The organism is Terrabacter ginsenosidimutans (genome assembly GCF_039539425.1).
GTDB lineage: Bacteria > Actinomycetota > Actinomycetes > Actinomycetales > Dermatophilaceae > Terrabacter > Terrabacter ginsenosidimutans.
The window spans coordinates 115,344-173,014 of the sequence record NZ_BAABDC010000004.1; the positions used below are offsets into that span (position 1 = coordinate 115,344).

The following is a 57,671-nucleotide window of genomic DNA, read 5'->3' on the forward strand; positions in this document are numbered from 1 at the left end:
TCGAGCAGTGGTCTCGGTGCAGCGCGTGGACGAAAGCCTGCACCCGCAGTTCATCGAGCTGTGGATCACGCACCGGATCGAGGGCGGCACCACCCCTGAGGCGGCCCAGCGACTGGCGCTCGATGGCACATTGCGAAATGCCTTGCAGCGCAACGACATCTGCGCCTTCATGGCCTTCGTCGACGAGCGGCCTGCCGGCTACGTCGTCCTCGCGGACTCGACGCGGAGCCTGCTCGTCGACTCGCCGTGCGTGTCGATCGACATGCTCTTCGTGCACCCGGACAGTCGCCGGCAGGGCATCGGTCGCTCGCTGCTCTCGGCGGCGAGCCGCTACGCCGACCGCCAGGGCTGCGAGCACCTCGCGAGTGCGGTTCCCGCAGGTGACCGCGATGCCAACCGCTTCTTCGCGCGTCTCGGCTTCGCACCCGAGACCGTCCGGCGCGTCGCCTCCGCCGCGACGCTCCAGCGCAAGCTCGCGGGCGAGCCGCGACCCCAGCGTGTGTCGCTCGACCTGCTGCAGCGCCGTCGCGACCTGCGGGCGCGCTCACCCCGGCACGACCCGAAGATCGCCGGCTGAGACCGTTCCTGCGCTGCCGGCGCGTCAGGCCCCCGGGGCTGCGTCGCGCAGCAGGCAGGTGATCCTCGACGTGCAGAGGCGCCGGCCGTCCTCGTCGGTGACGACGACGTCGTAGCTGACGAGCGTGCGCCCGGCGCTCAGCAGCGTCGCCGTGCCCGTCACGACGCCGGCGCGGGCGGCGCGGTGGTGCGTGGCGTTGATGTCGAGACCGACGGCCACCCGACCCGGCCCCGCGTGGATCTGCGCGCCGATCGAGCCGAGCGTCTCCGCGAGGACGACGCTCGCCCCGCCGTGGAGCAGGCCGTACGGCTGGGTGTTGCCTGCGACGGGCATCGTGGCGACGAGCCGGGCGGGGGAGACCTCCGTCATCTCGATCTGCATCCGCTCGAGCAGCGTGCCCTCTGCCATGGACCGCATGTCCTCGAGCGTCTGGTCGTCGTCGTGCTGCGTCGACGAGGGGGGCGAGGTGGGCGCGTCAGTCATGCGGGAGATCGTATGCCGACCCGCGCAGGCCCGCTCCCGTGCACCCTGCAGAGCCCGCGGGGGACGTGCTGCTCATCGGCGCGCCTGGAGGCGGTGCCCGTCATCGGTGCGTCGGTGGGCGCCACTAGGGTTGCCGTGTGAGCCGACTTCTCCTCCTCGACGGACACTCGCTGGCCTATCGCGCGTTCTTCGCGCTTCCCGCCGAGAACTTCTCGACGACCACCGGGCAGCACACCAACGCCGTCTACGGCTTCACCTCGATGCTCATCAACATGCTGCGCGACGAGGAGCCGACGCACGTCGTCGTGGCCTTCGACAAGGCCCGGCAGTCGTTCCGCACCGACGAGTACGCCGAGTACAAGGCGGGCCGGGCCCGCACGCCCGACGAGTTCCAGGGACAGATCCCGCTCGTCAAGGAGATCCTCGACGCGTTGCGGATCAAGTACGTCGAGCTCGACGGCTACGAGGCCGACGACATCATCGCGACGTTCGCGGCGCAGGCCGAGGCCAAGGACATCGACGTCCTCATCTGCTCGGGCGACCGCGACACCTTCCAGCTCGTCTCCGACAAGGTGACGATCCTCTACCCGGTCCGCGGCGTCTCCGAGGTGTCACGGATGGGCCCGACCCAGGTCGAGGAGAAGTACGGCGTCCCCCCGACCCGCTACAGCGACCTCGCGGCGATGGTCGGTGAGAGCTCGGACAACCTGCCGGGTGTGCCCGGCGTCGGCCCCAAGACCGCCGCGAAGTGGATCACCCAGTACGGCGACCTCGACGGCATCGTCGCCGGCATCGACAAGATACCCGGCAAGGCCGGCCAGTCGCTGCGCGACCACCTCGACCAGGTGCTGCGCAACCGCCGACTCAACCAGCTCGTCAAGGACTGCCCGGTCGGCATCGAGATCGAGGACCTCCAGCGCAGCCAGTGGAGCCGCGAGGAGGTCCACACGGTCTTCGACGGCCTCGAGTTCCGCGTCCTGCGGGACCGCCTCTTCGCCACGGTAGAGGCGGCGGCGCCGGAGGCGGAGGAGGGATTCGACATCGACGGCGCGGTGCTGGCGCCCGAGGCCGTGGCGCCCTGGGTGGCCGAGCACCTCGCGACCGACCACCGCTCCGGTCTGTCCGTCACCGGGACGTGGGCCCGGGGCACCGGCGACGCCAGCGGCGTCGCCGTGGCGGCGGCCGACGGCAGTGCCGCATGGATCGACCTGCAGACCTTGACGCCCGAGGGTGAGGCCGCCCTCGGAGCCTGGTTCGAGGACGCGGCGCGCCCCAAGGCGATGCACGACGCCAAGGGGCCGATCGAGGCGCTCGCCGCACGCGGCTGGACGCTCGCCGGGCTGACGAGCGACACCCAGCTCGCGGCATACCTCGTCAAGCCCGACCAGCGCACCTACCACCTCGACGACCTCGTGCTGCGCAACCTGCACCGCGAGCTGAGCGGCGCCGCGCCGACCGACGGCCAGGGCATGCTCGACTTCGGTGGCGACGCCGACGAGCAGGCGGCGCTGAAGGAGATGGTGCGCGCGACCGCGGTGCGCGACCTGGCCGCGGTGCTCGACGAGCAGGTCGCCTCCACCGGAGGCGCGGGTCTGCTCGCCGACGTCGAGCTGCCGCTCGTCGACGTCCTCGCGCGCATGGAGCGCACCGGCATCGCCGTCGACGTGCCAGGGCTCGACGCGCTCGAGACCGACTTCGCGGCCAAGGTGGCCGGCGCCCAGCAGGACGCCTGGGACGCCATCGGCGGCGAGAAGATCAACCTCGGCTCGCCGAGGCAGCTCCAGGAGGTGCTCTTCGGCACGCTCGGCATGCCGAAGACGAAGAAGACGAAGACCGGCTGGACCACGGACGCCGATGCGCTGACCGACCTGTTCGCCAAGACGGAGCACCCCTTCCTCGAGGCGCTCCTGCGCCACCGAGACGCGGCGCGACTGCGCGTCACCGTCGAGGGACTGCAGAAGTCGGTGGCCGACGACAACCGCATCCACACGACCTACCTGCAGACCATCGCCGCCACGGGACGCCTCAGCTCCACCGAGCCGAACCTGCAGAACGTCCCCATCCGCACCGAGGAGGGGCGCCGCATCCGTGAGCTCTTCGTCGTGGGGGAGGGCTACGACGCGCTCATGTCGGCCGACTACTCCCAGATCGAGATGCGCGTCATGGCGCACCTGTCCGGCGACGAGGGGCTCATCGAGGCCTTCCGCACCGGTGAGGACCTGCACAAGTACGTCGGGTCCAAGGTCTTCGGGGTCGAGCCTGACGACGTCACCTCCGCGATGCGCTCGAAGGTCAAGGCGATGTCCTACGGTCTCGCCTACGGCTTGTCCGCCTTCGGCCTCTCCAAGCAGCTGACCATCAGCACCGAGGAGGCTCGCGGCCTCATGGACGGCTACTTCGAGCGGTTCGGCGGGGTCAGCGACTACCTCAAGGAGGTCGTCGCCGAGGCGCGGGGCACCGGCTACACCGCCACGATGTTCGGTCGCCGGCGCTACCTGCCCGACCTCACGTCCGACAACCGCCAGCGGCGCGAGATGGCTGAGCGCATGGCGCTCAACGCCCCCATCCAGGGTTCGGCGGCCGACATCATGAAGGTCGCGATGATCGGCGTCGACCGGGCCCTGACCGAGGCCGGCGCGAAGTCACGCATCCTGCTCCAGGTCCACGACGAGCTCGTCCTCGAGGTCGCCGAGGGCGAGCGCGACGACGTCGAGAAGCTCGTCCGTCACGAGATGGGCCACGCCGCCGAGCTCGACGTCCCGCTCGACATCAACGTCGGCGTCGGTCACTCCTGGCACGACGCGGCACACTGACCGTCAGACGCGCACCACCGGCTCGCCGGCGCGCGTGTCGAGACCGTCGAAGCGGTCGCGCTGGGTCACGTCGTCGCGTCGCGTGATGACGACGAGCGCCGCCAGGAGGGCGGCGTCGACGCCACAGACGAGGGTGAGCAGGGCAGCGCCGGTGTGCACGGACATCGCGCCGACGACGATGGCGGCGAGGGCCAGCCAGAGCAGGGCGACGGAGCGCTGGTGGCGACGAGCGAGAGCGCTGTAGACGAGGAGCTGCACCGCGGCGAGCAGCGTGCCGACCACTGCGAAGGCCCACAGGGTTCCCGACGCCTCGGCGTAGGCGTGGCCGCCGACGAAGACGAGCGTGAGCCCCGGGAGGACCGCCGCGACGAGGGCCACCGCCCCGCCGACGGTCAGGACCACGCCGAGCCCCCACAGGTGCAGCCGATGGTCCGCGCCGTGCCGGGCCATCGCTGGGAAGGCGACGACGATGACGAACTGGGGCAGGAACAGCACGGCCTTGGCGAGGATCAGCCCGGCGGCATACAACCCGGCCTCGTGCTCGTCGAGGACGATGCGCGCCACGACCACGTCGGCCGTCGACAGTGCGAAGAAGGCGAAGAGCGCGTGTGAGCTGAGGACCACCTCGCGCAGGACGCGTGAGTGCGTGCGACCCGTCGCAGGGGGCGAGATCGTCGTGGCCACCGCCGTCCGGCGGAGGGCCATCGCACCGACGGCCAGCGGCACGACCGAGGCCACGGCGATCCCGCCCAGGGTGGCGCTGAACGGTGTCGCCGACACCGAGAGGGCGACGCTGCCGATGCCGATGCGCGCCACCCCGAGGGAGACGAAGACCGTGGCGAGGGCGAACCAGCGGCCCTCGCCCTGGAGGATGCCGGCCTGTCCGCCCATGACCGAGAAGCAGAACGCCGGTACCGCGAGCAGTGCCGCGGTCGGCCACGAGTCGAGGGCCAGGGCGCTCGACACGAGCGGGGCCGCAGCAAGGCAGAACACCGCCAGGACCATGCCGCAGCGCACCGAGACCGCCATGACCCTCGCCTCGATGACGCCTCGGTCGCCGGGGGCAGCCGCGACGCGTCGAGCGCCCGTCGCCTGCAGGCCGAGAGAGACGACGTTGACCACGATGACGATGCCGAGCATGGCCGCGAACACGCCGTAGCCGGTGGGGCCGAGCCTCCGGGCGCCGATGAGCGTGAAGCCGTAGGTGGCTGCATTCATCAGCCCGGTGGCGGCGGCGATGGCAAGGCCACCGCGGAGGGTCTCGCGTCGTCGCGAGCGGTCGGTCACGGCCCGAGGATAGCCGCTCGCTACCCGTCAGTACGGGTCGAACGGCCCGACGTGACCGAGCCGGCGCGTCACGGACCCCAGGCCCAGGCGGAGCAGCACCTTGATCACCACGTTGCGCACCCACCACGGCAGCTGGGCGAGGAAGCGGAATCGGTCGGCCAGGTGTGGCCGCGACACCTCGATCGTCGCCAGCGAACCCACCCTGCCGATGAGGCGCAGCCGACCTGACGGCAGCACGTTGAGCATCAGGCTGGAGGTCACCCCGATGCTCGAGAAGGCGTCATGCACGAGACAGCGCCCGCCGTCCGGGAGGTGCCGGGTCCACCGCAGGTCGTCGGTGCACGTCCAGTAGTCGTGCTTGCCGTCGACCCACAGCAGGTCGATCGGCTCGGACCAGCGCGACCGCGCCTGCCGGCTGCGCGCCACGACGACGTCGACGATCGACGACACCCCGGCCTGCTCGAGGTTGGCGAGCAGCACCGCGCGCGTCGACGCCCCGCCGTAGCGGGGGCTGTCGACGAAGGCATCGATCGCCGTCAGCCTGCCGCCGTTGCGCCCGAGGGCGCGGGCGAGCACGACGGTGCTCCGGCCCTGGTGAGACCCGATCTCGACGACGTGGGCGCCGTCCGTCAGCGCCGAGGCGGCATCCCACAGGACGCGCGCCTGGTCGCGGGTGAGCCACCCCGGGATCCGGTCGGCCAGGGCGAACGCGTCGTCGAACCCCTCGTCGACCCCGTTCTCGGTGCCCTCGTTCCCGCCGCTCTCGGCGACAGGCCTCGACTCGACCACGACGTTCCTCCGGGTGTTCTAGGGTGGGTCGGCCCAGCGTAGAGGGCCACCAGACCGACAGGGTGGTGGGGCGGCAGCCCGCTCGACCGAGGGAGGCGCATGGACGCGCGAGCACGGGCGCGCCGCGTCGTCCCCTTCGCCCTCGACGCCTGGGTCGGGGTCCTGACGGTCGTGCTGCTCTGGCCACTGCTCACCGGGTCCGGGCACCCACTGGCCCGCGATCTCGTCTTCACCCCGCACCAGCCCTTCCGTGCGGCGTGGCTGGGGCTCGGGAGCACCCCAGCCCGGGCCGTGCCCCTCGACGCCCTCGTCTCGGCCGCCGACGTCGTGGTGGGCGGGGCGTTCCTGGCCCGGCTGTCCCTGGCCGCGATCCTGCTGCTCGCCGGCGGCGCGGCGCACCGGCTGCTGCGCGACGCGCATCCGGCAGCGCGGGTGGCCACGGCCGGGCTCGCCGTGTGGAACCCGTTCGTGGTCGAGCGGCTGGCGCTGGGCCAGTGGGCGCTTCTGGCTGCGTATGCCGCCTGCTTCGTCGTCGTCGCGTGCTCCGTGAGGCTTCGTCGCGTCGCGGGCGGGAGCCCTCGCGAGCGTGGCCGCGTCGCCGCCGGTCTGCTGGTCGCCCTGGCCGTGGCCGCCATCACCCCGACCGGGGCGGTGGTCGCGGCCGGTGTCGCGGTCGTGCTGGCCTGGGCGCGCGGAACCCGGCTGCTGGCCCTGTTCGTGGCAGTGGTCGTGCAGCTGCCCTGGCTCGTGCCCTCCCTGCTCGGGGCGACCGGGTCGACCGGCGACCCAGCTGCCGTCGACGCCTTCGCGGCACGGGCCGAGCGGTTCGGGGGCGCCGTCTGGAGCCTGCTCGGCCTCGGCGGCATCTGGGACGCAGGGTCGGTGCCGCCCAGTCGCGCCGGGGTGCTCGGCCACCTCGGGTCAGTCCTGGTGCTCCTCGTGGTCGTGGGGGGCTGGCCGCACCTCCGGCGGCTGCTCCCGGACACCGCGCCCCGCCTCGCGATCGTTGCGGCGGTCGGCCTCGGTCTGGCTGCGGTCGCCACCGTGCCGGCGGGGGCCGCCGGGGTGCGTTGGCTCGTGGAGGGTGTGCCGGGGGCCGGGCTGCTGCGCGACGGGCAGAAGTGGCTCATGCCGGCTGTCGTGCTCGTCGTGCTGGCGTTCGGGGCCCTCGCCGATGGAGCGACGACCGCCGTGCGTCGACGCTCACCCGGGCTCGTTGGCACGCTGGCCACCGTCCTGGTGCTGTTGCCCCTGGCGATCCTCCCCGACGCCACCCGGGTCGTCTGGCCCACCGTCAGCCCGGTGACCTACCCGGCCGACTTCACGCAGGTGGCGCGGCTCGTCGACGGGTCCGAGGGGTCGCTGGTCTCGCTGCCCTGGGCGCCGTACCGGGTCTACCCGTGGGGCAGCCCGTCCGCCGTCTTCGACCCCGCGTCGCGCTGGTTCGACGCCGACGTCGACATGTCGGACCAGCTCACGGTCGGAACGACGAGGCTCGTGGGGGAGAGCCCGCGGTCGGCCTCGGTCGGCGCCGCGTTGGCGCGCGTCGACACGTCACAGGGCTCTGCGGCGGCGAGCGACGAGCTGCGGCAACTCGGGGTGCGGTGGCTGCTGGTCCAGACAGACGCGGGCGCGCGTCCGACCCTGCCCGCCGGATACGTCGAGCGCTTCCGCGGCCCCCATCTGGAGCTCTACGAGTCAGCGAATCCTATTGTGCCCGTTGCGCGCTCGGGGAAGACCCAGGTCATCCTGGTTGTCGGAACGGACCTGCTCGTGTCCATGTTCGTGCTGACCGCCATGGTCGTCGCGACGCGGGCCCGCTTCACCCGGCGACGTGAGCTACTCGCTGGTATGCTGCCCCGGACCCAGAGAGGGAGTTGAGGATGCTCACGAAGGTTGTCGGCCCCATCGTGGCCGGTGCCGTGCTTGCCGGTGTCGGACTGTTCGGGCTCGTGTCGTCGCAGACGGCGCCGCCCGCGACGAACCCCGCGAGCCAGGAGATCATCACCTACGGCGACCGCTGACGCGGTTCCTGCCGACCGTGCCGAGCGCTTCCTCGAAGCGCTCGGCACTGTCGTCCCAGTCGAGCAGCCGGGCTCGCCGTGCCCCCTCGACGGAGAGCCTCGTGCGAAGGTCTGCGTCCCCGAGCACCCGGGCCGTCGCCGCCAGCAGCTCTGAGCGGTCTGCGACGACGAACCCCGTCACACCGTCGTCGACCGACTCGCAGAGGCCGCCGCTCTCGCGGTAGCCGATGGTCGGGGTTCCCTGCGCCGCCGCCTCCGTGACAGCGATCCCCCAGCCTTCCTTGACGGACGGCAGCAGCATGACCCAGGCGGCCGCGAGGAGCCGGTCCCTCGTCGGGTCGTCGACGTGCCCGTGGAACGTGACGAGGTCGGAGACGCCGAGCCTGCTCGCCTCCGCGACGAGCTGCTCGTGCCACCACCCGTCGCCGACGACATCGAGGCGCAGGCCCGCAGTCTCCGTGCGCAGCTGCGAGAGCACCCAGAGGGCGTGCTCGATCCGCTTGTGCGGGACGAGCCGGGCCAGCACGACGATCCGGGGCGTGACCGAACGCGCCACCGGGGCCGTGCGTGCACCGTGGTCCAAGCCGTTGCGGACCACCGTGACGGCCGAGCTCTCGACGCCGATCCTGGCCAGGTCGGCGGCCGAGTGCTCCGACACGGTCACGACCGGCACCGAGCGGTAGAGGCGGGGCGTCACGCGCGACTCGACGAACCAGCCGAGGCGCCCGCGCCAGTCCGGGTAGATGATCGACCACTGCTCCCGGTGGAGGTGGTGCACGAGGGCCAGGACGCCGTGGCGCCGCAGCAGCGGAGACGCGAAGGGGAGGCCGTTGATGACGTCGACGACGACGTCGCGGTCGCGACCCTCTCGGGTCAACAGGTGCGCCAGGCCACGGAGGTAGACGGTGAGACGCCCACCGGAGCGACGGTGCACGACACCGGCCACCGTCTCCCGGGACGGCGCCCCGGCGTACGAGGCGCTGCGCACCGTGACCTCGTGCCCCCGCGCGACGAGCCGCCGGGCGATCTGCTCGACGTACACCTCGGAGCCGCCGCCGTCGGGGTGGTCGGGGTCGCGCCAGGTGAGGAAGGTGACCTTCACGCGCGGGAGTCGGCCAGCAGGCGGTGGCACAGGTCGAGGGGCAGGCCCGCCTGTCGGGTCATCGTGACGCCGAGCCGGTCGAACGTCCGGGTGCCGTGGAACGAGGGCGAGATGCTGCCGGGCCGCGCGTTCCAGCTCGCGTCCCACTCGATGTAGGGGACGAAGCCGACGAAGCCACCGGGGGTCGACGTCACCTCGGCGAAGCCGAGGTCGGTCGCCACCCCGATGCCGACGCGGAAGGTCGAGTCGCGGTAGACCCCGAACCACCCGCCGGCGTAGTCGCCCGCCTTGGTCGTGATGACGACGCGGGCGTAGTTGCCCTTCTTCGTCTCGAGGTAGACCTGCCGGTCGACGGTGCCGTGGACGGTGTAGAGCAGCACCCGGCCGGTGTGCAGGCGCCCGTCCACGCGTACCTCCACGACCTGGGGGCGGGCCTCGACGAGGACCCAGGGCTCGTAGGCGTCACCCGTGTTGAGGTACAGGGCGTCGCAGTCGCCCAGCACGTGCAGCTCGTCCGTGGCCCCGGAGGTCGGGAGCGCGTCCGACTGCGTGACCATCCGGCTCAGGGCGGTCCCGGGGCCGCCGCTGATGCTGGCCTGGCTGGCCACGAAGTCGCGCAGGTCGGCTCCGCGGTACGTCGTCGCCGCCATCGAGACGCCGGTCAGCAGGTTGGCGGCGATGCCGAAGGCGGCCAGGGCTGCGGTCACCGTCAGCGCCGACCCGCGCGCCAGGGCCGGGAGTCGCTCGAGCACTCCGGTCACCGCCCACAGCCCGACCGCGCCCGCCACGACGAGGGCCGGGACGAACTCGCTGGTGTAGCGGTAGGCGACGTAGCCGTAGGCCATGACGCCTCCGGTGACGAGGACGCCGGCGAGCAGTGCGGGTCGCAGCGCCCGCCGTTCGGTGCTGGTGGTGCGCCGGAGTAGGAGGGGGAGTGAGGCGAGGCTGAGGAGCAGCAGGAGCGGCATGAACGCCGTCACGCTGCCGGTTCGGTAGAACTGGTCGAGGTAGGCGCCCCCGTAGGCCTTCGCCGGCTGTCCAGGCAGAGTCACCCACGGGAAGTAGTCGACGAACCGCACGCCGTCCGGACGGAAGTAGTTGACCAGGGACGTCAGGAAGAACTGCGGTCCGGTGATCGTGCCGCCGTTCACGGCGAGCGCGTCGCGCCGGTGCTCGTTCACCGAGGTCCACACCTGGTCCTGCAGGGGGAAGAGGTAGGGGTGGTCGAACTTCAGCTGGTTGTAGAGCACGGCGACGGCGAGCGGCACCCCCCCGGCCAGCGCGACCAGCCGCCAGGCCGGGCGGCGCTCCGGACCGTAGCGCCCGAGCGCGAGCCACCCGCCGACGCCGACGACGACGAGGCACACGGCCCAGCCGCCGGTGGTGCGGGTCAGGGCGCTCGCGAGAGCGAACCCGCCGAGCCACAGCGCGTTGGTCCGCGTCGGGTGCAGCACGGTGCGCACGACCCAGTAGAGGGCCCCGACGACGAGGGCCACCGCCCAGAGGTAGACCTCGTGGTAGACCCACGGGAGCGCGGCGTCGAAGGTGAGCACCGTTCCGCCGGTCGCAGCGGCCAGGAAGATGGCGGCGGCCACGGCTTCGAGCCTCGTCACCGGCCGGGCGCCTCGCAGGCAGGCGTGCACCAACCACAGCAGCAGCACCGTCATGGCCGCGAAGAGCACCCAGGCCACGCCCATCGACACCAGGCTGAGGCGCCCGGTGAACGCATCGGTGAGCAGCATGACCGGCACGCGGAGCAGCGCGGGGAACGGAGGGAAGTACATGTACGTGCGGTCGTCGATGACGAAGCCCTCGATGCCCAGGCTCCCCTTGGGCACGTCGACGCGGCCGTCGAGGAAGGCCTGTGCCTGCAGGTCGAAGAAGTTGGACGCATAGCCGAGACGCACGGCGGTGCGCGTCGGGTCGAGCCGGAAGTCGAACAGCGTGAGGTAGAACGCCAAGCCTCCGACGACGAGCCCGACGGCGGTCGCGACCTGCGCGCGCCGCTGTCGCAGCGGTGAGGTCAAACCCGCTCCAGGACGTAGAGGAACTGGTAGCCGAAGAGCGTCGGCCACAGGCGGGTGGCGGCGCGGTCGGCAGCGGCGACCCCGTTGGCCACGGCGCCGACGGTGGTGTCCTCGCGGCCGCGGGCAAGGACGTCGACCGGTGAACCGACCGTGTCGCGGGCCACGACGCGCAGCCCGTTGGAGGTGACGAGCCGCTCGAAGCTGCGGCGGGTGAAGAAACGGACGTGTCCCTGGTCGAGGGGTCCGCGCTGGTCGTAGTCGAACCGCCCGATCGCGACGCGGCCCCTGGGGTACCAGTGCCCGAAGTTCGGCACGGACACGAGGATCCGTCCACCCGGCGCGAGCGCTGCCGTCATGTCGCCAAGTAGCCGTGCCGGGTCGGTGACGTGCTCGAGCACGTCGGCCGCCACGACGACGTCGTACGGGTCCCCCGTGCCGGGGAGGCCCTGCTCGAGGTCTGCCTCGACGAAGTCGTCCAGTCGTTCGGCGACCCCGTCGTGCTTGACGATGTCGACCCCGACCACCTGGTGTCCCTGCGCGCGCACGAGCGCCCCGAACTGGCCGTCGGAGCAGCCGACGTCGAGGACGCGCCCGGGTGAGCGGCTCCCGAGCCAGTCGAGCAGGCGACCGTGTGAGGAGTGCGGCGACGGCTTGAGGTCGTATGCCGTCTCGTCCAGTCCGGTGGAGCCGCTGCCGAAGCCCATCTGCGCGGCACGGAAACGAACGACGTCCATCGTGACGTCGCGCGCGTAGCTCAGGCCGTTGACGTAGCAGATCTCGTCACCGTAGTACGTCGGGATCGGCACCTCGACGATGCGCTTCCCGGCGGCGTGCAGGCCCAGGATGATCTCGGTGTCGAAGTCGAACCCATCGGAGTAGGAGTCGAGGTCGAGGTCGGTGAGGGCGTCCACGCGGTAGGCCCGGTAGCCGCTGTGCCACTCGGTCAGGTCGAGGCCGGTCAGCGTGTTCTGCATCGTCGAGAGGATGCGGTTGCCGACGTACTTGTACGCCGGCATGCCGCCGACGCGCGCGGCGCCGCGCTGCATCATGCGCGAGCCGAAGACCGCGTCGGCGTGGCCGGCGAGCAGGGGGTCGACAAGGTCCTCGATGACCTCCGGGGCGTACTGGCCGTCGCCGTGCAGCAGCACGACGACGTCGAGCCCGTGCGAGATCGCCCACCGGTAGCCGGCCTTCTGGTTGCCGCCGTAGCCGAGGTTCTCGGGGTGGCGGACCACGGTGAGGGGCAGCGTGGAGCCGCTCTGGTAGGCCGTGGCCACCGCGTGCGTGTCATCGGCGCTGGCGTCGTCGCCGATGAGGATGTGGTCGACGCCGTCGATGAACGACTGGGGGAGCCGGTCCAGGACCTTCGCCAGGGTCGTCGCGGCGTTGTAGGCGACGACGAGGACGCCAACGCGCTTGGGCGCGACGGACGTGCGTGCATGAGCTGGGGTGAGCACCGTTGACCTCCCGGACGGTGCCCTCCGGGGGCAGCCGACGACGAAACTTCGGCGGAGTCTAGCGCCCTAAGTTACCGGCGGGGAATATGTGCGATAGTTCCGCGCATGACAGCGCTGTCCCTCATCGACGTCGACTCCCTCACCGCCGATCTCGACGCGACGGCGGCCCGGTACGCCGCTGCTCCTCCCTACCCGCACATCGTCATCGACGACGTGCTGACGCCGTCGGCGTTCGCCGCAGCGGTGGAGGAGTTCCCCGGGATCCGTGACCCCTTCTGGCGCGGCTACCTGCACGTCAACGAGACGAAGTACTCCAACACGCTGCCCGACACGTGGGGCTCGACCCTGACCGCGGTCGCCAAGGAGTTCGTGTCGCCCGAGTTCGTCGCCTACCTCGAGCGGCTCACGGGGATCGAGGGGCTCATCCCCGACTGGTCGATGGACGGTGGCGGTCTCCACCAGACGCTGCGCGGTGGCCACCTCAACATCCACGCGGACTTCTCGACGCACCACACGCACGAGAACTGGGCCCGGCGGGTCAACATCCTGCTCTACCTCAACGAGGAGTGGCAGCAGGAGTGGGGCGGCCAGCTCGAGCTCTGGGACCGCGACATGACGGCAGTCCAGGGCACGGTCACGCCCCAGGGCAATCGGATGTTCGTCTTCACGACCTCGCACGACAGCTTCCACGGCCACCCCGACCCCCTCCGCTGCCCCGAGGACGTTGCCCGTCGCTCGATGGCGCTCTACTACTTCACGCAGGAGGAGCGGACGGTCCGCCGGGCGACCAACTACCAGGCACGTCCCGAGGACGGTGCGAGGAAGGTCGTCATCTGGGCCGACAAGAAGGCCGTCGACCTCTTCGACCGTGCGAAGCGGCGGCTGGGCGTGACCGACGAGACGGCCCAGCGCTGGCTGGCGCGCGTCGACCGGCTCCGCCGCAGGGGCTGACCCTGCGGCCTGACCGGACCCGATGACCCGACGGGATCGGCGGTCGACGCGGGGCTCAGCCTCGCGCCACGTCGGTCGGGGCCGTCGCCACGGGTGCCACGGTCGGGTCCGTCGGGTCGGTCGGGTCCGTCGGGTCGGTCGGGTCAGGTGTCAGCGGGGTCGCCGGCGCGTCGGGTGACGTCGGAACATCCGCAGCGGCGCGGCGACGGTCCCATCGCGGGTGGGCGAGCCACGTCTGGAGCGGGCGCTCGACGAGGCGCTGTGCCACGAGCACGAAGGCTGCCGTGATCGCGAGCGCGACGACCGTGCGCGCGGGCCAGGACCACGACGTCGTGTGGCGCGTCACTGCCCAGAAGATCGGGTAGTGCCACACGAAGATCGCCATGGACGCGTTGCCCAGGACGACGAACGGCCGCCAGGACAGCGCGCCGGTGAGTCGGGTCGGCGCGGGCAGTGTCACGGCCGCGACCACGAAGGCGACCGCGGCGAGGTTGATGAGCACGCCCTGCCAGCGGAAGTAGGTCTCGTCGTGCCCGGTCGTCAGCATGAGCGCGACGAGGCAGAGCAGGGCCACCGGCATGAGGGCGGCGGCGAAGCGCCGGACCGTGTGCCGGATCCACGGCATGGCCACCGCGGCCAGCGCGCCCCAGAGCATGCCGTCCATCCGGGTCGTGGTCCGCAGCAGTGCGCTGTAGAGGCCCTCCTGGTCGACGACCCAGGAGCGCCACAGCGTGACGGCGACGAGAGTGCCCGCGAGAAGGGCGAGGAGCGCGACCCTGCGTCGCCCGAGCAGCTTGACGACGAGGATGAGCAGCACCGTCACCTGCAGGTAGACGCAGACGTACCAGAGGTGTCCGAGATCGGGACGTGCGAGCAGCGGGCTGTCGCGCAGGAACCAGTTCCAGGTGTAGGTGACGATGCGGACCGCGGACTGCCGCAGGTTGGAGCGGTCGTAGAGATCCGTGTCGTCGAGGGTGTGGACGATGAGGACGACGGCCACGAGGGCGTAGACGTGGGCGCTGACCCTCGCCCAGCGCCGCACGGTCGCGGTGCGTGCGCGGAGCCGGCCGGTGTGGCTGACCTCGCCGAGGAGCGAACGCGTCAGCAGGTAGCCGCCGACCACGAAGAAGATGGTCACCGCGAGGTTCCCCGCCCGGAACAGCCCGACCACCGGGGTGTTCTGGAGACCGGCGGTCGGCCAGAGGGCCCACCCGTGCGAGAGCACGACGAGGAGGATGGCGATGCCGCGCACCCCGTCGAGCGGGGCCAGCCGTCGGGGTGCCGACGGGGCGGGGCCGGCCTGCTTCTCGGCGTTCATGGCCCGCACTGTAGTGACATCCGGGCGGCCGGGACACCATGACGGCGGTTTGTCGGCTGCCGCTCCTGCCCCTCCGCGCAGGGTTGTCGAAACGTTGCACGACATCGCCGTCCGGGCAGGGGTCAACGAGGGGTACTCGCTGGTAGGGTTTCGCCGAACTGAAGCCGGACGAAGCCCGAACGTGGGTCAGACGGCCGTCGACGAAGGGGTCGCTCGGTGCGCAAGGTCTTGAGCATCATCCTGCTCTTCCTGGGGTCGTTCCTGCTCGTGGGAGGCCTCATCGCCCGGTTCTGGGTGCCGGGCCAGGTCGAGAAGACCCCCCTCAACGTCAACTCCGTGACGCGCCTGTCCGGCGATGCCCAGCTCTTCGACGGGACGGCGCTCCAGGCGACGCCGGTGAAGGCGACGAGCGTCACGCACTCCGACACCTCGAAGTCCGACGGCTCCGTCGTCGTCATGCAGAGCTCGTCGTGCCTCGTGAAGGACCCCGACGGCACCGCCCCCGACTGCGTCTCGGCCGACGATCCCGACAAGCGCCTCGTCTCGGCGGGCACCGACGTCTTCGCCACCGACCGGGTCACCGCGCTGGCCGTCAACGACGCGAAGTACCTCCCGGCGGACGCCAAGAAGCACGAGGGGCTCATCAACAAGTTCCCCTTCCACCCGGAGAAGGCCGACTACAAGTTCTGGGACGGCCTGACGAGCCGTGGGGTGCCGGCGACGTACCAGGGCGAGGAGGACCTCGACGGTGTCGCGACGCAGAAGTACGTCGTGCGCATCGTCGACGGCGACATCACGATCGGTGAGGACGCGGGCAAGTACTCGACGGAGAAGACGATGTGGGTCGATGCCCTCACCGGCTCGATCCTCAAGCAGAGCGAGCACCAGACCCGCAGCATGGCCGCGTCGGGTCAGACCGTGCTCGACCTGAACTTCGCGTTCACGCCCGACACCGTCGCGAAGAACGTCGCGGACGCCAAGGCCAACGCGAGCAAGCTCACCCTGCTGACCTCGACCGTCCCGCTCGTCGGACTCGTCGGCGGTGTGGTGGCCCTCTTCGGCGGCTTCGTCCTGCGCCAGAGCGAGGCTCGCACCGAGGACGGGTCGCGGCACCGCGTGCCGGCGAACGCCTGACCCTGCACAGACCGACCCGTCGATCGACCACCGATCGACCACCGTCCCGGCGCCACTCGGCCCGGGACGGTCGTCGTTCCGGCCCTCGTCAGCGCGGTTTGAGGCAGACGAAGATCGCCGTGCCGGGGATGATCCTCCCGCGCAGCGGCGACCAGCCACCCCACGGCTGCTCGTGACCCTCCGGCCACTCGGGCTCGACGAGGTCGACGAGCGCGAGCCCGGCACCCGCGATCTCGCGCACGCGGTCGCCGAGGGTTCGATGGTGCTCCACGTACGTGGCGCGGCCCTCGTCGTCCTGCTCGACGTAGGGGGTGCGGTCGAAGTACGAGTGGCGCGCCGTCAGCCCGCCGGCGCCGGGGTCGTCGGGGAAGGCCCACCGGATCGGGTGGGTCGTCGAGAAGACGAGGCGGCCACCGGGCCGCAGCACGCGGGCGGCCTCCCTCATGACGACGTCGGAGTCCGCGACGAAGGGCACGACACCGTATGCCGTGAAGACCGTGTCGAAGGACGCGTCGGCGAAGGGGAGGGCGCGCCCGTCGCACTGTGCGAACGGCACGCGGACCGCGGACACCAGCGTGGGGTCGAGGGCCTCGTTGACGGCCACTCCGGTCGCGACCATGCCGGCGGAGAGGTCGGTGGCCACGACGGTCGCCCCGTGGGCGGCCAGCCAGCGCGAGCACTGGCCGGAGCCGGCTCCGATCTCCAGGACGACCTGCCCCTCCGGGTCGCCGAGCAGGTGCGCGTCCTCCTCGCGGAGGCGCTCGGGGCCCCAGACGAAGTCGGTGTCACCGAGGAAGGACCCGTGCTCGACGTAGTACGAGCTGGCCTCGCCGTCCCACCACGTGCGGTTGGCCGTCGCCGTCTCGGCCGGAGGAGCGGGACGGCGGGTGGCCTCGGTGGGCGTGCTCACGGCATACATCGTCTCTTTTGACCGGGTGCTGACAGCGCGGATAGGATTGCCGTGCACATTCGTGTGCGCACGATCAATGTTGCACCCGTCCACAAGGCGTCGGGGCACAGGCCGTGACGGCCGCCGCCGCGAGGTCCCAATCTAACCGTCCACAATCGGAGTTCCTACTACATGACTGCCAACACGGTCGAGAAGACCGCGCCTGAGATTGCCATCAACGACATCGGCTCTCAGGAAGACATCCTTGCGGCGATCGACGCCACCATCAAGGACTTCAACGACGGCGACATCGTCGAGGGTCGCATCGTCAAGGTCGACCGGGACGAGGTCCTGCTCGACATCGGCTACAAGACCGAGGGCGTCATCCCCTCGCGCGAGCTGTCCATCAAGCACGACGTCGACCCCGGCGAGATCGTCAAGGTCGGTGACGAGGTCGAGGCCCTCGTCCTCCAGAAGGAGGACAAGGAAGGCCGTCTGATCCTGTCCAAGAAGCGGGCTCAGTACGAGCGCGCCTGGGGCACCATCGAGAAGGTCAAGGAAGAGGACGGCGTCGTCACCGGCACCGTCATCGAGGTCGTCAAGGGTGGTCTCATCCTCGACATCGGCCTCCGCGGCTTCCTGCCCGCCTCGCTCGTCGAGATGCGCCGTGTCCGCGACCTCCAGCCGTACGTCGGCAAGGAGATCGAGGCCAAGATCATCGAGCTCGACAAGAACCGCAACAACGTGGTCCTGTCGCGCCGTGCCTGGCTCGAGCAGACGCAGTCCGAGGTGCGCACGACGTTCCTCAAGGAGCTCCAGAAGGGCCAGGTCCGTTCGGGCGTCGTGTCCTCGATCGTCAACTTCGGTGCGTTCGTGGACCTCGGCGGCGTCGACGGTCTCGTCCACGTCTCCGAGCTGTCGTGGAAGCACATCGACCACCCGTCCGAGGTCGTCGAGGTCGGCACCGAGGTCACCGTCGAGGTGCTCGACGTCGACATGGACCGTGAGCGTGTCTCCCTGTCGCTGAAGGCGACGCAGGAGGACCCGTGGCAGCACTTCGCCCGGACCCACGCCATCGGCCAGGTCGTCCCCGGCAAGGTCACCAAGCTCGTCCCGTTCGGTGCGTTCGTGCGCGTCGAGGACGGCATCGAGGGCCTCGTGCACATCTCCGAGCTGGCCGAGCGCCACGTGGAGCTGCCCGAGCAGGTTGTCAACGTCGGCGACGAGATCTTCGTCAAGGTCATCGACATCGACCTCGAGCGTCGTCGCATCTCGCTGTCGCTCAAGCAGGCCAACGACCAGGCCGTCTCGGCGTCGGAGTTCGACCCGACGCTCTACGGCATGGCTGCCGAGTACGACGAGCAGGGCAACTACAAGTACCCCGAGGGCTTCGACTCGGAGACGAACGAGTGGCTCGAGGGCTTCGACGCCCAGCGCGAGAAGTGGGAGCGCCAGTACGCCGACGCCCACGCTCGCTGGGAGGCCCACAAGGCCCAGGTCGACGCCGCGACGAAGGCCGACGCCGAGGCTGCGGCCAGCGCCGGCTCCGCGACGTCGTACTCGTCCGCGACCGGTGACGTTGCCGACGCCGGCGAGGTCGACCGTGGCGAGCGCGCCCCGCGCAACGCCCCGGCTCCGGTCGAGGGCACCCTTGCTTCGGACGAGGCGCTCGCCGCGCTTCGCGAGAAGCTGACGGGCAACTGACGCCAGTCACCTGCTGCACCCGAGAGCCCCGGACCGTCGCGGTCCGGGGCTCTCGTGCGCGGGGACCACGACCCAGGCGTCCCCCGCCCGCTGCTACCTTCAGCGACGTGGAGATCGCGCGGATCGGGCCTGCCGACTGGGAGAGGTTCCGGGCGGTGCGGCTGGCGTCGTTGTCGGAGTCGCCGGCGGCCTTCGGGTCGCGATTCGCCGACTGGGTCGATGCCCCCGCCGAGCGCTGGCGCTCTCGCCTCACCCAGGTCCCGCTGACGCTCCTGGCGCAGGAGCAGACCGTGGTCGTCGGTGTCGTCAGCGGGCAGCCCGTCGGCGAGACGTGGGTCGAGCTCATCTCGATGTGGGTGGCTCCGGCGGCTCGAGGCACCGGCGTCGCTGCTCGACTCGTCGCCGAGGTGGTGGACTGGGCTGCCGACCAGGGCCGAGGGACCTACCTGATGGTTCGCAGCGGCAACTGCCGCGCCCGAAGGGCCTATGAGCGGTCCGGCTTCGTCGACACCGGGGTCCCGGACGACTGGCCGGCGGACGAGCCCCCGGAGCACCGGATGGAGCGGCGCACCTGAGGGCCTGGTCAGTCGCGGACGGGACCGTCCCAGTCGAGGTCGTCGTCCCACAGGTCGAGCTCGTCGGTGCGGGGCACGGTGGCCGTCACGGGGACTGCCGCGTCGGTGCCGGTGGGACCCCGGACGGGCATCGGCGGCGGTGACACCGGGCGCACGGCGAGCCTGCGCGGGCGATTGTCGGGTCGGTGCCCAGCAGGCGTCGGGCCCAGACGACCTGTCATCCGACCGACCGGCCGGGCGACCCAGCGTTCGACGAGCACGACGACGCCGGCGAGGAGCGCGAGGGCAACCACGGTGCGCACTGCCGGTGACCACGACGGCGTGTGCCGCATGAGCAGCTCGAAGATCGGGACGTGCCACACGAAGATCGTCAAGGACGCGGCACCCAGCCACGCGAGCCTGCGTCCGGAGAGGACGCGGACGGCATACGCCCGCGGGTCGAGCGGGGTCGCGGAGCCGAGCACGAGCAGAGCGCACGCGACCGTCAGCGCGATGCCCTGAACCTTGAAGTAGGCGCCGATGTCGTAGAAGGCGCACGAGACGACCACGCCACCCACGACGAGCAGCGCCCCGCCGACCAGGGCCGCCGACTGGCGACGAGGGTCGTCGCGGATGCGACCGGGAAGCAGGTCGACCGCGACCGCGACCAGCGCACCGTAGAGCAGGCCGTCCATGCGGGTCGTGGTCATGAGGGAGGCGGCGAACCATCCCTGTGTGTCGTAGACGTACCAGCGCCAGACGGTGACGACCGGGATCGCCACCGCGAGGAGTGCGAGGAGGACCCGTCGGTGGCGGGCCAGGACGAGCACGAGAAGCAGGAGCACGGCATAGAACTGGACCTCGATGCTGAGGTAGTAGAGCGGGCCGAGGTCGCTGCGGGCGTCGAGCGCGTTGAGGCGCACGTAGTCGTTCCACCAGTAGGTCCCGACCGCGAGGATCGAGCTGTTCGTCGCCGCGCGTGAGTTGGGGTCGGTGGGATCCAGCTCGGCGACGACGGCGACCACGCCGAGCAGGAGGTAGACCTGCAGGCTGATCCGGACCAGCCGGCGGCCGAAGGACCGGACGGGCCCGCGCACGCCGTCGCGCAGGCGAGCGGCGAGCAGCCCACGCGTGACGAGGTATCCGCCCACGACGAGGAACATCGTCACCCCGACGCTCCCGGCGAGGAAGAAGCCGTCCAGAGGGCCGAGGTCGGGCCGCAGCTGCTCCGGCCAGACCTTGCCGAGGTGGGACAGCACGACGAGCACGATGGCAAGGCCGCGGAAACCGTCGAGCAGCGCCAGACGCGTGCCCACGGCGGCTGCGGGTGGAGTCGGCGGGCTCGTGTGTGCCGTCGAGGTCACGGGGCCACTGCCGGGGTCGGGCGCACGGCCGGCCGGGCTGCCGCGAGCGCCGGTGGCGCGGGCGGCTGCAGGTGGTTTGCGAGCCACCGTCGCGTCGGCTCCTCGACCCAGCGGTGGGTGGTCCACACGACGAGGGAGAGCAACGCGACCGCGACGAGCGTGCGCGTGGGCCACTGCCAGCCCGTCGTGTGGCGGGCCACGAGGGCGAAGACCGGCAGGTGCCAGATGAAGATTGCGAGCGAGGCCCTGCCGAGGTAGCCGAGCGGGCGGCTGCAGAGGACTCCGGCGGTCCGCGTCGGCCCGGGGTCGAGGAAGATCGCGGCGACCAGCACCCCTCCCACGACGGTGAAGACGACACCCCAGGTGAGCAGGTACTGGAAGACGGGGAGCTGCTGCAGCACCCCGACGAGCACCAGCAGGGCGCCCGCACTGACGGACAGGACGATCCCCGCGTGCCGGCGCAGAGGTGCGAGCCAGGGGAGTGCCACGGCAACGAGGACGCCGAGCACCAGGCCGTCGGCGCGGGTCGACGTGGCGCTGTGGGCGACGAGCCAGCCGTCCGCTGCGAACACGTGGAAGCGCCAGACCGTGATGGTCACGAACAGGACGCTGAGCAGGGCGGCGAGCGTCCTGCGCCGCGCCGCGAGCACCACGACGAGCAGGGGCAGCACGAGGTACGCCTGCTGCTGGACGCTGAGATACCAGAGGTGGAAGAAGTCGGGCCGCGCCTCGAGGGGGTGCTGCTCGGTGTAGACGTTCCACGTGAAGGCCAGGACGTTGAGCACGGACTGGTTCGTGGTCTGTGCGGTGGTCGTGTCGGTGGCGTCGAGTCGGTGGACGACCAGGACGGCCGCCGCGAAGGGGACGAGCTGCACGCCGAGCCGCACGAGCCGTCGCGCGTAGAACCGCAGGGGGTCGATGACGCCGAGCTCGCGCTCGCGAAGGAGCCCCCGGGTGACGATGACGGCGCCGATGACGAAGAGGAGCGAGACCGCTCCTCCGCCGAAGAACCCGCCCAGGACGGGGACCGGCAGGACGAGGTCGACGGGCCAGAGGTTGCCGTTGCCGTGACCGAGGACCACGAGGACGATGACGATCCCGCGCAGGCCGTCGAGGGCGGCGATGCGGCGGCCGCCTCCGGCGCCGGCAGGTTTCGGGGAGCTCGTCGTGGCCGCGTCGGCGCGGCCGGGTCCGGCAGTCACGCGCGTGAGACTACCGGCTGGTAGCCGGGCATGGGTCGGCCCGGACCCACGGGTCGACGCGTCGGGGGACTCACGAGCGTGGGCCGCGTCCTGGCCGAGGTCGCCCGCCGCCGTGCGCGTGGACCCCGATGCGTCAGGAGTTCAGTCAACCGTTGAATGCCTGACGCACCAAAGCCGCAATTGATGCATTTGCGCGGTTAGGTTGGCCGGGTGCAGTCATCGCTGACCGAACCCCGCAGCCTCACGCCAGGACCCGGGGGCCCGCCGCCTGAGGTGGGCCCGCCCCCGAGGCGCTCGAGCGGGCGGGCGTGGGAATGGTCCCTCGCGGCGCTCCTGCTCCTGCCCAACCTCATCCTGCTCATCGTCTTCACCTACCGGCCGCTGCTCGACAACATCCGGCTGTCGTTCACCGACTGGAACATCTCCTCGCCCGTCGCCAACCCCGTGGGACTGGCCAACTACATCGAGTGGTTCGGCCGCGACGACACGAAGATCATCGTGCGCAACACCCTCGTCTTCACCGTCGCGACCGTCGGCATCTCGATGGCGCTCGGCCTGGGCCTCGCGCTGCTGCTCGACCAGAAGCTCAGGGGCCGCAACGTCGTCCGCTCGATCGTCTTCGCCCCGTTCGTCATCTCCGGAGCCGCGATCGGCATCGCCTTCCAGTTCGTCTTCGACCCGCAGTTCGGGCTCGTCCGCGACCTGCTCGCGCGCGTCGGCGTCGAGTCGCCCGACTTCTACCAGCAGCCGGGTTGGGCACTGTTCATGGTGACCGTCACCTACATCTGGAAGAACCTCGGCTACACGTTCGTCATCTACCTCGCGGCCCTTCAGGGCCGACGCGCCGACCTCGACGAGGCGGCCGAGATCGACGGCGCCTCCGCGTGGACCCGTTTCCGCCGCGTTCTGATGCCGCAGCTGCGCCCGACGACCTTCTTCCTGTCGATCACGGTGCTGCTCAGCTCGGTGCAGGTCTTCGACATCATCAACGTCATGACCCGCGGTGGACCGCAGGGCAACGCAACCACCACTCTCGTCTACCAGGTCTACCAGGAGACGTTCGTCAACCAGCGCGCCGGCTACGGCGCCACGGTCGCCACCGTCATGTTCGTCATCCTGCTCGCCGTCACGGTCGTCCAGGTGCGGTTCATGGACAGGGGGAAGAAGGCATGAGCACGTCCACCGTCGTCGACGCCCAGGAGGGCGAGCAGGCGACACCGGCGCGACCGGGCCGCTCGCGCCGTCGCGTCGCCCACAACGTCGAGGCCTCGACCCACAACCGCGGACCCGCTTGGACCGCAGCGGGATACGCGGGCATGTTCCTGATCGTCCTCGTCGTCGCGGTGCCCCTCTTCTGGATCCTCCTCACCTCCTTCAAGGAGCGCGGCGACATCTACGTCCGCCCCGCCCAGTGGTGGCCCACGCCGGCCACGGGAGCCAACTACAGCGAGCTGACGACCCGCATCCCCTTCTTCGACTACGTCCGCAACTCGGTCATCATCACCTCGGCCACCTCGGTGGCGAAGATCGTGCTCGGCGTTCTCAGCGCCTATGCCCTGTCGCTGCTGCGCTTCCCGGGACGCTCGGTCGTCTTCCTCGTCGTCATCGCCGCGCTGATGGTGCCCAACCAGATCACCGTGATCAGCAACTACGCGCTCGTCGCCCAGCTCGGGTGGCGCAACACCTACCAGGGCATCATCATCCCGCTCGCGGGCGTCGCGTTCGGCACCTTCCTGATGCGCAACCAGTTCCTCAACCTGCCCGGCGAGATCATCGAGGCCGCGCGGCTCGACGGTGCCGGCCCGATGAAGCTGCTGTGGCGCGTCGTCATGCCCATGTCGTGGCCGACACTCGTGGCGTTCGCTCTCATCACCGTCGTGAACGAGTGGAACGAGTACCTCTGGCCGTTCCTCATGTCCGACGACGAGACGACTGCGCCCCTGCCCGTCGGCCTGACGTTCCTGCAGAACAACGACGGCGTCACGAACTGGGGTCCCGTCATGGCCGGCACGGTGCTCGCGATGCTGCCCATCCTCGTGCTGTTCCTCTTCCTCCAGCGACAGATGATCAAGGGCCTCACGGCCGGCGCCGTCAAGAGCTGAACCTGCGCTGTCGCAGTCGAGCTCGGCGTGTGACCGCTCTCTGCGACGTCCCACCGACCCCAACCCACCACCACAGGGAAAGGCACCACCCATGAACGAGTTCTCACGTCGAGGATTCCTCGGCATCGCCGGCGCGGCCGGCATCGCCGGGCTCTCGGCCTGTGCCGGCACCGGCACCGCCACCTCGGGCAGCGGCGGCGGCTCGAGCAACACCATCGAGTTCTGGAGCAACCACCCGGGCAACAGCAAGCCGGTCGAGCAGGAGATCATCAAGGCCTTCGAGGCAGCCAACCCGAGCCTCAAGGTCAAGCTCGTCGACGCCGGCAAGAACTACGAGGAGGTCGCGCAGAAGTTCAACGCGTCCCTGGCCGGGGGGCAGCTGCCCGACGTCGTGGTCGTCTCCGACGTCACGTGGTTCAACTTCGCCCTCAACAAGCAGCTCACGCCGATGGACGAGCTGCTGTCGTCGGCCAAGATCGACACGAGCGACTACGTCGACGCGCTCTACAACGACTACAACCTGGACGACAAGCACTACGCCTTGCCGTTCGCACGGTCGACGCCGCTCTTCTACTACAACAAGGACCTCTGGAAGGCAGCCGGCCTCGAGGACCGCGGCCCCAAGGACTGGGACGAGTTCCTCACGTGGGCACCGAAGCTCAAGGCCGCGGCGGGCTCCGACAAGATCGTCATGGAGCTGCCCGACGGCTCCAACTACCTCGACTGGGTCTTCCAGAACATGGTCTGGGGCTACGGCGGCGCCTACTCCAAGGAGTGGACCCCGACCTTCTCCGACCCCAACACGGTCAAGGCCGGCACCTACCTGCAGGGCCTGGCCAAGAACGGCTTCCTCAAGCTGTCCAAGGACCCCGCGCCCGACTTCACCGCGGGCATCGTCGGGTGCACGATGATGTCGACCGGCTCGCTGGGCGGCGTGGCCAAGGACGCCAAGTTCTCGGTCGGCACGGCCTTCCTGCCCGGTGACGGCAACTGCCCCACGGGTGGGGCTGGTGTCGGCATCCCGGCGAGCATCTCCGACGCGCGCAAGAAGAACGCCTTGACGTTCATCGAGTTCCTCACCAACGCGCAGAACACCGTCACGTTCACCCAGGCCACCGGATACATGCCCGTGCGCAAGTCGGCCGTGGACCTGCCGGCCGAGAAGGCCTTCCTCGAGAAGAACCCCAACGCCAAGACGGCGATCGAGCAGCTGCCCAAGACGCGCTCGCAGGACAACGTCCGCGTGCTGCTTCCCGGTGGCGGCGCGCGCATCGGCAAGGGTCTCGACCAGATCGTCCAGGGCCAGGACGTCGCGACCGTCTTCAAGGGTCTCGACGCCGAGAGCCAGCAGGTCTTCGACTCGCAGATCAAGAGCAAGCTCGGCGCCTGAGGCGTCAGCACCACCCTCCCGTATGCCGTCCGCGCCGTCACGCGGACGGGCGCGGACGGCATACGGGGGACACGCATCCATCACGTACGGCGCGACAGCAAAGGGCATCCATGGCCACCGTGTACTTCGACGAGGCGACTCGTCGGTTCTCCAAGGACGACGCCCCGGCGGTCGACGGCATCACGCTCGACATCGCGGACGGCGAGTTCCTCGTCCTCGTCGGCCCTTCGGGCTGTGGCAAGTCCACGACCCTGCGCATGCTGGCGGGGCTCGAGCCCATCGACGGTGGTCGCATCCTCGTCGACGGTCACGACCAGAAGGGGGTGCGCCCCCGTGACCGCGACATCGCCATGGTCTTCCAGAGCTATGCGCTCTACCCCAACATGAGCGCAGCCCAGAACATGGCCTTCGCGCTGGACAACGCGAAGGTGAGCAAGGCGGAGACGAAGCAGCGCGTCGCCGAGGCCGCCAAGATCCTCGAGCTCGAGCAGCTGCTCGACCGCAAGCCCGGGCAGATGTCCGGAGGGCAGCGCCAGCGCGTGGCCATGGGCCGAGCGATCGTGCGCAACCCCAAGGTCTTCTGCATGGACGAGCCGCTGTCCAACCTCGATGCGAAGCTGCGCGTCTCGACCCGATCCCAGATCGCCGGACTGCAGCGCCGCCTCGGCATCACGACGGTCTACGTCACCCATGACCAGGTCGAGGCGATGACGATGGGCCACCGGGTCGCGGTGCTTCGCGACGGGAAGCTGCAGCAGGTCGACACGCCGGAGCGCCTCTACGACCACCCGGTCAACACCTTCGTCGCGGCGTTCATCGGCTCGCCGGCCATCACGCTCGTCGAGTCGGACGTGCGCGAAGGCGTCGCCCACGTGCACGGGCTGACCGTGCCGCTCGACCGCGCCGTCGCGGGACGCGCGAAGGAGAAGGTCGTCGTCGGGCTGCGTCCCGAGTCGTGGCACGTCGTCGACACGCCCGCCCACGACGGTCGGAAGGACGGCGACGGCACGTCGCTCGCCCTCAACGTCGAGCTCGTCGAGTCGCTGGGGTCCGAGTCGTTCGTCTACGGTCGTCCCGTGGGCGCCGAAGAAGGGGCCGACCGCGTGACGGTTCGCCTCGACAAGCGCACCCACCTGAGGGTCGGAGACGTCGTGCACGTCGAGCCCAACCACGGTGAGGTGCACCTCTTCGACGCGGCGTCGGGCGAGCGGATCGAGGCCTGAGATGGCAGACCGTCCCGGACCGTGGGCATCCGGCCGGTTCGACGTCGAGGGCCACCGTGGCGCCAAGGGCCTCGTCGTCGAGAACACCCTCGCGAGCTTCGCAGCGGCCTACGACGCCGGCGTGACCGGGGTCGAGCTCGATGTGCGGCTCACGGCCGACGGCGAGGTCGTCGTGTGGCACGACCCGGTGCTGCTGCCGCTCAAGTGCCTCTCGACGGGCCCCGACCTCGTCGGTGCCCGCGTCGCCGACCTCACCCTGGCCCAGCTGCGAACCGTCGACGTCGGCAGCCAGACCCTGGCCGCCTTCCCCGACCAGCGACCGTCTCCGGGCGCCCGGATCTCCACCCTCGACGAGGTTCTGGCCCACGGCCTCGAGCGTTCGCCGGACGTGTGGTGGACCATCGAGGTCAAGGTCGACCCGCGCGACGCGGGGGAGTCGGGCAACCGGCGTCGCCTCCTCGAGGGGGTGCTCTCCAGCCTCCACGCGGCCGGCCTCGAGCGACAGTGCTTCATCCACTCCTTCGACTGGGCCGTGCTCGAGCTCTCGGCCCTGCTGGCCCCGACGGTGACCCGTTCGGCGCTCGTCGAGTCCGGCGTGACCTGGGTGCCGGGCAGCCCGTGGACCGGTAGCGTCGTCGCGGGGACGACCCATGAGGACGTGTGCGACGGGGCCGCGGCGGTCGGTGCCCAGGTGATCTCGCCCGAGCACGTCCTCGTCGACGAGCCCTTCGTCGAGCGGGCTCATGGGGCCGGGCTCGCTGTCCTGCCGTGGACGGTCAACGAGGCCGCGCGCATGGTCGAGCTCGTCGAGGCCGGGGTCGACGGCCTCGTGTCGGACTATCCCGACCGTGCCCTCTCGGTGCTGGCACCCTGCCCCGCCTGACCCGCGGTCGTTGCGCCGCGACCCGACGGTGGGCCCGTAGCGAGGGGCCGGACCCCCGTGGGTCCGGCCCCTCGCTCCCCCTCCCGGTGCCCCTGTGGGGCGGGAGACGTGGCGCTCGTGGCACACTCGTGCGGTCGACAGACGCCGATGTCGGCGCTGCCACCGCCAGGTGCAGCAGCTGGGTGGGGACCCCTGGACCCCACCCATTCGCTAGAACGCCGTTCCAGCGAACTCATGATGCTTTCGAAGGGCTCCGATGTCAACCGATCGGACGTACGACAACCGCTCCCGGGCAGAGGCGGCGCTCGCTACCCGGCGGCGGATCATCGAGGCGGCGAGCGAGATGCTCCTCCGGGAGGGCTACCACGCCATGTCCGTCAGCGCGCTCGCCGGCGCAGCAGGCGTCAGCGCGCAGACGGTCTACAACGCCATCGGGGGCAAGGCGGCCGTGGTCAAGGCGGTCTACGACGTCCTGCTCGTCGGCGACGACGCCCCCGTGGCCATGCAGGACCGGCCCGAGTTCCGGGCGATGTCCGAGGCTCCCGACCGCGAGGCCTTCATGCGGGCGTATGCCGCCCTGTGCGCGACGATCTACGAGCGCGTCGGCCCGTTGCTCGGGGTCCTGCTCGCCCAGGGGCCCGGCGGTGACAGCGGCCTGCAGGACTTCGTGGCGACCATCGACCGAGAGCGTCGGGCCGGCAACACCAACGCGCTGAACGCCCTGGACCAGGCGCACGGCCTGCCGCCCCGGCTCGACCGCGAGCACTTCATCGACATCGTCTGGACCATGTCGTCCCCGGAGATCTACGACCGCTTCGTGCGACGCTGCGGCTGGACCCACGAGATGTATGCCGCCTGGCTGGCCGAGGCGCTCGTCGCGATCTTCGACCACGCCAGCAACGGAACCCAGGAGGACTGACCATGCCCCGCCAGATCGCCACCACCACCGAGGTCGACCGCGACGCGCTGCTCGACTTCGTGCGCCCTCGCCACTCGATGGTGCTCATGACCCAGCGGTCGGACGGGCGCCCGCAGGCCTCACCGGTCACCGGTGGCGTCGACGAGCAGGGCCGCATCGTCATCTCGACCTACCCCGAGCGGGCCAAGACGACGAACGCCCGCCGGCGTCCGCAGGTCAGCGTGCTCGTCCTGTCCGACGACTTCGGCGGCGAATGGGTCCAGGTCGACGGCGACTGCGAGGTCATCGACCTGCCCGAGTCCGTCGAGCCGCTCGTCGACTACTACCGCGCGATCTCCGGCGAGCACCCCGACTGGGACGAGTACCGCCAGGCGATGCGCGACCAGGGCAAGTCCCTGCTCCGGGTCACCCCGACCCGGTGGGGTCCGGTGGCCACGGGCGGCTTCCCCGCGCGCCTCGCTTGAGACGTCGACGGGGTCCACGCCCCTAGGCTGGCCGGATGCTGCGCGTCGGGGTCACCGGAGGAATCGGGTCGGGCAAGTCCACGGTCTCGCACCGGCTCGCCGAGCTCGGGGCACACGTCGTCGATGCCGACGCCGTCGCGCGCGAGGTCGTCGAGCCGGGCAAGCCCACGCTGCAACGGATCCGGGAGCGCTTCGGCGCGGGCGTGATCCGCGCCGACGGCTCGCTGGACCGGGCGGCCCTGGCGGCCATCGTGTTTCCCGACCGCGACGCCCTGGACGCGCTGGACGCCATCACCGGTCCGGCGATCGCGGCGCGTGCGGCGCAGCTGCGGGCGAGCGCCCCTGAGGGGGCGGTGTCCGTCTACGACATGCCGCTCCTCGTCGAGCGCGGGCTCTGGGTGCACGAGCACCTGTCCGTCGTCGTCGAGACCGACGTGGAGACACGGGTCCGCAGGCTCGTCGAGCAGCGTGGTCTCGGCGAGGACGATGCTCGCCACCGCATCGCGGCACAGGCCACGGAGCAGCAGCGCCGCGCGGTCGCCGACGTCGTCCTCGACAACTCCGGCACGCCGGACGACCTCGAGCGCGCCGTCGATGACCTCTGGGCAGAGCGGTTGGAGCCGTATGCCGTGAACCTCGCGAGCGGCACCCGGTCGCGGCGTCCGGACCACGCGACCGACGTCGTCGTCGAGCCACGCGCGGACTGGGAGGCCCGTGCCGAGCGCGTCGTCGCGCGCCTCGCCGCCGCGCTCGCGCCCACCGGTGTCGTCACCGAGGTGTCGCACATCGGCTCGACGTCGGTACCAGGCCTGCTCGCCAAGGACGTCATCGACGTGCAGGTCGGCGTCCACCGCCTTGCGGACGCCGACCGCGAGGACGTGCGTCGAGCCCTGGCCGACGCCGGCTACGTCTTCTCGCACGGCAACCACAGCGACACCCCGCACCCGCTGGACGCGGACCCGTCCGGGTGGGTCAAGCGCTTCCTCGGCGGGTGTGACCCGGGCAACCACGTCCACGTCCACGTCCGCGAGAAAGGCTCTGCCGGCTGGCGTTTCGCGTTGCTGTTCCGCGACTGGATGCGCCACGAGCCGGCCGAGCGGGACGCGTACGCCGCGGAGAAGCGTCGGCTCCTCGCGCTCCACCACACGACGTCCGACTACGTCGAGGCCAAGGAGCCGTGGTTCGAGGGAGCGTGGCAGCGGGCGACGGACTGGGCCGAGCGCTCGGGATGGCAGCCGCGATGAGGGGGCACCCGGCATACGCCGGCACTGGACGGTGTTGAGGCTGGCATGCGTGGTGAGTACAAGGTTCCCGGTGGCAAGCTCGTGGCGGTCGACCTCGAGGAGGTGGACGGCCGGCTGGCGGGAGTCAGCGTGTCGGGCGACTTCTTCCTCGAGCCGGACGAGGCGCTCGGCGACATCAACGCGGCGCTGACGGGGATGCCCGTCGACGCCGGCGTCGAGCAGCTGGCCGGCGCCGTCACCGGTGCGCTCACCGACGACGTCTCGCTCATCGGCTTCACGGCCGAGTCGATCGGGATCGCGATCCGCAGGGCGCTCGGCAAGGCGACCGGCTGGGACGACCACGCCTTCGACGTGATCCCCGCCCGCGTGCTCGACCCCGCCGTGCACGTCGCCCTCGACGAGGTGATCGCCCACGAGGTCGCGGCGGGGCGGCGCCCGCCGACCCTGCGCTTCTGGGACTGGGACAGCCCGCTCGTCGTCATCGGGTCGTTCCAGTCGGTCCGCAACGAGGTGGACCCCGAGGGCGCGCATCGGCACGGCATCGACGTCGTGCGTCGGGTCTCCGGCGGCGGCGCCATGTTCATGGAGCCGGGCAACACGATCACCTACTCGCTCGTCGTGCCGACCTCCCTCGTCGAGGGCCTGAGCTTCGAGCGCTCCTACTCCTTCCTCGACGAGTGGGTCATCGAGGCGCTCGCCGACGTCGGTGTCGCCGCCCACTTCGTGCCCCTCAACGACATCGCGAGCGACCGCGGCAAGATCGGGGGAGCGGCGCAGAAGCGCTTCGTGTCCGGCGCCGTGCTGCACCACGTGACGATGGCCTACGACATCGACGCCGACAAGATGCTCGAGGTGCTGCGGATCGGCCGCGAGAAGATGAGCGACAAGGGGACGAAGTCGGCCAACAAGCGGGTCGACCCGATGCGCTCGCAGACCGGCATGACGCGTGACGCGATCCTGGAGTCCTTCGCCGCGTCCTTCGCCCGCCGCTACCGGTCGGCCGGCTCGGACTACACGGCGGCCGAGCTCGAAGCCGCCCAGCGGCTCGTCGACGAGAAGTTCGCGACCCAGGAGTGGACCCACCGCGTGCCCTGATGTCGAGGACGGCGTGTCGGCTCCGACGTCCCGTGCGAGGCGGCAGACTGGCCGCCCACGATCGGGAAGGGAACTCCCATGAAGTACGTCATCCTCATCCACTCCAACCCGCAGCCCTGGGGCCACCCGACCGGGAACTTCGTCCCCGAGGCGCTCGCCCGGCCGCAGGAGGAGCGGGATGCCGGCGGTGCCGCGTTCGACGCGATGCTCGGCGAGCTGTCCGCGAGCGGGGAGCTCAAGGGCGGCGAGGCGCTCGGGGACCCGGCGTCGGCCCGGCTCTACCGCTGGGCCGCGGACGGCACGGTGGCGACGGACGGGCCGTACGCCGAGAGCAAGGAGCACCTTGCCGGCTTCTTCCTGCTCGACGTGGCCTCCCGCGAGCGGGCCGAGGAGCTGGCCAGCTACTTCGCGGGGCCCGGCGACACCGTCGAGCTGCGCCCCGCCTACGTCTGGGACGAGTAGGCGGGTGGGCGCTGTCGGTCGTGCGACGTACGGTTGAGCCATGCGTCCCACGACCGACCTCCAGCGCACGGTGGCACCCTTCGAGGTGATCTCCGAGTACACGCCCAGCGGTGACCAGCCCACGGCGATCGCCGAGCTCGCGCGGCGGGTCAAGGCGGGCGACACCGACACGGTGCTGCTGGGCGCCACCGGCACCGGCAAGTCGGCCACGACGGCCTGGCTCATCGAGCAGGTCCAGCGCCCGACCCTCGTCATGGCGCCCAACAAGACGCTCGCCGCCCAGCTCGCCAACGAGTTCCGCGAGCTGCTGCCCAACAACGCCGTCGAGTACTTCGTCAGCTACTACGACTACTACCAGCCCGAGGCGTACATCCCGCAGACCGACACCTACATCGAGAAGGACAGCTCGGTCAACGACGAGGTCGAGCGGCTGCGGCACTCGGCGACCAACTCGCTGCTGACCCGGCGTGACGTCATCGTCGTCGCGTCCGTCTCGTGCATCTACGGCCTCGGCACCCCGCAGGAGTACGTCGACCGGATGGCGCGGCTCAAGGTCGGCCAGGAGATCGTCCGCGACGACCTGCTCCGCCGTTTCGTCGAGATGCAGTACACCCGCAACGACCTCGCCTTCACCCGCGGCACCTTCCGGGTGCGCGGCGACACGGTCGAGATCATCCCGGTCTACGAGGAGCTCGCGATCCGTATCGAGTTCTTCGGTGACGAGATCGAGCGCATCTACACGCTGCACCCCGTGACGGGGGAGGTCGTCAACGAGGAGCAGGAGATGTACGTCTTCCCTGCCTCCCACTACGTCGCCGGCCCGGAGCGCATGGAGCGTGCCATCCGCGGCATCGAGCTCGAGCTCGAGGACCAGCTGGCCCTCTTCGAGAAGCAGGGCAAGCTGCTCGAGGCCCAGCGCCTGCGCATGCGCACGACCTACGACCTCGAGATGATGCGCCAGGTCGGCTTCTGCAACGGCATCGAGAACTACAGCCGGCACATCGACGGTCGCACCTCCGGGTCGGCGCCGAACTGCCTCATCGACTACTTCCCCGAGGACTTCCTGCTCGTGCTCGACGAGTCGCACCAGACGGTGCCGCAGATCGGCGCGATGTACGAGGGCGACATGTCCCGCAAGCGGATGCTCGTCGAGCACGGCTTCCGCCTGCCGAGCGCCATGGACAACCGGCCGCTGAAGTGGGAGGAGTTCCTCGAGCGCATCGGACAGACCGTCTACCTCTCGGCCACGCCGGGTGAGTACGAGCTGGCCAAGTCGGGGCCGCCGGTCGAGCAGATCATCCGACCGACCGGTCTCGTCGACCCCGAGGTCGTGCTCAAGCCGACCAAGGGCCAGATCGACGACCTCATGCACGAGATCCAGGAGCGCACCAAGCGCAACGAGCGCGTCCTGGTCACGACCCTGACCAAGAAGATGGCCGAGGACCTCACCGACTACCTCCTCGACAAGGGCATCCGGGTCCGCTACCTCCACAGCGACATCGACACCCTGCGCCGGGTCGAGCTGCTGCGCGAGCTGCGTAGCGGTGTCTTCGACGTCCTCGTCGGCATCAACCTCCTGCGCGAGGGTCTCGACCTGCCGGAGGTGTCCCTGGTGGCGATCCTCGACGCCGACAAGGAGGGCTTCCTCCGCTCGGCCCGCTCGCTGATCCAGACGATCGGTCGCGCGGCCCGAAACGTGTCGGGTCAGGTCCACATGTACGCCGACAAGATGACGCCGTCGATGGAGCAGGCGCTCGACGAGACCAACCGGCGCCGTGAGAAGCAGGTCGCCTACAACACCGAGCACGGCATCGACCCGACGCCGCTGCGCAAGAAGATCGCGGACATCACCGACCTGCTCGAGCGGGAGGATGCCGACACCCAGGAGCTGCTGGGATCCGGACGCATGCAGTCCCGGGGCAAGAGCGGCTCCGGCCGTGGCGCGATGGCGGCCGACGTCGGTGTGTCTGCGGGAGGCTCGACCAACCGACCTGCCGACATGGCGGCAGCAGACCTCGCCGGGCTCATCCAGGAGCTCACCACCCAGATGCACCAGGCGGCGGCAGAGCTCCACTTCGAGCTCGCGGCCCGGCTGCGCGACGAGATCGGCGACCTGAAGAAGGAGCTGCGGCAGATGAGTGCCGCGACCCGTTGAGCAGAGGGTGAGGCAACGGCAGTGACGCGAGGCGCGGCGACGGACGGTGTGGCCGGTCGGCTGCGGGCCGCCGCCCTCGCCATGCCCGGGGCCTGGGAGGACTCGCCCTGGGACGGTGACACGGTCGCCAAGGTCGGCGACAAGATCTTCGCCTTCCTCGGGGCGGACTCGGTGGGGGTCAAGAGCGCCCGCAGCCGAAACGAGGCCGACGAGTGGCTGCTGCGCTACCCCGACGACGCGTCCGTCATGGCCTACATCGGCCGCCACGGCTGGAACACCCTGCGGACCACGGGAGCCATCGACGAGGACGAGCTGCTCGAGGCGATCGAGACCTCCTACGAGATCGTCGTCTCCGGGTTGCCACGCAGTCGACGCCCGCACCCCGACGACCGCGGCGAGGTGCTGCCGCGGCACGCCACGCCCACAGGACGGGACCGATTTGAGGCGGGACGCCCGGAGTGAAAGACTCAGGCGTTCACGGAGGGGAGTATCCCCGACACGACGGGCTCGTCATCACGGAGTGGGTCTCACCGCCGCTCCCGGTCCCGTCGGTCCGACAGCACGTCGGGCGGGAGAGACCTCCGGTTACTGATCTGGTGACCGGAAGGTTGTGCCCATGAACGTTCCCGTGTGGGGCTGGTTCCTCACGATCGGCCTGATGGCCGTGTTCCTGCTCATCGACGTGTTCGTCATCGCCCGGCGGCCGCACGTCCCCTCGATGGCCGAGGCCGGCCGACACCTGGCGTTCTACGTCGCGGCAGCCGTGCTCTTCGGCCTCTTCGTGTGGTTCGAGTGGGGCGGCCAGTACGCGGGTGAGTTCTACGCCGGCTGGCTGACCGAGTACTCGTTGTCGGTCGACAACCTCTTCGTCTTCCTGCTCATCATGGCCAGCTTCAAGGTGCCTCAGAAGCTGCAGCAGTCGGCCCTCATGGTCGGCATCATCATCGCGATCATCCTGCGTGGCGTCTTCATCGCGCTCGGCGCGGTCGTCATCAACGCCTACTCGTGGGTCTTCTACATCTTCGGGGCGTTCCTCGTCTACACCGCCGTCAAGCTCGCCACGGGGGGCGAGACCGACGACGACGAGTACCACGAGAACCGTTTCCTGCTGTGGATCGAGAAGCGCTTCCCGGCCACCAAGGAGTGGAACGGCACGCGCCTCACCGTGATCGAGAACGGCAAGCGCCTCATCACCCCGATGCTCATCGTCATCCTGGCGCTGGGCACGACCGACCTCCTCTTCGCGCTCGACTCGATCCCGGCGATCTACGGGCTGACGAAGGAGCCCTTCCTCGTCCTGACGGCCAACATCTTCGCCCTGATGGGGCTGCGGCAGCTGTACTTCCTCATCGGCGGACTGCTCAAGAGGCTCGTCTACCTCAGCATCGGGCTCTCCGTGCTGCTCGCCTTCATCGGGGTCAAGCTCGTCATGCACGCGCTGCACGAGAACAACCTGCCGTTCATCAACGGCGGCCAGCCCCTCGAGGGCGTGCCCGACATCCCGATCCTCGTCTCGCTGGGCGCGATCGTGCTCATCCTCGGCGTCACGACCGTCGCGAGCCTGTGGAAGTCCAGCCGAGACGCCAAGCTGGAGGCGGCGGGCCCCGTGGCGCTCGAGCGTTCCGACGACGGGACGAGCGACAGCGCGCCCTCCAGGGCAGCGACGCGCGACGTCCTCTGACGCACGACCTGACGGACGACGCGCCCAGGGACGGGACGCGTCGGCGGCCTAGGGGTTGGTCACGGGCAGTCGCAGGGCTGCCCGCCGACGTCGCAGGCTGGCGATCACCAGGCGCTGGTGGCGCAGCAGCAGGCGACGTTCGGGGTTGGTGACGAGCCGCCCGCTCAGCGGGACGAACGTCGGTAGGTGGCGCAGACGGTCCTCGATGGCCGTGAGGGCACCGATGAGCTCACGGATGCTCATGGTGGACACGTCGGCCGCAGAGGCATCGGCGGGCGCGGACAGGTTCAGCGACTGGGACATGCATTACTCCAAAGCCGTACTTGGTCACGGTCGGCGTCGTGTGGTGGGACGTCGGCCAGCACGTCGGATCCCGATCAGGGTGGCGCCCGAGGTGAGGTCGTGACTGCGAAGATACGATCCTTCCCGGCGCCGCGGCAGGGACCTAGGTCCCGAACCGGACGGCGACTCACACCTGGCGCACCCGGTGGGCGACGACCCAACCGAGCAGGGCGGGCACGGCCATGACGGCGAAGACGGCGGCATACGCCCCCGGCACCGCCGAGCCGGCCGCGGCGAAGACGATGGCCGACAGGGCGATCGCGGTGGCGGCTCCCGCGGAGTCGCCGATCTGGAGGGCCGAGCTGACCAGACCCTGCTCGGTCGTGCCCGCCCGGGCCAGCGCCTGCGCCGTGACGCGAGGGTAGAGCGTGCCGATCCCGAGCCCGACCACGGGGAAGAGCGCGATGACGACCCACGTGGGGGCTGCGAGGGCGACCGCCCCGGCGAGACCGAGGAGCGAGAGCGTGATAGCGCCGAGCGACACGGCCGCCGTGCGCCCGATCTCGAAGCGGCGGTCCCAGCGCCCCTGCACCCACGACCCGACGAACCACGTCACGCCGGTCACGGTGAGGGCGACGCCGGCGAGGCTGGGGCTCAGCCCGTCGCGCTCCGTCAGCAGACGGGGAAGGTAGACCTCGGCCCCGCTGAAGGCGGCGAAGGCGAGAGCCCGCAGGGCGACGTCGGTCGGTAGGCCACGGGCCGCACGCAACGTCCCGCGCGGCGTGAGCGGCAGGAGGGTGAGGCCCACGACCACGAGGGCGACGACGGCGAGCGTGATGCCGACGGCGTCGAGCCGGTCGGCCGCCGCGTTGAGCGCGAGAACGGCAGCCGCCAGCACTCCCGAGGCCGCGATCGACCGGGTGCGCCACGGCACGTCGACGACCTCCTGGCGCAGCCCCGTGAGGATGCGGCCGAGCAGCACGGCGGCCACCACGAGGACGACGAGGGCCAGGCCGAAGACCCAGCGCCAGCCGATGGTCTGCGTGATGAGCCCGGCCACGAACGGTCCTGCGATCGACGGCACGACCCAGGCCGCTGAGAAGCCGGCGAGGATCGCCGTGTGCAGGCGCTGCGGGTAGACGCGGGTCACGAGGACGTAGAGGGCGGTGCTCGTCATCCCGGCGCCCAGGCCCTGCACCACCCGCGCGGCGACGAGCACCCCCATCGACGGCGCGAGCCCCGCGACGACGAGCCCGGTGGCGAAGAGCGCCAGGCCGATGAGCAGGGGTGGCCGCGGGCCGCGCCGGTCGGCCAGGTTGCCGGACCAGACGATGCTGACGATGCCCGAGGCGAGCGTCGCGGTGAAGGCCATCGCATAGAGCGAGGCGCCGTCGAGGTCACGGGCGATGGTCGGCATGACCGTCGTCAGGGCGAGCGCCTCGAACGCGTGGAGCGAGACGAGGGCGAGGACGCCGACGGTCGTGGCCCGCAACGCCGTCGACAGGATGCCGCCACCGTCGTCCGGGACGGCCGAGGGGGACTCAGTGCGCATGGTGCCCGAGGTCATGCGGTGACGGTAGGACTTCGAGTGGGCGTGAGGTCAAGGCCGTCATCATCCCGGACCCATGGCCGCAGCCTCCGGTGACTCGGGACGCGCCTGGGCGCCGAGGACGACCGCGCTCGCGAGCACCACCAGGGCCATGCCCGCCACCTGGCTCCGGTCGAGGACCTGGTGGAGCACGACGAGGCCGGCGAGCGCAGCCACCACCGGTTCGAGGCTGAGCAGGATGCCGAAGACGTGCTGGGCGAGATGGCGCAGGGCGACGAGCTCGAGCGAGTAGGGCAGCACCGACGACAGGACGGCGATGCCGAGGCCGAGCGCGACGTCGCGGGCTGTCCACCGGTCCACCGACGTCAGGCCCAGAGGGGCCACCGCGACAGTCGAGACGATGAGCGCCAGCGCGAGCCCGTCGAGGCCCCCGAACGCCCGCCCGGTGCGCTGGCTGAGGACGATGTACGCCGCCCACATGACGCCCGCGAGCGCCGCGAAGCCGACCCCGACGAGGTCGAGCCGGTCCCACGAGGTGTGCAGCACCCCCGACACGAGAAGCACGCCTACGGCCGCCGCAGCGACGGCGAGCACGTCCCGGGGACGACGGCTCAGGGCCGCGGCGAGCCCGAGCGGTCCGAGGAACTCGATGGTGACGGCGACGCCGATCGGCAGGTGCGCCAGGGAGGCGTAGAACGAGGTGTTCATCGCCGCGAGCGCCAGCCCGAAGAGCACGACCGTGCCCCAGTCGGAACGGCTGCGTCCGCGCCACGAGGGCCTCGCGACGGCATACAGGATCACCATGGCGAAGAGGAGGCGCAGCAGCACTGAGCCGGCGGCCCCGATGCGCGGGACGAGCGTGGCGGCGAAGGCGCCACCGAACTGGACGGAGACGACTCCGCCGAGGACGAGGAGGGGAGCGGTGCGGCGGTCGACGCTCACGGCATCGGCAGGCGCCCGGCAGCGACGAGCGTGGCGACGCGGTCGGCAGGCAGGTCCTCCTCGACGAGCACGCCGCCCGTCTCGGAGGCGTGGACCATGCGGCCGGGGCGCACGACGATGCCGACGTGGTGGATGCGCCGGCCGGGTCGTGCGAAGAAGTAGAGGTCGCCGGGCCGGACCGCGTCGAGCTCCACGGGGGTCGCGAACAGGGCCTGGGCGTACGCGTCGCGGGCGACGACCACCCCCATCAACCGCCAGGTGTGCAGCACGAGGCCCGAGCAGTCGAACCCGTGGGAGGAGATCCCCGACCACAGGTAGGGCAGCCCGATGTGGCTCCGGGCCTCCTCCACCGCGGGGTGGCGCTCGCCGTGGGCCGGCACCGTGGCATCGAGGACCTGGGCCGGACCGGACACGGACCCCGCGTCGCCGGCGGCCTCCAGGTGCGACGTCGGGACCCAGCCCGGGTAGCCCCGTCCGTCCTTCGGGGACGGCTGCCAGGGAGCCACGACGTGCGACCACGAGCCGGAGCCGTCCGTGCGACGGGTCTCCGTCACGAGGACCGGCTCGCCGGCGAGCAGCTGCGTCTCGACCCGACCGTGCAGCCCGAGCCGCCCGTCTCCCGACTCGTCGTGGGTGGCGTTCGCGTCGAGGGCCGCCAGCCACCCCGCGACGTCCGGGTGCTCGCTCACGGCGGGCGCATCGACGGGCCGCGGCCCCTCGGGACTGGACCAGACCGTCGTCACGGGGACCCGCACGACGTGGCTCGCATGCACGGCAGCGACGGCAGGGACGGCAGGGACGGCGGCGGACGGACTCACGCCCGTCATCCTCGCACCACGCCACGGCAGCGCTCCCGCGGGCCGGGTCCGGCGTGTCAGGTCGGCCGCCCGCGGCTCGTCGACCTTGTCTCTTCTCTCACGAATCGGCGCCGACCTGTCCCGGGTACTGGTCCGGGCGCGTCCGGGGCCGTACCGTCAGAGGTATGGCAGAGCGAATCACCCTCGAGGGATTCGATCCCCCGAAGAACCGACGTCACGGCCCGGACGGCGACCTCGTCGACGTCAAGGGCTGGCTGCATGCCCCGGTCGACTGGACCGGTGGGCCGCGGCTGGAGCACATCTGGCGCGAGAAGCACGGACGCTCTCGACTCGGCATCGGCCTCGCGGTCGCCAACAACCCGAGGCGCCACATCCTCCTGACGAACGTCCCGCCCGACCTCGACTTCCTCCGGTCCGAGCTCGAGTCGCTCATCGCCGAGCTGGACCCGGACGCCGATCCCGGTCCGCAGTCCGATCTCGAGGACGCCCAGTAGCAACGCCCACGTGACGGCCGGCGTCCGTTCTGTCGCGTGTGTCCCGGTGCCCGTCCACGCCGTCCTCGTCTCCGTCGGGTGAAGTGGTCCGACTCGCCCGCGCGGCGACGGGTCCCGCTCGTAGGCTGAGGCGGTGGCCAGGCCCGCGATCATCACCGTGGACGACGACGCGCCGGTCTCGGCTGCGATCGCGAGGGACCTGCGCGCCCGCTACGGAGACGAGCACCGCGTCCTGCGCGCGTCCTCCGGTGCCGAGGCGCTCGACCTCGTCGCACGCCTGCTCCTGCGCGGCCAGCCGCTGGCCCTCGTCGCCTCGGACCAGCGCATGCCGGCCATGACCGGCATCGAGCTGCTGTCGCGGGTCCGCGCCGACGTGCCGGACGCGAAGCTGCTCCTGCTCACGGCGTACGCCGACACCGACGTCGCGATCTCGGCGATCAACGACATCGGGCTCGACCACTACCTCCTGAAGCCGTGGGACCCGCCCGAGGACCGGCTCTACCCCGTCGTCGACGACCTGCTCGCCGACTGGCACAACGCCCATCCCGAGCAGGGCAACGACGTCCGCGTCGTCGGTCACCGGTGGTCCGAGGGAAGTCACGTCGTCAAGACCTTCCTCGCCAACAACCACGTGCCCTACGTCTGGCTCGACGTCGAGCGTGACGAGGAGGGGGCGCGTCTGCGGGACCTCGCGGGAGCGCAGCCGGAGGACCTCCCGCTCGTGCTCGTCCCGGACGGGGAGACGCTGCGCGCCCCGACACCGGTCGCCGTCGCGACGGCCCTCGGTTTGCGGACCCGCGCCGAGCGGGACCTCTACGACCTGTGCATCGTGGGGGGCGGCCCGGCCGGGCTCGCCGCCGCCGTCTACGCCGCGTCCGAGGGACTGAGCACCGTCGTCGTCGAGCACGACGCCCCTGGTGGGCAGGCGGGGCAGAGCGCGGCGATCGAGAACTACCTGGGCTTCCCGCGGGGGCTGTCCGGCGCCGACCTCGCCCAGCGCGCCATCGCCCAGGCCCGCCGGTTCGGGGCCGAGATGGTGCTCGCCCGTGACGTCGTCGCCCTCGAGGCGAGGGGCCCGGCCCGGGCGGTCGTCCTCGACGGCGCCGACGACATCGAGGCGCGCAGCGTCGTGCTGGCGACCGGAGTCTCGTACCGGCGGCTGGAGGCACGCGGCATCGACGCGCTCGTCGGCCGCGGCGTGCAGTACGGCTCCAACGCGGCCCAGGCCGCTGCCTGCGCCGGCGAGGAGGTCTACGTCGTCGGCGCGGCCAACTCCGCAGGCCAGGCGGTCCTCAACCTCGCCCGCCACGCGAAGCGCGTCACCCTCGTCGTCCGTGGTGAGTCCCTCGAGGCGGGCATGTCGCAGTACCTCGTCGAGCGGATCCGCGGCGACGAGCGGATCCGGGTGCTGTGCCGCACCGAGGTGGTCGGCGCGAACGGGGACGGCCACCTCGAGCGCCTGACGCTCGCCGACCGGCACATCGGCGCCACGACGAAGGTGCCGGCCGCGTGGCTCTTCGTCTACATCGGCGCGACACCGCGGACGGACTGGCTCGGTGCAGAGGTCGTGCGCGACGAGCACGGCTTCGTCGTCACCGGGCACGACCTGGTGACCGGTCCGCACGCCCACGGATGGACGCTCGCCCGACCGCCGTTCGCCCTGGAGACGAGCCTGCCCGGTGTCTTCGCCGCCGGAGACGTGCGGTCGGACTCGATGAAGCGCGTCGCCTCGGCGGTCGGCGAGGGCTCGATGTCGGTCTACTTCGTCCACCGCTACCTCGCCACGATCTGACGGCCGCACAGACGGGACCCCGCGATGCTCGAGCTCTCCGACCTCCGGACGGTGCCGCTCTTCGACGGCCTGCGCGACGACCAGCTGGAGGAGCTGCTGGAGGCGGGCGACGAGGTCGCGATCGTGCCCGGAGAGGTGATGTGGCTCGAGGGCGACCGGGCCGACCACTGGTGGGTCGTCGTCGACGGGACGCTCGACCTCTCGCGACACGTCGGCCGGGAGGATGTCGTGGTCGGCCGGATGGACGTGCCCGGGCGGTGGGCGGGTGGCTTCCGGGCGTGGGACGAGCACGGCGTCTACCTCGCGACGGCGCGGGGTGTCACGCCTGGCCGTCTGCTGCGCGTCCCGGCCGAGCGTCTCCACGAGCTGGCCAACGTCTGGTTCCCCTTCGCCGCGCACCTCGTCGCGGGCCTCTACGGCACGGCGCGCTCGATCGAGGCGACAGCCCGCCAGCGCAGCGCGCTCGTGACCTTGGGGACGCTCGCCGCCGGTCTGGCGCACGAGATCAACAACCCTGCCGCCGCCGCAGCACGCTCGGCGGCGGAGCTCGAGCGCGCCTGCGGCGGACTGCTCGACGCGCTGCGACAGATGGCCTCGAGCGGCCTCACCGCGACGCAGTTCGAACAGCTAGATGGGCTCCGCCGCGAGCTCGAGGCGCCGATCGTCCTTCCCGACCCCCTCGAGACGGCAGACCGGGAGGAGGAGCTGGGTGAGTGGCTGGACCGGGCCGGCATCGGGCGTCCCTGGGAGCTCGCGGCCTCCCTCGTCTCGGCCGGCGCGGACGTCGACTGGGTCGCCCGTGCCGCCGCTGCGAGCCCGGGCGACGGGCTGGCCGCCTCGCTCGGCTGGGTCGCGCGCACCATCGACGTGTCCTCGCTGCTCGCCGAGGTCCGCGAGTCCACGCGCCGCGTCTCCGAGCTCGTCGCGGGCATCAAGTCCTACTCACAGATGGACCGCGCGTCCCACCAGCGCGTCGACGTCCGTGAGGGACTCGAGAGCACCCTGCTCGTCATGGGGCCGCGGCTGCGTCCCGGCGTCACGGTCGTGCGCGACTGGGGGAGCGACGTGCCCGTCGTGGACGGCATGCCCGGTGAGCTCAACCAGGTGTGGACCAACCTCGTCGACAACGCCGTCGACGCGATGGACGGTGTGGGCACCCTGACGGTGAGCACCCGACGGGACGGGGACGCCGTGGTCATCGAGATCAGAGACACGGGGGCCGGCATGAGTCCCGACGTGCAGCAGCGGGCCTTCGAGGCCTTCTACACGACGAAGGACGTCGGCCGCGGCACCGGGCTCGGCCTGGACATCGCCCGCCGCATCGTCGTCGAGCGCCATGGCGGATCGGTCGAGATCGAGTCGCAGTCGGGTGACACACGTCTGCGGGTTCGCTTGCCCGTCAAGGCTCCCCACGTGCCGGCATCCTGACGACGGGTCGGGCCGCACGGCATCCGCCATCGTGTCGTCACCGAGGACGTATGCCGTCCCGTCGGCTCAGGTGGTCACCAGCCGCGGGCGCGCCACTCGCCGAGGTGCGGCCGCTCGGCGCCGAGGGTCGAGTCGTCGCCGTGCCCGGGGTAGAACCACGTGTCGTCGTCGTAGACGTCGAAGACACGGGTCGTGACGTCGTCGATCAGGGTGTCGAAGCTCTGGCCCGGGTTCTTCGTGTTGCCGACGCCGCCGGGGAAGAGGCTGTCGCCCGTGAAGAGGTGGGTGTGGCCCGCCGGGTCGGCGTAGGCGAGGGCGATGGAGCCGGGCGTGTGCCCCCGCAGGTGGACGACGTCGAGGGTGACGTCCCCGACCGTGACCGTGTCGCCCTGGTGGACGCGCTCGTCGACCGGCACGGGCAGTGCATCGGCGTCGTCGGCTCCGGCGACGGTGCGGGCACCGGTCGCGGCGACGACCGCGCCGAGCCCGCCGACGTGGTCGTGGTGCTGGTGGGTGGTGACGACGGTGTCGAGCCCCGCGCCGCCGGCAGCGACGAGCTCGAGCAGTCGGCCGGGCTCGGCGGCCGCGTCGACGAGCAGCTGCGCACCCGTGGCGCGGCAGGTCAGGAGGTAGGCGTTGTTGCCGAACCCGCCCACCTCGAGCTTGCGGATGGTCAGGTCCGGCAGCTCGCGGACGCCCGCAGGGCCGCCCCGGGTGACGTGGCCGGTGTAGGTGTCGTGGTGCGTCATGGGTCAGCCTCCGAAGGGAAGGGTGGGGACGGGCCCGTCGAAGCGGACGCCGTCGGTGCGGCCGCGGGCGAGCCAGAGCAGCACGTGCGCCGCGGCGCCCGTCACTCGCGACGCGCCCTCGCCGACGACGTGCTCGTCGCCCTCGTCGGTGACGATGTGCAGCGACGGGGGCGTGTCGGCGTGCACGAGGCGGTTTGCGGCGTCGCGCAGGAAGAGGGACACGACCTCCGCCGGCGCACTCTCGAACGAGTAGCCCGCGTCGAGGTCGACGTGGTGGAAGACGACCTCGCGCAGCCGCATGAACGCCACCATGCCCACCGCGATGGGGAAGCCACCCGGGGTCCGCTCGACGCGGACGTCGGCATGCTCCGGGCGCAGGGCCTCGAGCCGCTCCTGGAGCCGTGCTGCGCTGTCGCGGATGTCGGTGGCCTGGTCGTGCGCCGCGCGCCTGGCACCACGGTCGATGTCGGCGTCGCGCGACGCGACGTCGTCGTACATCGTGTCGGGCTGCCCGGTCAGGGCCACGTCGCACACCCGGACGAGGGCGTCGGCGTTGCGGGCGAGGTGCGACAGCACGTGACCGCGCGACCAGCCCTCGCACAGTGACGGCGCGAGGACCGCCTCGTTGCGGAAGGAGGCCGCCGTCGAGACGAGGCGGTCGGTCTCGGCGGCCACGAGGGCCGGTGTCACGTCAGCGTGCCTCATGCGTCGCCTCTCCGGTCGCCTTCGCCAGCGCCAGTGCCGCGCCGACGAGTGTCAGGTGCGAGAAGGCCTGGGGGAAGTTGCCCACCATGCGCTTCCCGATCGGGTCGTACTCCTCGGACAGCAGACCCACGTCGTTGGTCAGGCCCACGAGCCTGTCCATCAGCTCGGTGGCCTCCGTCGTCATACCCGCCCTGGCGTAGGCGGTCACGAGCCAGAAGGAGCACGCGAGGAAGGGGTGCTCGTCGCCGGAGAGGCCGTCGACGCCGGTGTCGGTGCGGTAGCGCATGACGAGTCCCTCACGCATGAGGTCCGACTCGACCGCCGCGATCGTGCCGAGCATCCGCGGGTCGTCGCCGTCGACGAGCCCGATGGACGACAGCGTCAGCAGCGACGCGTCGACCTCCGTCGTGTCGTAGTGCTGGACGAAGGTGTTGCGCCCGGGGTCGAAACCCTTGGTCAGGACCTCCTCACGCACCTGGTCGCGCAGCTCGCGCCAGTGCTCGACGGGTCCGTCGAGGCCATGCTGCTCGACCGCGCGGATGGCGCGGTCGAACGCCGCCCACACCATGGCGCGGGAGTGCGTGAAGTGGCGGAGCGGGCCGCGGATCTCCCAGAGACCGTTGTCGGCCTCCTCCCAGTGCTCCGCGAGGTGGTTGACGAGGGCACGCTGCAGGTGCCACGAGTCGTCGGTCTCCTCGAGTCCCCTCGACCGCGCGTGGTCGAGGGAGATGAGGACCTCGCCGAGCACGTCGGTCTGGCGCTGGTCGACGGCGGCGTTGCCGACGCGCACGGGGCGCGACGCGGCATACCCGGGCAGGTGCTCGAGGACCCGCTCGGGCAGGTCACGCCCGCCGTCGACGCGGTACATGATCTGCATGTCCTCGGGGTCGCCGGCGACGGCGCGCAGCAGCCAGTCGCGCCACAGCGCGGTCTCCTCGACGTAGCCGCAGCCGAGCAGCGCCTCGAGCGTCAGGGCGGCGTCGCGCAGCCAGCAGAAGCGGTAGTCCCAGTTGCGCTCGCCGCCGAACTCCTCGGGGAGGGAGGTCGTCGCCGCCGCCACGATGCCGCCGGTCTGCTCGTGCGTCAGCCCCCGCAGCACGAGGAGGGAGCGCGTCACGGCCTCGGCATATGGGCCGACGTAGTCGCTGCGGGCCGCGTACCCCTCGCTGCGTGCGATCGTCTCGCGGATGCGGGCGCGCACGCGCAGCGGCGGCGGGATCTCGTCGTGGCTGCGGAACCACGTCGTCGAGAAGGTGAAGGTCTCGCCCGCGGAGACGTCGAACTCGTCGACGTGGTGACCGTCCCGGGCGTGGGGGAGCCGGGCGCCGCGCAGCACGAGCATGTCGGGGCCGGCGATGGCCGTGATGATCTCGTCGGTGCGGTCCTCGCGGTCGTCGGTGTGGCGCGCCACCCACGGGCGGGTCCGGCCGTAGTTGAAGCGCACCGTCCACTCGTGGACCATCCGGACCGTGCCCTCGAGGCCCTCGATGCGGCGCAGCAGGTCCGAGCGGCCGTCACCGAGCGGCATGAGGTCGGTGACGCGGACCCGCCCGGTCGAGGTCTCGTGGATCGTCTCGAGCACGAACGAGTTGCCGACGTAGCGCCGCGTGGTGACGGCGTCGGGGTCGGCAGGGGCGATGAGCCACCGGCCGTGCTCGGGCGTGCCGAGCAGCGCCGAGAAGCAGGCACGGGAGTCGAACCGGGGCAGGCACAGCCAGTCGACCGAGCCGCGACGGCTGACGAGGGCGGCGGTGCCGAGGTCGCCGAGCACGGCGTAGTCCTCGATCGGCGTGGGCACGTGCTCGCTCATGAGGCGAGTATGCCGTCCCACCGGGTCGGGCGCTCCTGTCGCCCCGGCGTCGCCGGACGGGCCGTGGACGTGCTGTGGAAGCGCTGTGACGGGCGACGACGGGGAGCGGGCGTGTCCAACCTCGAGCCGCCGATGAGGGGACTGTCGGTGACCCGACCTAGCATGATGCGCGTGACTGCTACGCCCACCGGCAACGCCCATTCCCTCGTCGTCCGCGGCGCGCGCGAGCACAACCTGCGCGACGTGTCCGTCGACCTCCCCCGAGACAGCCTCATCGTCTTCACGGGGCTGTCCGGGTCGGGCAAGTCGAGCCTCGCGTTCGACACGATCTTCGCGGAGGGGCAGCGGCGCTACGTCGAGTCGCTCTCGGCCTACGCCCGGCAGTTCCTCGGGCAGATGGACAAGCCCGACGTCGACTTCATCGAGGGACTCTCGCCCGCGGTCTCGATCGACCAGAAGTCGACCAACCGCAACCCACGCTCGACGGTCGGCACCATCACCGAGGTCTACGACTACCTCCGCCTGCTCTTCGCCCGCGCCGGACGGCCGCACTGCCCGGTCTGCCACGAACCGGTCACCCGGCAGTCCCCGCAGCAGATCGTCGACCAGCTGCTGACGCTCGAGGACCGCACGCGCTTCCAGGTGCTCGCTCCCGTCGTCCAGGGCCGCAAGGGGGAGTTCGTCGACCTCTTCGCAGAGCTGCAGACCAAGGGCTTCTCCCGGGCGCGGGTCGACGGCGAGGTCGTCTCGCTCACCGAGCCCCCCGCCCTGGAGAAGCAGAAGAAGCACACGATCGAGGTCGTCGTCGACCGGCTCGTGGCCAAGGGCGACGACTCCGGGTCCAAGCGCCGCCTCACCGACTCCGTCGAGACCGCCCTCGGCCTCGCCGGCGGTGTCGTCATCATCGACTTCGTCGACCGGGACGCCAAGGACAAGGAGCGCGAGCGCCGCTTCTCCGAGAAGATGGCGTGCCCCAACAACCACCCGCTCGGCATGGACGAGATCCAGCCGCGGTCGTTCTCCTTCAACTCCCCGTTCGGCGCGTGCCCGGAGTGCACCGGCATCGGCACCGAGCTGGAGGTCGACCCCGAGCTCGTCGTGCCCGACGACGACCTGTCGCTGGCCGACGGCGCCATCGCGCCCTGGGCCCAGGGCTCCGGGTCGGCCGAGTACTTCCAGCGCGTCATGGGCGCGCTCGCCGAGGACATGAAGTTCTCGATGGACGCCCCGTTCCGGGCGCTGCCGGCGCGGGCCAAGGAGGCGCTGCTGCACGGCCAGAACTACAAGGTCCACGTCAAGTACAAGAACCGCTACGGACGCGACCGCTCCTACACGACGGGCTTCGAGGGCGTCGTCCCGTTCATCAAGCGCCGCCACTCCGAGACCGACTCCGAGTGGAGCCGCGACCGCTACGAGGGCTTCATGCGTGAGGTGCCCTGCCCGGTCTGCAAGGGCGCCCGCCTCAAGCCCGAGTCGCTCGCCGTCCTGCTCGGCGGCAAGAACATCTCCGAGGTCTGCGGGCTCGCGATCCGCGACGCCGCCGGGTTCCTCGACACGGTCGACTTCACGACCCGCGAGAAGCAGATCGCCGAGCGCGTCATCAAGGAGATCGACGCCCGCCTCGGCTTCCTCCTCGACGTCGGCCTCGACTACCTCTCGCTCGACCGCCCCGCCGGCACGCTCTCCGGTGGCGAGGCCCAGCGCATCCGGCTCGCGACCCAGATCGGCTCCGGCCTCGTCGGCGTCCTCTACGTCCTCGACGAGCCCTCGATCGGTCTGCACCAGCGCGACAACCACCGTCTCATCGAGACGCTGACGCGGCTGCGCGATCTCGGCAACACCCTCATCGTCGTCGAGCACGACGAGGACACGATCGCGACGGCCGACTGGGTCGTCGACATCGGACCCGGCGCGGGCGAGCACGGTGGCCACGTCGTGCACTCGGGACCGGTCAAGGGCCTGCTCGAGCACCCCGACTCGTTGACCGGCATGTACCTCTCCGGCCGACGCGAGATCCCCTCGCCCGACGTGCGCCGTGGTCACGACGGACGCCAGATCACGGTGAGCGGGGCCCGCGAGAACAACCTGCAGAACGTCTCGGTCAACTTCCCGCTGGGCAACCTCGTCGCGGTCACCGGGGTCTCGGGCTCGGGCAAGTCGACCCTCGTGAACGACATCCTCTACAACGTCCTCGCCAACAAGCTCAACGGCGCGCGCCACGTACCCGGCCGCCACAAGACCGTGACGGGCCTCGACCAGCTCGACAAGGTCGTCCACGTCGACCAGAGCCCGATCGGACGCACCCCACGGTCGAACCCCGCGACCTACACCGGTGTCTTCGACAACATGCGCAAGCTCTTCGCCGAGACCACCGAGGCGAAGGTGCGTGGCTACCAGCCGGGCCGGTTCTCCTTCAACGTCAAGGGCGGACGCTGTGACGCGTGCTCCGGTGACGGCACGATCAAGATCGAGATGAACTTCCTGCCCGACGTCTACGTGCCGTGCGAGGTGTGCCACGGCGCCCGCTACAACCGCGAGACGCTCGAGGTGCACTTCAAGGGCAAGACCATCGCCGACGTGCTCGACATGCCGATCGAGGAGGCCGCGACCTTCTTCGAGGCGGTCCCCGCAATCGCGCGCCACCTCAAGACGCTCAACGACGTCGGCCTCGGCTACGTGCGCCTGGGGCAGCCGGCGCCGACCCTGTCAGGCGGTGAGGCCCAGCGCGTCAAGCTCGCCAGCGAGCTGCAGAAGCGCTCTACCGGACGCACCATCTACGTCCTCGACGAGCCGACCACCGGGCTGCACTTCGAGGACATCCGCAAGCTCCTCGACGTCCTGCAGGGTCTTGTCGACAAGGGCAACACGGTCATCGTCATCGAGCACAACCTCGACGTCATCAAGAACGCCGACTGGATCATCGACATGGGTCCGGAGGGCGGGTCCGGGGGCGGCACCGTCATCGCCGAGGGCACGCCCGAGCACGTCGCCGAGGTGGCCGCCAGCCACACCGGCCGGTTCCTCAAGCCGATCCTCGAGCGCACCGCGCGCACGACGACCCGCGGCACGGCGGGGACCCGCGCGAAGAAGACCGCGCGTCCGGCGGGCTCCCAGCCATCTGGCGGCGCGAGCACAACGAACTCCCGCACAGTGAAGGCGACGACGTCCACGAAGACGACGACGGCACCGAAGGCGAGCGGTCGCGCTCGCGGAGGTGCCACCACCGCCGCTGCGAAGAAGACCACGTCGAGCACCACCGTGAGCAAGACGAGGTCCTCGACCACGACCCGGAAGAGGAACGCATGACCGAGGGCACGCACTCAGGCGCCACCGAGCCGACCGGTAACACGAGCATCTCCACCCACGCCCTCGACCACGGGACGGACCACGGCCCTGACCACGGCCCTGACCACGGGCTCTCCGAGCGCGTGGCCGTGCTCACCGACCGGCGCGGCGTCCTCAAGCTCGCCGGCGTCGTCGTCGGCGCCGGAGCCCTGGCAGCCTGCAGCAGCCCACCCGTCCCGACCTCCTCTGACGCCGCGTCCCCCAGCGGGGACTCGGCAGGCGCGGCGTCGGGGGCTGCCTCAGGCGGTATCCCGACGTCCGAGATCCCCGTGGGCGGCGGGAAGATCTTCGCCGACACCCGGACCGTCGTCACGCAGCCGACCGCGGGCAGCTTCAAGGCCTTCGACTCGACGTGCACGCACCAGGGGTGTCCTGTCACGAGCATCGTCGGCCAGCAGATCGTCTGCCCCTGCCACGGCAGCGCGTTCGACGTCGCGACGGGTGATGTGGTCAACGGTCCGGCGACGAGCCCCCTCGCTCCGAAGAAGGTCACGGTCACGGGGAGCACCCTGACGGTGAGCTGATCGGCCCGGCGCCCGGCGGGTGGAGGCCTGTCGGCGGCGTCGGTGCACCGACATAGGGTGGGACCGTGGCGGACCCGAGGACCTACCGACCGAAGCCGGGGGAGATCCCGACCGACCCGGGCGTCTACCGGTTCCGCGACGCGCACGGCCGGGTCATCTACGTCGGCAAGGCCAAGTCGCTCCGGCCGCGTCTGTCCTCCTACTTCCAGGACATCACGGCGCTGCACCCCCGCACCGCGACGATGGTCACCACGGCGGCCTCCGTCGAGTGGACGGTCGTGCGCACCGAGGTCGAGGCCCTCCAGCTCGAGTACTCCTGGATCAAGGAGTTCGACCCGCGCTTCAACGTCAAGTACCGCGACGACAAGTCCTACCCCTTCCTCGCCGTGACCATGGGCGAGGAGTTCCCCCGGGCTCAGGTCATGCGCGGGGCCAAGCGCAAGGGCACGCGCTACTTCGGGCCCTACGGCCACGCGTGGGCCATCCGCGAGACCCTCGACCTGCTGCTGCGCGTCTTCCCGGTGCGCACCTGCTCTGCCGGCGTCTTCAAGCGCGCCACGGCGAGCGGCCGGCCGTGCCTGCTCGGTTACATCGACAAGTGCTCGGCCCCCTGCGTCGGCCGGGTGACCCCTGACGAGCACCGCGCCATCGCCGAGGACTTCTGCGACTTCATGGCGGGCAACACGACGCGCTTCGCCAAGCGGCTCGAGACGCGCATGAAGGAGGCGGCCGCCGAGCTCGACTTCGAGCAGGCTGCGCGTCTGCGCGACGACATCGGCGCGCTGACCAAGGCGCTCGAGAAGCAGGCCGTCGTTCTCGGCGACGCCACCGATGCCGACGTCTTCGCGCTCGCCGACGACGACCTCGAGGCCGCGGTGCAGGTCTTCCACGTTCGCGGTGGTCGCATCCGGGGCCAGCGTGGCTGGGTCGTCGAGAAGGAGAGCGAGGACCTCCCGACCCTGGTCGAGCACCTGCTCCTGCAGGTGTACGGCGACGCCGAGCGAGAGGCGATCCCGCGCGAGGTGCTCGTCCCGACCGAACCGGCCGACGTCGAGGCCGTCACCGAGTGGCTCTCGTCGGTGCGGGGCTCGGCCGTCAGCGTGCGGGTGCCCCAGCGCGGCGACAAGCGCACTCTCATGGAGACCGTGCGACGCAACGCCGACCAGTCCCTCGCCCGGCACAAGGTGGCCCGCGCCGGAGACCTCACGCTGCGCAGCAAGGCGCTGCAGGAGCTTCAGGACTACCTCGGTCTCGACGACGCGCCGCTGCGCATCGAGTGCTACGACGTCAGCCACGTGCAGGGCACCAACGTCGTCGCCTCCATGGTGGTCTTCGAGGACGGTCTCGCCCGCAAGAGCGAGTACCGCCGCTTCATCGTCCGCGGAGCCACCTCGGGCGAGGACGGCGACGAGCCCGTCACCGTCGACGACACCGCCGCGATGCGCGAGGTCCTGACGCGCCGCTTCCGCCGCTACCTCGAGGACGCCGAGGGAGCCGGTGACCTCGACCTGTCCACCGGTGTCGTCGGCGAACCCTCGGGCCCGGGCGGCGGCCGGGCCGTCTCGGACGACGACGAGGCGCCCTCGTCCGGGCCGATCGACCCCGAGACGGGTCGGCCGCGGCGCTTCGCCTACCCGCCGAGCCTCGTCGTCGTCGACGGCGGCCTGCCCCAGGTCAACGCGGCACAGGCGGTGCTCGACGAGCTCGGCATCGAGGAGGTCGCCCTCGTCGGCCTCGCCAAGCGCCTCGAGGAGGTGTGGCTGCCCCGCGATGACCACCCGGTCATCCTCCCGCGCACCAGCGAGGGCCTATACCTGCTCCAGCGACTGCGCGACGAGGCCCACCGCTTCGCGATCACCTTCCACCGCCAGCGGCGGTCCAAGGCCATGACGACCTCCCAGCTCGACGGCATACCCGGCCTCGGCGCCAGCCGACAGAAGGCCCTGCTCCGCCATTTCGGTTCGGTGAAACGCCTTCGCGCAGCGGACGTAACGGACATCATGTCCGTACCCGGCTTCGGCCGGTCGCTTGCGTCGGCCGTTGTCAGCCACTTGGCTGAGGGCACACCGCAGCAGCCAGCCGTGAACCTCACGACGGGAGAAGTGCTCGAATGACCGCCGACAGCAGGCGAACCCCGCAGACGCCCCTGGCCGACGCCCCGATCGTCATCGTCACCGGGATGAGCGGGGCCGGGCGCAGCACGACCGCCAACGTGCTCGAGGACCTCGGGTGGCTCGTCGTCGACAACCTGCCGCCCCAGCTGCTCACCCATCTCGCCGAGCTGCGCGACGAGGCTCGCGCCCAGCACCCCGCGGAGCACCTCCAGCAGGTCGCGGTCGTCGTCGACGTGCGCTCGCGCGGCTGGTTCGCCCAGCTCGAGGGCGCGATCGGCGCTGCCCGTGAGCGCGGGGAGCGGCCCAGTCTCGTCTTCCTCGATGCGACGGATGAGGCGCTCGTGCGCCGTTTCGAGAGCGTGCGCCGACCCCACCCGCTCCAGGCCGACGGCCGGCTCCTCGACGGGATCCAGCGGGAGCGCGAGCTGCTCCTCGACCTGCGGTCCTCCGCCGACGTCGTCATCGACAGCTCGGGCCTCAACGTGCACCAGCTGAGCGCCAAGCTCTCCTCGCTCTTCGCCGGTGACCGACGCGTCCAGCTGCGCATCGCCGTCATGTCGTTCGGGTTCAAGTACGGCCTGCCTCTCGACGCCGACGTCGTCTTCGACATGCGCTTCCTGCCCAACCCCTACTGGGTGCCCGAGCTGCGGTCACTGACCGGACGTGACACGCCGGTCAGCGAGTTCGTCATGCGGCAGGAGGGCGCCGACGACTTCCTCGACCGCGCGGGCAGCCTGCTCGACACGATGATCGACGGCTACGTCCGCGAGGGCAGGCGCTACGTCACCGTCGCCGTCGGGTGCACGGGCGGCAAGCACCGGTCCGTGGCGATCGCCGAGGCGCTGAGCGAGCGGCTCGGCGGACGCGACCGGGTCGACACCTTCGTCGTCCACCGAGACCTGGGCCGGGAGTGACGGGGAACCCGTCCGTGACGCCTGCTCGCCTGCCCCTCGGCTCTTCTCACCGCCGCATCGTGGCCCTCGGCGGAGGGCACGGACTCGCCGCGGCCCTGACTGCCCTGCGGCTGCTCACCGACAACGTCACGGCGGTCGTGACGGTCGCCGACGACGGCGGATCGAGCGGGCGGCTGCGCGAGGAGTTCGACGTGCTCCCGCCGGGCGACCTGCGCATGGCGTTGTCGGCGCTGTGCGACGACAGCGACTGGGGACACACCTGGCGCGACGTGCTGCAGCACCGCTTCGCCGGTACGGGCGACCTGAAGGGGCATGCGCTCGGCAACCTCATGATCGTCTCGATCTGGGAGCTGCTCGGGGACACCGTCCAGGGCCTCGACCTCGTCGGCCGGCTCCTCGGTGCGCGGGGCCGGGTGCTGCCGATGGCCGCCGAGCCGCTCGAGATCGTCGCCGAGATCCGCGGCCACGACCCCGCACGCCCCGATGAGACGGTCGAGGTCCGCGGGCAGCACCGGGTGGCATCGTCCCCCGGCATCGTGTCCTCGATCGGCATCGTCCCGACCTGCCCCGAGCCGTGCCACGAGGCCCTGACCGCCGTGCGCGAGGCGGACTGGGTGATGTTGGGCCCCGGCTCGTGGTTCACCTCCGTCATGCCGCACCTGCTCGTCCCGGCCCTCGCCGACGCCCTCGTCACGACACCGGCCAAGCGCCTGCTCAACCTCAACCTCGAGGTGCACATGGGGGAGACCCGCGACTTCCGGGCGGAGGACCACCTGGCCTCCTTCGCGGCCAACGCCCCCGACCTCCGCCTCGACGTCGTGCTCGCCGACCCCAGCGTCGTCCCCGACGGTGCGTCGCTGCGCGCTGCCGCAGCCGAGCTCGGGGCCGAGCTCGTCATCGCGCCGGTGGCTGCGAGGCGCGAGCCGGGTGTCCACGACCCGCTGCGGCTCGCGGCCGCACTCCGCGACGTCATCTCGTGAGGGCGCCCGCCGTTGCACCCTCGTCCGGACCTGCCGGACGAGGGTGCTTGATCGGGGTGGCAGGATGTCGCCCATGGCCATGACAGCGAAGGTGAAGGACGAGCTCTCACGCCTCGAGGTGACCAAGCCCTGCTGTCGCAAGGCCGAGGTCTCCACGATGCTCCGCTTCGCCGGTGGCCTGCACATCATCGGGGGACAGATCGTCGTCGAGGCCGAGCTCGACACCGCGAACGCCGCCCGACGCCTGCGCCGCAACATCGCCGAGGTGTACGGCCACAAGAGCGACATGCTCGTCCTCGCGGCGGGCGGGCTGCGACGTGGCTCGCGCTACGTCGTCCGCGTCGTCGAGGAGGGCGCGACCCTCGCCCGCCAGACCGGGCTCATCGACACCCGGGGGCGGCCAGTGCGTGGCCTCCCGCCCAAGGTCGTCAGTGCTGCGACGTGCGACTCCGAGGCGGCGTGGCGCGGGGCCTTCCTGGCTCATGGTTCGCTCACCGAGCCGGGACGCTCGTCGGCCCTCGAGGTGACCTGCCCCGGACCGGAGGCCGCGCTCGCCCTCGTCGGTGCCGCGCGACGTCTGGGCATCCAGTCCAAGGCCCGTGAGGTCCGGGGCGTCGACCGCGTCGTCATCCGCGACGGTGACGCCATCGGGGCGATGCTGACCCGCCTGGGCGCCCACGACGCCGTGATGGCCTGGGAGGAGCGTCGCATGCGACGCGAGGTCCGGGCGACCGCCAACCGCCTGGCCAACTTCGACGACGCCAACCTGCGCCGCTCCGCGCGGGCCGCCGTGGCCGCAGGGGCTCGCGTCGAGCGGGCCATGGAGCTGCTCGGCGAGGACATCCCGGACCACCTGCGCGAGGCCGGTGTGCTGCGCCTCGAGCACAAGCAGGCGAGCCTCGAGGAGCTCGGCCAGCTGGCCAAGCCCCCGATGACCAAGGACGCCGTCGCCGGCCGCATCCGGCGGCTGCTCGCCATGGCCGACAAGCGCGCCGAGGAGCTCGGTGTCGCCGGCACCGACGCGAACCTCACGGCCGACATGCTCGAGAGCTGAGCCGGTCACACCCTCCCCAGGCGGCGCCTTCGGGCGCCGCGTCCGTGCCCGAGGTGTGCCCAACGTGTGCCCAACGTGTGCCCACAGCGTGCTGAGCGCGTGCTCACCCAGCCCTGAGACTGCCGAGTCCCCGCCGGCATCGACGCACTAGGGTGGATGTGATCACGGTCGCAACGGGGCGGCCCGAGGTCTGGCTTTTCCGTCCGAAACAGTCTCACCGAAGAGGTGCACAGCAGTGACCGTTCGCGTTGGTATCAACGGCTTTGGCCGCATCGGCCGCAACTTCTTCCGCGCCATCGTGGCGTCCGGAGCCGACATCGAGGTCGTGGCCACCAACGACCTCATGGACAACAAGACCCTCGCCCACCTGCTCAAGTACGACTCGATCCTGGGTCGCTTCCCCGGCGAGGTCTCCTACGACGACACGTCGATCATCGTGGACGGCAAGTCCATCCGTGTCTTCGAGGAGCGCGACCCCGCCAACATCGACTGGGCCGGTGTCGGCGCCGACGTCATCGTCGAGTCCACGGGCTTCTTCACCGACGCGCAGAAGGCCAAGGCCCACATCGACGGCGGCGCCAAGAAGGTCATCATCTCGGCCCCCGCCAAGAACGAGGACATCACCATCGTGATGGGCGTCAACCACGACCTCTACGACGCCGACAAGCACACGGTCATCTCCAACGCCTCGTGCACCACCAACTGCCTCGCCCCGATGGCGAAGGCGCTCAACGACGAGTTCGGCATCGTCAAGGGCCTCATGACGACGATCCACGCCTACACGCAGGACCAGAACCTGCAGGACGCCCCGCACAAGGACCTCCGCCGCGCCCGTGCCGCCGCGCTCAACATCGTCCCGACGACGACCGGCGCCGCCAAGGCCGTCGCGCTCGTGCTGCCGGAGCTCAAGGGCAGGCTCGACGGCTACGCGCTCCGCGTCCCCGTGCCGACCGGCTCGGCCACCGACCTGACGTTCGAAGCAGGCCGTGAGACCACGGTCGAGGAGGTCAACGCCGCCGTCAAGGCCGCCGCCGAGGGCCCGATGAAGGGCTACCTCGTCTACACCGAGGACGAGATCGTCTCCAAGGACATCGAGACCGACCCCGCCTCGTGCATCTTCGACGCCGGCCTCACCAAGGTCATCGGCAACCAGGTCAAGGTCGTCGGCTGGTACGACAACGAGTGGGGCTACTCCAACCGCCTCGTCGACCTCGTCGCGCTCGTCGGCACGTCCCTCTGACCACCCGGCCACCGCCCTCGGCGCTCCTCGGAGCACCAGGGGCGGTGGCCGTATCCATGTCACCCGTGCTCCCGGTGCCGTCCGGCACCGCCAACTGACGAAGAGGCATCCTGCGTGAAGACCACCAGTGACCTCGGGGACCTGCGCGGCAAGCGCGTCCTCGTCCGGTCCGACCTCAACGTGCCGCTCGACGGCTCGACGATCACCGACGACGGACGCATCCGCGCGTCGGCTCCCACGATCAAGGGCCTGGCCGACGCCGGCGCCCGCGTCATCGTCTGCGCCCACCTCGGCCGACCGAAGGGTGCGCCGGAGTCGAAGTACTCCCTCGCTCCTGTCGCGAAGCGCCTCGCCGAGGTGCTGAGCACCGAGGTCGTCTTCGCCGACGACACCGTCGGCGACGATGCCAAGGCCAAGGCCGCAGCGCTCGAGGACGGCCAGGTCCTGCTCCTCGAGAACCTCCGCTTCAACGCCGGAGAGACCGCCAAGTCCGACGAGGAGCGTGCCGGGTTCGCCGGCGAGCTTGCTTCCCTCGCAGACGTCTTCGTCTCCGACGGCTTCGGCGTCGTGCACCGCAAGCAGGCTTCGGTCTACGACGTCGCGCGCCTGCTGCCACATGCGACCGGCGACCTCGTGTCGACCGAGGTCGACGTGCTCCGTCGCCTCACCAAGGACCCGGAGCGGCCGTATGCCGTCGTGCTCGGTGGCGCCAAGGTGTCCGACAAGCTCGGCGTCATCGGCAACCTGCTCGGCACCGCCGACCGCCTCCTCATCGGTGGCGGCATGGTCTTCACCTTCCTGGCCGCTCAGGGGCACGAGGTCGGCAAGAGCCTGCTCGAGGCCGACCAGATCGACACGGTCAAGGGCTACCTCGACCGGGCCGAGAAGGAGGGCGTCGAGATCGTCCTGCCCGTCGACGTCGTCGCGGCCGACGCCTTCAGTGCGGACGCCGCCCACGAGGTCGTCGCGGCAGACGCGATCCCAGCCGACCGGATGGGTCTCGACATCGGACCCGAGTCGAGCGCGCTCTTCGCCGACAAGCTCGCCGACTGCCGCACCGTGTTCTGGAACGGCCCCATGGGCGCGTTCGAGATGGAGCCGTATGCCGCAGGCACCAAGGCGCTGGCCGAGGCGCTCGTCGACATCACCAGCCGGGGCGCGCTCACCGTCGTCGGTGGCGGGGACTCGGCGGCTGCCGTCCGCCAGCTCGGTTTCGCCGACTCCGACTTCGGTCACATCTCCACCGGTGGCGGTGCAAGCCTCGAGTACCTCGAGGGCAAGGAGCTTCCGGGTCTGACCGTGCTCGAGGAGGGTGACGCCTGATGGCCAGGAACACCAAGCAGGTCGGGCGCGTGCCGCTCATGGCCGGCAACTGGAAGATGAACCTCGACCACCTGCAGGCCACGCACCTCGTGCAGAAGCTGGACTGGACCCTGCGTGACGCCAAGCACGACCACGCGGCCGTCGAGGTCGCGGTGCTGCCCCCCTTCACGGACCTGCGCTCGGTGCAGACCCTCGTCGAGGGCGACAAGCTCGACCTCCGGTACGGCGCGCAGGACCTGTCGCCGCACTCGTCGGGCGCCTACACCGGTGACATCTCCGGCGCCTTCCTGGCCAAGCTGGGCTGCACCTACGTCG

The 57,671-nt window shown here is 70.9% G+C and carries 50 protein-coding genes (2 of these 50 cut by a window edge); 33 read left to right on the top strand and 17 right to left on the bottom strand.

The window, feature by feature from the left end; translation table 11 throughout:
• Positions 1-577: the 3' portion of a GNAT family N-acetyltransferase gene (locus ABD831_RS13345; protein WP_344947255.1), read on the top strand. Its footprint begins 5 nt before the window's first position; the window shows 577 of its 582 coding nt (coding positions 6-582); its start codon lies beyond the left edge, outside the window; it ends in the stop codon at positions 575-577.
• 24 nt (positions 578-601) lie between these two features.
• Here ABD831_RS13345 and ABD831_RS13350 read toward each other — a convergent pair whose 3' ends face one another.
• The gene (locus ABD831_RS13350; protein ID WP_425582829.1) at positions 602-994 is read right to left on the bottom strand and encodes a PaaI family thioesterase; all 393 of its coding nucleotides are present in this window, start codon (positions 992-994) and stop codon (positions 602-604) included.
• A 203-nt stretch (positions 995-1,197) separates the two neighbouring features.
• On the opposite strand from ABD831_RS13350, the gene polA reads away from it, so the two are divergent.
• Entirely contained in the window at positions 1,198-3,873 is a 2,676-nt protein-coding gene (gene polA, locus ABD831_RS13355) for a DNA polymerase I (RefSeq protein WP_344947260.1), read from the top strand.
• Between the two features lie 3 nt (positions 3,874-3,876).
• On the opposite strand, the gene ABD831_RS13360 is transcribed toward polA, so the two are convergent.
• Together ABD831_RS13360 and ABD831_RS13365 are read right to left on the bottom strand one after the other, a co-directional pair.
• Positions 3,877-5,160, bottom strand: a complete 1,284-nt coding sequence (locus tag ABD831_RS13360) for a lipopolysaccharide biosynthesis protein (protein ID WP_344947264.1) — start codon at positions 5,158-5,160, stop codon at positions 3,877-3,879.
• A 27-nt stretch (positions 5,161-5,187) separates the two neighbouring features.
• Positions 5,188-5,949, bottom strand: a complete 762-nt coding sequence (locus ABD831_RS13365) for a class I SAM-dependent methyltransferase (protein ID WP_344947267.1) — start codon at positions 5,947-5,949, stop codon at positions 5,188-5,190.
• 99 nt (positions 5,950-6,048) lie between these two features.
• Between ABD831_RS13365 and ABD831_RS13370 the strand changes: the two genes are divergently transcribed.
• A complete protein-coding gene (locus ABD831_RS13370; RefSeq protein ID WP_344947270.1) occupies positions 6,049-7,830 on the top strand; it encodes an MmpA family trehalose lipid delivery protein in 1,782 nt (593 codons plus the stop codon).
• 2 nt (positions 7,831-7,832) lie between these two features.
• A complete protein-coding gene (locus ABD831_RS13375) occupies positions 7,833-7,973 on the top strand; it encodes a hypothetical protein (protein ID WP_020144050.1) in 141 nt (46 codons plus the stop codon).
• On the opposite strand, the gene ABD831_RS13380 is transcribed toward ABD831_RS13375, so the two are convergent.
• The 3 genes from ABD831_RS13380 to ABD831_RS13390 are packed head-to-tail and all read right to left on the bottom strand — an operon-like array spanning position 7,954 to position 12,559.
• Positions 7,954-9,075, bottom strand: coding sequence for a glycosyltransferase family 4 protein (locus ABD831_RS13380; RefSeq protein ID WP_344947275.1), 1,122 nt, complete (start codon positions 9,073-9,075; stop codon positions 7,954-7,956). The genes ABD831_RS13375 and ABD831_RS13380 overlap by 20 nt on opposite strands.
• Positions 9,072-11,102: a hypothetical protein gene (locus ABD831_RS13385; RefSeq protein ID WP_344947278.1), complete on the bottom strand. Its 2,031-nt coding sequence runs from the start codon at positions 11,100-11,102 to the stop codon at positions 9,072-9,074. Before ABD831_RS13385 ends, ABD831_RS13380 begins: the two co-directional genes overlap by 4 nt.
• Positions 11,099-12,559: a methyltransferase domain-containing protein gene (locus ABD831_RS13390; RefSeq protein WP_344947281.1), complete on the bottom strand. Its 1,461-nt coding sequence runs from the start codon at positions 12,557-12,559 to the stop codon at positions 11,099-11,101. The genes ABD831_RS13385 and ABD831_RS13390 overlap by 4 nt, the downstream gene beginning before the upstream one ends.
• Positions 12,560-12,664: 105 nt before the next feature.
• Here ABD831_RS13390 and ABD831_RS13395 point away from each other — a divergent pair, with 105 nt between their 5' ends.
• Positions 12,665-13,510 carry a 2OG-Fe(II) oxygenase gene (locus ABD831_RS13395; protein WP_344947284.1) on the top strand — a complete coding sequence of 282 codons (846 nt, stop codon included), beginning with the start codon at positions 12,665-12,667 and terminating at the stop codon, positions 13,508-13,510.
• 55 nt (positions 13,511-13,565) lie between these two features.
• Here the strand turns inward: ABD831_RS13395 and ABD831_RS13400 are convergent, their stop codons facing one another.
• Positions 13,566-14,828 carry an acyltransferase family protein gene (locus ABD831_RS13400; RefSeq protein WP_344947287.1) on the bottom strand — a complete coding sequence of 421 codons (1,263 nt, stop codon included), beginning with the start codon at positions 14,826-14,828 and terminating at the stop codon, positions 13,566-13,568.
• Positions 14,829-15,044: 216 nt separating this feature from the next.
• Here ABD831_RS13400 and ABD831_RS13405 point away from each other — a divergent pair, with 216 nt between their 5' ends.
• Positions 15,045-15,962 (top strand): PorA family protein, encoded by a 918-nt coding sequence (locus ABD831_RS13405; RefSeq protein ID WP_344947290.1) that lies wholly within the window; start codon positions 15,045-15,047, stop codon positions 15,960-15,962.
• A gap of 88 nt (positions 15,963-16,050) precedes the next feature.
• Here the strand turns inward: ABD831_RS13405 and ABD831_RS13410 are convergent, their stop codons facing one another.
• Positions 16,051-16,872 (bottom strand): class I SAM-dependent methyltransferase, encoded by an 822-nt coding sequence (locus ABD831_RS13410; protein ID WP_344947293.1) that lies wholly within the window; start codon positions 16,870-16,872, stop codon positions 16,051-16,053.
• 171 nt (positions 16,873-17,043) lie between these two features.
• Between ABD831_RS13410 and rpsA the strand changes: the two genes are divergently transcribed.
• Together rpsA and ABD831_RS13420 are read left to right on the top strand one after the other, a co-directional pair.
• The gene (gene rpsA / locus ABD831_RS13415; protein WP_344947296.1) at positions 17,044-18,555 is read left to right on the top strand and encodes a 30S ribosomal protein S1; all 1,512 of its coding nucleotides are present in this window, start codon (positions 17,044-17,046) and stop codon (positions 18,553-18,555) included.
• A 107-nt stretch (positions 18,556-18,662) separates the two neighbouring features.
• Positions 18,663-19,130: a GNAT family N-acetyltransferase gene (locus ABD831_RS13420; protein ID WP_344947299.1), complete on the top strand. Its 468-nt coding sequence runs from the start codon at positions 18,663-18,665 to the stop codon at positions 19,128-19,130.
• A gap of 8 nt (positions 19,131-19,138) precedes the next feature.
• On the opposite strand, the gene ABD831_RS13425 is transcribed toward ABD831_RS13420, so the two are convergent.
• Positions 19,139-20,560: an acyltransferase family protein gene (locus ABD831_RS13425; RefSeq protein WP_344947302.1), complete on the bottom strand. Its 1,422-nt coding sequence runs from the start codon at positions 20,558-20,560 to the stop codon at positions 19,139-19,141.
• Positions 20,470-21,675 carry an acyltransferase family protein gene (locus ABD831_RS13430; RefSeq protein ID WP_344947305.1) on the bottom strand — a complete coding sequence of 402 codons (1,206 nt, stop codon included), beginning with the start codon at positions 21,673-21,675 and terminating at the stop codon, positions 20,470-20,472. The genes ABD831_RS13425 and ABD831_RS13430 overlap by 91 nt, the downstream gene beginning before the upstream one ends.
• A 273-nt stretch (positions 21,676-21,948) precedes the next feature.
• Between ABD831_RS13430 and ABD831_RS13435 the strand changes: the two genes are divergently transcribed.
• The 13 genes from ABD831_RS13435 (at position 21,949) to ABD831_RS13495 (ending at position 35,293) form a co-directional block, all read left to right on the top strand.
• Positions 21,949-22,848 carry a carbohydrate ABC transporter permease gene (locus ABD831_RS13435; protein WP_425582830.1) on the top strand — a complete coding sequence of 300 codons (900 nt, stop codon included), beginning with the start codon at positions 21,949-21,951 and terminating at the stop codon, positions 22,846-22,848.
• Complete coding sequence (locus ABD831_RS13440; RefSeq protein WP_344947310.1) at positions 22,845-23,777, top strand: carbohydrate ABC transporter permease; 933 nt, start codon at positions 22,845-22,847, stop codon at positions 23,775-23,777. The genes ABD831_RS13435 and ABD831_RS13440 overlap by 4 nt, the downstream gene beginning before the upstream one ends.
• Positions 23,778-23,868: 91 nt before the next feature.
• The gene (locus tag ABD831_RS13445; RefSeq protein WP_344947313.1) at positions 23,869-25,167 is read left to right on the top strand and encodes an ABC transporter substrate-binding protein; all 1,299 of its coding nucleotides are present in this window, start codon (positions 23,869-23,871) and stop codon (positions 25,165-25,167) included.
• Positions 25,168-25,277: 110 nt separating this feature from the next.
• The gene (locus ABD831_RS13450) at positions 25,278-26,390 is read left to right on the top strand and encodes a sn-glycerol-3-phosphate ABC transporter ATP-binding protein UgpC (RefSeq protein ID WP_142178202.1); all 1,113 of its coding nucleotides are present in this window, start codon (positions 25,278-25,280) and stop codon (positions 26,388-26,390) included.
• A 1-nt stretch (position 26,391) separates the two neighbouring features.
• On the top strand, positions 26,392-27,273 hold the full coding sequence (locus ABD831_RS13455; protein ID WP_344947318.1) for a glycerophosphodiester phosphodiesterase family protein: 882 nt from the start codon (positions 26,392-26,394) through the stop codon (positions 27,271-27,273).
• A 256-nt stretch (positions 27,274-27,529) separates the two neighbouring features.
• Complete coding sequence (locus ABD831_RS13460; RefSeq protein WP_344947322.1) at positions 27,530-28,192, top strand: TetR/AcrR family transcriptional regulator; 663 nt, start codon at positions 27,530-27,532, stop codon at positions 28,190-28,192.
• A 2-nt stretch (positions 28,193-28,194) separates the two neighbouring features.
• Positions 28,195-28,656: a PPOX class F420-dependent oxidoreductase gene (locus ABD831_RS13465; RefSeq protein WP_344947325.1), complete on the top strand. Its 462-nt coding sequence runs from the start codon at positions 28,195-28,197 to the stop codon at positions 28,654-28,656.
• 35 nt (positions 28,657-28,691) lie between these two features.
• On the top strand, positions 28,692-29,900 hold the full coding sequence (coaE, locus tag ABD831_RS13470) for a dephospho-CoA kinase (protein ID WP_344947328.1): 1,209 nt from the start codon (positions 28,692-28,694) through the stop codon (positions 29,898-29,900).
• Between the two features lie 45 nt (positions 29,901-29,945).
• Positions 29,946-30,995 carry a lipoate-protein ligase LplAB gene (lplAB, locus tag ABD831_RS13475; protein WP_344947331.1) on the top strand — a complete coding sequence of 350 codons (1,050 nt, stop codon included), beginning with the start codon at positions 29,946-29,948 and terminating at the stop codon, positions 30,993-30,995.
• 78 nt (positions 30,996-31,073) lie between these two features.
• A complete protein-coding gene (locus tag ABD831_RS13480) occupies positions 31,074-31,457 on the top strand; it encodes a YciI family protein (RefSeq protein ID WP_344947334.1) in 384 nt (127 codons plus the stop codon).
• 40 nt (positions 31,458-31,497) lie between these two features.
• The gene (uvrB, locus tag ABD831_RS13485) at positions 31,498-33,612 is read left to right on the top strand and encodes an excinuclease ABC subunit UvrB (protein WP_142178189.1); all 2,115 of its coding nucleotides are present in this window, start codon (positions 31,498-31,500) and stop codon (positions 33,610-33,612) included.
• Positions 33,613-33,633: 21 nt separating this feature from the next.
• Positions 33,634-34,074, top strand: a complete 441-nt coding sequence (locus ABD831_RS13490) for an MmcQ/YjbR family DNA-binding protein (protein WP_344947338.1) — start codon at positions 33,634-33,636, stop codon at positions 34,072-34,074.
• Between the two features lie 154 nt (positions 34,075-34,228).
• A complete protein-coding gene (locus ABD831_RS13495; protein ID WP_344947340.1) occupies positions 34,229-35,293 on the top strand; it encodes a TerC family protein in 1,065 nt (354 codons plus the stop codon).
• Positions 35,294-35,341: 48 nt separating this feature from the next.
• Here ABD831_RS13495 and ABD831_RS13500 read toward each other — a convergent pair whose 3' ends face one another.
• From ABD831_RS13500 to ABD831_RS13515, 4 genes are all read right to left on the bottom strand, one after another.
• Complete coding sequence (locus ABD831_RS13500) at positions 35,342-35,596, bottom strand: hypothetical protein (protein ID WP_344947343.1); 255 nt, start codon at positions 35,594-35,596, stop codon at positions 35,342-35,344.
• 166 nt (positions 35,597-35,762) lie between these two features.
• Positions 35,763-37,142 carry an MFS transporter gene (locus ABD831_RS13505; protein WP_344947345.1) on the bottom strand — a complete coding sequence of 460 codons (1,380 nt, stop codon included), beginning with the start codon at positions 37,140-37,142 and terminating at the stop codon, positions 35,763-35,765.
• Positions 37,143-37,187: 45 nt separating this feature from the next.
• A complete protein-coding gene (locus ABD831_RS13510; RefSeq protein ID WP_142178181.1) occupies positions 37,188-38,066 on the bottom strand; it encodes an EamA family transporter in 879 nt (292 codons plus the stop codon).
• Positions 38,063-38,884, bottom strand: coding sequence for a C40 family peptidase (locus ABD831_RS13515; RefSeq protein WP_344947349.1), 822 nt, complete (start codon positions 38,882-38,884; stop codon positions 38,063-38,065). Before ABD831_RS13515 ends, ABD831_RS13510 begins: the two co-directional genes overlap by 4 nt.
• Positions 38,885-39,048: 164 nt before the next feature.
• Here ABD831_RS13515 and ABD831_RS13520 point away from each other — a divergent pair, with 164 nt between their 5' ends.
• The 3 genes from ABD831_RS13520 to ABD831_RS13530 all read left to right on the top strand — a co-directional run bounded on the left by ABD831_RS13520 (position 39,049) and on the right by ABD831_RS13530 (position 42,598).
• Positions 39,049-39,378 (top strand): hypothetical protein, encoded by a 330-nt coding sequence (locus tag ABD831_RS13520; protein WP_142178176.1) that lies wholly within the window; start codon positions 39,049-39,051, stop codon positions 39,376-39,378.
• Between the two features lie 133 nt (positions 39,379-39,511).
• Positions 39,512-41,170, top strand: a complete 1,659-nt coding sequence (locus ABD831_RS13525; protein ID WP_344947354.1) for an NAD(P)/FAD-dependent oxidoreductase — start codon at positions 39,512-39,514, stop codon at positions 41,168-41,170.
• Between the two features lie 24 nt (positions 41,171-41,194).
• On the top strand, positions 41,195-42,598 hold the full coding sequence (locus ABD831_RS13530; protein ID WP_344947356.1) for a sensor histidine kinase: 1,404 nt from the start codon (positions 41,195-41,197) through the stop codon (positions 42,596-42,598).
• Positions 42,599-42,672: 74 nt separating this feature from the next.
• Here the strand turns inward: ABD831_RS13530 and ABD831_RS13535 are convergent, their stop codons facing one another.
• From ABD831_RS13535 to ABD831_RS13545, 3 genes are read right to left on the bottom strand one after another with little or no spacing between them, the layout of a single operon-like run.
• Positions 42,673-43,347 (bottom strand): MBL fold metallo-hydrolase, encoded by a 675-nt coding sequence (locus ABD831_RS13535; protein WP_344947358.1) that lies wholly within the window; start codon positions 43,345-43,347, stop codon positions 42,673-42,675.
• Positions 43,348-43,350: 3 nt separating this feature from the next.
• Complete coding sequence (locus tag ABD831_RS13540) at positions 43,351-44,052, bottom strand: maleylpyruvate isomerase family mycothiol-dependent enzyme (protein WP_344947361.1); 702 nt, start codon at positions 44,050-44,052, stop codon at positions 43,351-43,353.
• Positions 44,039-45,862 (bottom strand): glycoside hydrolase family 15 protein, encoded by a 1,824-nt coding sequence (locus ABD831_RS13545; RefSeq protein ID WP_344947364.1) that lies wholly within the window; start codon positions 45,860-45,862, stop codon positions 44,039-44,041. The genes ABD831_RS13540 and ABD831_RS13545 overlap by 14 nt, the downstream gene beginning before the upstream one ends.
• Positions 45,863-46,024: 162 nt before the next feature.
• Between ABD831_RS13545 and uvrA the strand changes: the two genes are divergently transcribed.
• The 9 genes from uvrA to tpiA all read left to right on the top strand — a co-directional run.
• Positions 46,025-49,168, top strand: coding sequence for an excinuclease ABC subunit UvrA (gene uvrA, locus ABD831_RS13550; protein WP_142178562.1), 3,144 nt, complete (start codon positions 46,025-46,027; stop codon positions 49,166-49,168).
• Positions 49,165-49,731, top strand: coding sequence for a Rieske (2Fe-2S) protein (locus tag ABD831_RS13555; RefSeq protein WP_344947366.1), 567 nt, complete (start codon positions 49,165-49,167; stop codon positions 49,729-49,731). The genes uvrA and ABD831_RS13555 overlap by 4 nt, the downstream gene beginning before the upstream one ends.
• Before the next feature lie 65 nt (positions 49,732-49,796).
• Positions 49,797-51,845 (top strand): excinuclease ABC subunit UvrC, encoded by a 2,049-nt coding sequence (gene uvrC, locus ABD831_RS13560; RefSeq protein ID WP_344947369.1) that lies wholly within the window; start codon positions 49,797-49,799, stop codon positions 51,843-51,845.
• Positions 51,842-52,759 (top strand): RNase adapter RapZ, encoded by a 918-nt coding sequence (gene rapZ, locus ABD831_RS13565; RefSeq protein WP_344947371.1) that lies wholly within the window; start codon positions 51,842-51,844, stop codon positions 52,757-52,759. The genes uvrC and rapZ overlap by 4 nt, the downstream gene beginning before the upstream one ends.
• Positions 52,760-52,773: 14 nt before the next feature.
• Positions 52,774-53,739, top strand: a complete 966-nt coding sequence (locus ABD831_RS13570) for a gluconeogenesis factor YvcK family protein (RefSeq protein ID WP_344947373.1) — start codon at positions 52,774-52,776, stop codon at positions 53,737-53,739.
• Positions 53,740-53,812: 73 nt separating this feature from the next.
• A complete protein-coding gene (whiA, locus tag ABD831_RS13575) occupies positions 53,813-54,793 on the top strand; it encodes a DNA-binding protein WhiA (RefSeq protein WP_142178154.1) in 981 nt (326 codons plus the stop codon).
• Between the two features lie 235 nt (positions 54,794-55,028).
• The gene (gene gap, locus ABD831_RS13580; protein ID WP_142178152.1) at positions 55,029-56,033 is read left to right on the top strand and encodes a type I glyceraldehyde-3-phosphate dehydrogenase; all 1,005 of its coding nucleotides are present in this window, start codon (positions 55,029-55,031) and stop codon (positions 56,031-56,033) included.
• A gap of 114 nt (positions 56,034-56,147) precedes the next feature.
• The gene (locus ABD831_RS13585; RefSeq protein ID WP_344947378.1) at positions 56,148-57,356 is read left to right on the top strand and encodes a phosphoglycerate kinase; all 1,209 of its coding nucleotides are present in this window, start codon (positions 56,148-56,150) and stop codon (positions 57,354-57,356) included.
• A protein-coding gene (gene tpiA, locus ABD831_RS13590) for a triose-phosphate isomerase (RefSeq protein WP_142178147.1) crosses the window boundary here: on the top strand, positions 57,356-57,671 show its start. 497 nt of this gene lie beyond the right edge of the window; the window shows 316 of its 813 coding nt (coding positions 1-316); the start codon lies at positions 57,356-57,358; the stop codon falls past the right edge of the window. Before ABD831_RS13585 ends, tpiA begins: the two co-directional genes overlap by 1 nt.

Bases quoted from the DNA above. Each gene is read 5' to 3' on its own strand.
- ABD831_RS13350 (WP_425582829.1), bottom strand. From the start codon at position 994: ATGCGGTCCATGGCAGAGGGCACGCTGCTCGAGCGGATGCAGATCGAG.
- ABD831_RS13370 (WP_344947270.1), top strand. From the start codon at position 6,049: ATGGACGCGCGAGCACGGGCGCGCCGCGTCGTCCCCTTCGCCCTCGAC.
- ABD831_RS13375 (WP_020144050.1), top strand. From the start codon at position 7,833: ATGCTCACGAAGGTTGTCGGCCCCATCGTGGCCGGTGCCGTGCTTGCC.
- ABD831_RS13395 (WP_344947284.1), top strand. From the start codon at position 12,665: ATGACAGCGCTGTCCCTCATCGACGTCGACTCCCTCACCGCCGATCTC.
- ABD831_RS13400 (WP_344947287.1), bottom strand. From the start codon at position 14,828: ATGAACGCCGAGAAGCAGGCCGGCCCCGCCCCGTCGGCACCCCGACGG.
- rpsA (WP_344947296.1), top strand. From the start codon at position 17,044: ATGACTGCCAACACGGTCGAGAAGACCGCGCCTGAGATTGCCATCAAC.
- ABD831_RS13440 (WP_344947310.1), top strand. From the start codon at position 22,845: ATGAGCACGTCCACCGTCGTCGACGCCCAGGAGGGCGAGCAGGCGACA.
- ABD831_RS13445 (WP_344947313.1), top strand. From the start codon at position 23,869: ATGAACGAGTTCTCACGTCGAGGATTCCTCGGCATCGCCGGCGCGGCC.
- ABD831_RS13450 (WP_142178202.1), top strand. From the start codon at position 25,278: ATGGCCACCGTGTACTTCGACGAGGCGACTCGTCGGTTCTCCAAGGAC.
- ABD831_RS13455 (WP_344947318.1), top strand. From the start codon at position 26,392: ATGGCAGACCGTCCCGGACCGTGGGCATCCGGCCGGTTCGACGTCGAG.
- ABD831_RS13460 (WP_344947322.1), top strand. From the start codon at position 27,530: ATGTCAACCGATCGGACGTACGACAACCGCTCCCGGGCAGAGGCGGCG.
- ABD831_RS13465 (WP_344947325.1), top strand. From the start codon at position 28,195: ATGCCCCGCCAGATCGCCACCACCACCGAGGTCGACCGCGACGCGCTG.
- coaE (WP_344947328.1), top strand. From the start codon at position 28,692: ATGCTGCGCGTCGGGGTCACCGGAGGAATCGGGTCGGGCAAGTCCACG.
- lplAB (WP_344947331.1), top strand. From the start codon at position 29,946: ATGCGTGGTGAGTACAAGGTTCCCGGTGGCAAGCTCGTGGCGGTCGAC.
- ABD831_RS13480 (WP_344947334.1), top strand. From the start codon at position 31,074: ATGAAGTACGTCATCCTCATCCACTCCAACCCGCAGCCCTGGGGCCAC.
- uvrB (WP_142178189.1), top strand. From the start codon at position 31,498: ATGCGTCCCACGACCGACCTCCAGCGCACGGTGGCACCCTTCGAGGTG.
- ABD831_RS13495 (WP_344947340.1), top strand. From the start codon at position 34,229: ATGAACGTTCCCGTGTGGGGCTGGTTCCTCACGATCGGCCTGATGGCC.
- ABD831_RS13500 (WP_344947343.1), bottom strand. From the start codon at position 35,596: ATGTCCCAGTCGCTGAACCTGTCCGCGCCCGCCGATGCCTCTGCGGCC.
- ABD831_RS13505 (WP_344947345.1), bottom strand. From the start codon at position 37,142: ATGACCTCGGGCACCATGCGCACTGAGTCCCCCTCGGCCGTCCCGGAC.
- ABD831_RS13520 (WP_142178176.1), top strand. From the start codon at position 39,049: ATGGCAGAGCGAATCACCCTCGAGGGATTCGATCCCCCGAAGAACCGA.
- ABD831_RS13530 (WP_344947356.1), top strand. From the start codon at position 41,195: ATGCTCGAGCTCTCCGACCTCCGGACGGTGCCGCTCTTCGACGGCCTG.
- ABD831_RS13535 (WP_344947358.1), bottom strand. From the start codon at position 43,347: ATGACGCACCACGACACCTACACCGGCCACGTCACCCGGGGCGGCCCT.
- ABD831_RS13540 (WP_344947361.1), bottom strand. From the start codon at position 44,052: ATGAGGCACGCTGACGTGACACCGGCCCTCGTGGCCGCCGAGACCGAC.
- ABD831_RS13545 (WP_344947364.1), bottom strand. From the start codon at position 45,862: ATGAGCGAGCACGTGCCCACGCCGATCGAGGACTACGCCGTGCTCGGC.
- uvrA (WP_142178562.1), top strand. From the start codon at position 46,025: ATGATGCGCGTGACTGCTACGCCCACCGGCAACGCCCATTCCCTCGTC.
- ABD831_RS13555 (WP_344947366.1), top strand. From the start codon at position 49,165: ATGACCGAGGGCACGCACTCAGGCGCCACCGAGCCGACCGGTAACACG.
- rapZ (WP_344947371.1), top strand. From the start codon at position 51,842: ATGACCGCCGACAGCAGGCGAACCCCGCAGACGCCCCTGGCCGACGCC.
- whiA (WP_142178154.1), top strand. From the start codon at position 53,813: ATGGCCATGACAGCGAAGGTGAAGGACGAGCTCTCACGCCTCGAGGTG.